Consider the following 54,694-nt stretch of genomic DNA (forward strand, 5'->3'; position numbering starts at 1 on the left):
TATAAGAGACAAGGGGGGGACATCGCTTGGAGGGTGGGACTCGCTTCCCGGTCCTGCCCCACCCCCAACCCCTCCCCTGAAGGGGAGGGGCTTAAGATGTTCGCTTGCCCGCCGAGCTCCTTGTCGGATCGCAGGCTAGCGTTCGACCGAATGGTAGCTGTCGCGAACTTTTGGGTTCTGGTCCAGAAGCTTGGCAAGCCGGACCCTTCGAAATTGATCGATCATTTTCCAGAGAAAGATGGTGGCAACAAGGACGGATCCCAGAAAATTACGGCCGCTACCATTCGAATACCCCACCCACGCAAAGAAAAGCGAGATCGGGATCACGAGAAAGCCGACCCAGAACTCGACGCCTAGCGAACGTGGCAAGGAAGACTTCATCCAATCGGTTTCTGACCTTATGTCCTACCCGCGATGATAGCCGTTTCGGCTCATTCGTAAATGTGAATGTCGCGACGATTTGGGTCGGACTCCCTCAAACACTCGTCCCCACAACCCGCCTGATCCCTGCCGTCAACGCCATCGCCAGCGCGCCCCAGAACACCACCCGTACCACCGGCTTGCGCGGCCTGGCCCCCCCGGTGATCGCGCCCAGCGCGCCGAGCAGGGCGAGGAACAGGATCGATGCCGCCGCTTCCCCCTCCGCCCCCCAGCGCGTCACCCCTTCAGCGTCAGGAACGCCGTCACCCCCGCAGCCACCGCCAACCCCGCGCATACCAAAGCCGCCACATGGAACCCGCCGACCAGCGCCGCGCCGGTCTGCGACAGCACCGCGCCGGCCAGCGCGGTCGCGACCAGCCCGCCGGTCCGCGCGATCGCGCTATTGAAGCCCGAGGCGGTGCCCGTGAAGCGATCGTCGACCGAGGCGAGCACCGCGGTGGTCAGCGGCGCCACCGCGCCCGCCATGCCCAGCGACAGCACCAGCATGCCCGGCAGGATGCTCGTCCAGTAGCTCGCCTGCGGGTCGGCGCCCGAGAGCAGCCAGAAGCCGAGACCGGTCACGATCGGTCCGATCGAGAGCGGCCAGCGTCCGCCGATCCGCGCCGCCAGCCGCCCGGCGAAGCGCGACGAGATGCCGATCACGATGGAGAAGGGGAGCAGCGCCAGCCCCGCCTGCGCGGGCGGATAGCCGCCGCCGACGATCAGCAGATAGGGCAGCAGCAGGATCAGCCCGCCCAGCGCGCCGTAGAGCAGCAGGGTCAGCACGGTCAGCCCGACGAACGGCACCGATCCGAACAGCGCCAGCGGCATCATCGCGCGCTCGCCCAAGCGGTGCTGGTGGCGCACGAAGCCGCCGAGCAGCAGGACGCCGCCGACCAGGCCGATCGCCGCCTCGCCCGAAACCGCATGGCTGCTCGACCAGAGGGTGAGCGCCCAGGTCAGGCTCCCCAGCCCGGCGGTGGCCAGCGCCGCGCCCAGCCAGTCGAGCCCGCCCTTGCCGCGCGGGCTCTCGGGCACGAAGCGCCAGGCGATGGCGATCGCAGCAGCGGCGACCGGCAGGTTCAGGTAGAAGATCGCGCGCCAGCCGACCGCGTCGACCAGCCAGCCGCCGAGCGGCGGCCCCACGGCGGAGGCGATCGCCCCGGCCGAGGCCCAGGTGCCGATTGCGCGTCCCCGCGCCTCGCCGTGGAAGCTGCTGCCGAGCAGGCCCAGGCTGTTGGGCATCAGGATCGCCGCGCCGATCCCCTGCAGCGCGCGCGAGGCGAGCAGCAGGTCGGTACCCCGCGACAGCGCGCAGCCGAGCGAGGCGATCGCGAAGATTGCGACGCCCAGGATCAGCATCCGGCGACGGCCGAAATAGTCGCCGGTCGCCCCGCCGAACAGGAGAAGCGCGGAGAGCGGCAGCAGATAGGCGTTGATGATCCAGGGCAGGGTCGCCGGATCGGCGGCGAGCGTCCTGCCGATCGTCGGCAAGGCGACGTTGGTCACCGATCCGTCGAGAAAGGCGAGGCTCGAGGCGCACATGCACGTGGCGATGATCCAGCCGCCATGGCGGGGGGCGGGCGGGGCGGTGTCGCTCATCGGCGGGGCTGGCGCTGCATGGTGCCGGCTGTAGCGGCGGCCGGGGGCGAGGGCCAGCCGGTCAAAGGGTTAGGGATCGGGCCTTTCCTCCCCTTGGCGGGGGAGGAAAGGCCCGCGCGCCCGCCGCCCTCCTCAGAAGCGCGTGCGCACCGTCAGGCCATAGGTGCGCGGCTCGGCGAGGAACGAGCCGAACATCGCATTGCCCGCCGCGAAGCTCGGCGCGCCGAACGCCTGGACCTGCGAGCGGCTTCCCGCGCCCTGGAAGGGCAGGTTGAATGCGACCTGCTGGTAGTCGGTATCGAGCAGGTTCTGCGCCCACAGCTCCACCGCCCATTTCTCGTCCGGCCCGCGCACGCCGATGCGGGCGTTCATCGTGACGAAGCCGTCCTGCAGCTTCTCCACGAACAGGTCCGATCCGGTGTTGTAGTCGCTGGTCATGCGGCCATCGACATAGAACAGGCCGGTCATGCCGTTGCTGCCGATCGGCGGGGTCCAGGTCACCGCGCTGGTGACGGTGTTGCGCGGTGCGTTGGACATCTGGCTGCCCGGCAGCAGGAACAGCGCCGCATTCAGCGGCTCGCCCGCCTTGGAGCCGACCAGGTCGTTCTGATATTTTGTATCGGCGAGCGTATAGCCGAGGTTCACCGTGACGTTGGAGGTGGGGTAGAAGCCCAGTTCGAGCTCGACACCCTGCGTCACCACGCCTTTGCCGACGCTGCCGGTGCAGGCGCCAGTTGCGGAGTTGTTGTCGCGGTCCGCGCCGTTCAGCGCGGTGCTGCACCCGCCGATATTCTGGACGATGAAGTTCGTGCCGTTGAAGGTGTTCAGCTGGAAGTTGGTGAACTCCGAGCGATACAGCGCCATGTTGGCGGTGACGTGGCGGGAGCTGTACTTGGCGCCGAACTCGAACGCATTCACCGTTTCCGGGTCGAAGCGCAGGTTGGTGACCGATGCGGGTCGCGGGGTCGCGAACACCGTGGCGGACAGGTCCGACCGATCGAGATTATAGCCGCCCGCCTTGTAGCCGCGCGCATAGGAGGCATAGAACAGCGTGCTCTCCGAAGGCTTCCACGAGAGTACCGCGGTGCCGGTGAGTTGCCCTTCCTTGAACTTGTCCGAAAAGGGCACGCCGGTCAGCGCCGATGTCGAATTGCCGGTACAGGTAAGCGTGACGATGCCGCCGGCCAGCGACTGCAGCGGATTGGGGCTGGCGAGCAGCGGCGCGAGTGCCGCCTGCTGTGCCGGGCAGACCGTATTGTTGTTGTTGAACGCGGCCTTCAGCGACTTGCTCTCGCGCGTGTAGCGTGCGCCGAGCGTGAAGCTGAGCGTCTTGGTCAGCTTGTAGATATTGTGGGTGAAGAGCGCCCAGTTGTTGCTGGTCTGGTCGTACAGGTCGAGCGTCGAGCCGAGATTGTTGAGCGTGCTGAGGCGATCGATGCCGCCGATGATCTGCGGGCCCACCGCAGGGGTTAGCACCGCGCGGCCGGCGGCGCTGAGGCAGCCGGGGCGGCTGGGGTCGCGCAGTGCCGCGGCCGGGTTGATCGTCGCCACCATGCGGCACGCCGCGAAGGCGCCATATTGAGTGCCGAAGCGCAGATTGTCGGCCACGCGCAGCGTCTCGCGCGCGTAATAGCCGCCGACAAGCCAGTCGAGCTTGTCACCGAGGATCGTGCCCGAGAAGCGGCTCTCGTGGCTGAAGGTGTGGAACTGGCGATAGGCGTTGCCGTCATCGGGACGGTAGGCGATGTCGATATTGCCGTAATCGATGTCGGCCGCGCCGCCCGACTTATATTCGCGATAGGCGGTGAGCGAGGTCAGCTGCGTCGCGCCGAGGTTCCAGCGAACGCGTGCCGAGACGCCGTAATCGGTGGTGAGATTGGCATATGCACGGCCGGGCGTGAGCGTGATCCGGCGATTATAGGGATCGTTCTCGCTGGGCAGCACGCCGCCCATGCTGCGCAGGATCGCGGTGATGCGGTTGCCCGCGGGGTTGATCGCGAAGTCGCCGGGGACGCCCGGCGTGGGATCCAGCGTCTCGCGCGTGCCCACATAGACGGCGCCGCAGCATTTCTCGTCGCGACGGGTGTAGTCGGCGATCAGGCGGATGCCGAGATCGGGGTTGACCGTGAACAGCAGCTGGCCGCGGACGAAATAGCGGTTGCGGTCGTTATAATCGGTGTTGTTGATGATGTCGTGGAGATAGCCGTCGCGCTTCGAATAGACGCCGTCGACGCGGAAGGCGACCAGATCCTTGACCACCGGGCCGGTCAGCGCGCCGGAGAGGCGGACGGCGTTGAAATTGCCGTAGGTCGCCTCGGCAAAGCCGCCGAAGCGGAATTCGGGGAGCTTGGTGTAGATGCTGATCGCGCCCGCCGAGGAGTTGCGGCCGGACAGCGTGCCCTGCGGCCCGCGCAGCACCTCGATCCGCTCGATCTCGCCCATGTCGTTGAGGCCCGAGCCGGTGCGGCTGCGGTAGATGCCGTCGATGAACACCGCGACCGAACTTTCGAGGCCGGGATTGTCGCCGACGGTGCCGATGCCGCGAACGCGGGCGGAGGCGTTCGCTTCGGAGCCGGTGGAAGAAACAAGCAGCGAAGGTGCGATTTGCGTCATCTGCCGGATGTCGTTCGCCCCCGAATTCTGCAGCGACGCCTGGCCGAAGGCGGAAACCGCAATCGGCACGTTCGACAGGCGCTCGGACCGGCGCGTGGCCGTCACGACGATGTCGGCGGTGTTGGGCGAATCGCCTTCCGTGGTGGCAGGGGTGTTGGCGGCCGACCCGCGCAGGTCCTGCGCCGCGGCCGGCGCCGCGATCGCGAGAACGCCGGTGGACAGCAAGAACGCACATTTCGACATATCGGCTCCTCTCTTTTCCAAGCTTTTGCTTTGGTTTGACTGCTTGATCTGCCGAAAGAGCCATAAATTTCGGTGAACGTCGCCTCGGGTTTTTGACGGGGGCGTATGGTGCTGGGGTGCGCAATGCTTGCCGGCGGGTGGAACGTCGGATCAGCGGCGCGGCGAATGCGGCGCCAGCGCCTCGCTGGCCTTCAGCGCAAACAGCGCCGTGACGACGGGGCTGCCTGGAGCGGCGCGCATGGCCGATGCGCTGTCGGCCGCTGGCCCATGCGGAAAGCGACTTGCCGGCCACCCGGATCGACCGGGGGCGAGGAGCGGCCGGACCTGTGCGGGAAAGGCCTCGGGAAGCGTTGTCCGGGTCGCCGCCAGGGCAAGTACCGCCAAAGCCGTGGGTAGCGGTGCGCAGCCGTCCGCGCCCCAGCCGCCGTCCCCGTTTCGGCTGGCGTGCAGAAAACGGGCGGCGCGGGCCACCGCCGGATGGTTGGGCATCACGGCGCCGAGCAGCCGCAGCGCCTGCCAGCAGCTGTGCAAGCGCTCGCCACCGGAAGGCGGGGACCAGCTTCCATCCGGCTGCTGGCGGTCCGCAACCCAGCGGGCACCCGCCACAATCATGCCGAGAAAGCGGCGCGCATCCCAGCGTGCAAGCGCATGGACGAGCCCGGCGATCGCCTCCACCTCGGCGGGCGAGGGGGTGTCTGGCAAGGCCCAGGTCGGGATCGCGCCGTCCGCTTCGGCATAGGTCAGCACGACCGCCAGCGGCGGCGCGCAATGGGCGGCGATGACGTCGCGCCTGCCGAGCCGGGCGAGCAGGAGCATGGCCTGCGCCAGGCCAGCTACGTCGCGTGACCGGTCGTGCAAGCCGCGCATCCGCTCGCCGGGATCGGCGGGGTACTGTTGCACGATGCGGCGAACCGTGCGCGCGATACGCGGGTGTCGCGGTGCGATGCCGGCGTCGAGCAGCGCATCAGCGATCAGCATGTCGACGCGCAGCTCCGCGGCCTCCGAGTCTATGCTTGCGACCTTGTGCGCCGGCAGATGCCGGCGCGGTATCGCCGCTGGGGGCGGGGGGGCGCCGTCCAGCAGATCGGCGACCGCCCGCCGCGCGATCGTTTCGCGCAGCGATGCGCCGCCCTGCGCCAACGACGGGAGGGGCGACGTCCCACCCGCATGCGTGCCCGCTTCGCCGGCGCCCGACCCTGGGTCCGGAACCGGGACAGATGCCTGGTCGACCTGCTCGATCGCCCTGGGTCCGCCGATCTGCATCGCACCTCCCCCGAGAGTTCGCGGGGACCTGCAAGCTGTTCCCGCAATGTTCGGCCTATTGATCGCGCAGCCGGACTCGCTTGAACATGGCAAGCTGATCCGGAACGGAGGCGTACCCTGTGTGCACCGGGCGACGAGGACGCTGCGGTGCTGCGAGGCGCCCGGAGTTGCACGGGCGAAACCAGGGTCCGGTTCGGGGCGCGGGTTTGTCCATTGCGGTGCATCTGACGCCGCGCCCGGCAGACGGGCTGCACGGCAATGCGCAAGGGGGGGGCGCTCCGGCGTCACAGGGCCACTTGCTCTCGTGCGGCGGCGCGGTATGCGGGGCATCGGGGACCTCTTTCGGGATCAAGTGGATGAAGCGTCGGAATTTGTTGCGAGAGTCCGGCGGCAGGTCTGTGTGGTTGACCATCGGGCTCGTCCTCGGGCTCGCCTTCTTCCTGGCTAGCGGCGGGCTGGCCTATCGCAACGTGGTGGCACTGCGCGAGAGCGATGCCGCCATTCGCCACAGCCATACGGTGCTGATCGCGCTCGACGAGCTGCTGTCGACGGTTCAGGACGCGGAGACCGGCCAGCGCGGCTATCTGCTGACCGGCGGCCCGAGCTATCTCGAGCCCTATACCAGGGCCACCGAGTCGCTGGACCTGCGACTGGCGCGCCTGCAGAAGCTGGTCAGCGACAACGACGTTCAGCAAAGCAATATCGTGCAGCTGCGCCGCCAGCTTGACGCCAAGCTCGGCGAACTGCGCGAGACCATCGAGGCACGGCGCAAGGGAGGCTTGGCCGATGCTCTGGCGATCGTGGAAACCGATCGCGGCAAGAACAGCATGGATGCCATCCGCGCCCAGCTGACGGTGATGGCGCAGGAAGAGGGTCGACTTCGCAAGGAACGGCTCGACGACATGGCCAGCGCTTCGCAGGCCGCCGTCGCGAGCGGCATCGCATCGAGCCTGATCGGGGCGGGGCTGACGCTGATCATCTTCGTGCTGCTGCGGCGCAATCTTCGCAGCAGGGCACGGGAGGAATGGCTGCAGAACGGACTGCTCGGCATCTCGGCGGCAGTGCGTGGCGATCGATCGGTGGAAGAGATCGCCGAGGCGGTGCTCGGCTATCTGGCCGACAAGCTCGGCTTCCAGGCGGGCGCCCTGTTCAAGGGCGAGGCGGGGCTTTTCCGCCGCGTTGCCACGCTTGGCGTGCCCGGCGACGCCGATCTGCCCGAGGCATTCGGCCTGCGCGAGGGCCTGCTCGGGCGGGTCGCGGCGGAAGGCGCGCCGATCCTGCTGGACGACGTGCCCGATCATTATCTCGAAATCGGTTCCGCCTTCGGCAGCGACAAGCCGCGGCATCTGCTGATTGCGCCGGCCAAGGCCGATGACAGCGTGAACGCGGTGCTGGAGATGGGCTTCTTCCACCCGACCGACCCGCTGATGCTGGAGCTGCTGGAGCGCGCTTCGCCGGTGATCGGCGTGGCGCTGCGCTCCGCCCGCTTCCGCGCGCGGCTGCAGGACGCGCTGGAGGAAACCCAGCGCCAGGCGGCCGAACTCCAGACCCAGAGCGAGGAGCTCCAGGTCAACAACGAGGAACTGGAGGAGCAGGGCCGGGCCTTGCGCGAATCGCAGGCGATGCTGGAGCAGCAGCAGGTCGAGCTCGAGCAGACCAACAGCCAGCTGGAGGAGCAGGCCCAGGCGCTGGAGAACCAGCGCGACGAACTGGAGCGCGGCAGCGCGGCACTGCTCGCCAAGACCCGCGAGCTGGAACAGGCGAGCCAGTACAAGAGCGACTTCCTCGCCAATATGAGCCACGAGCTGCGCACGCCGCTCAATTCGCTGCTGATCCTCGCCAAGCTGCTCGGCGACAACGCTCCCGCGACGCTGACTGCCGAACAGGTGAAGTTCGCCCGCACGATCGAATCGTCCGGCAACGACCTGCTGACGCTGATCAACGACATTCTGGATCTGTCGAAGATCGAGGCAGGGCATGTCGACATCCGGGCAGAACCGGTGAGCCTGGTGCGGCTCGGCACCGATCTGCGCCAGCTGTTCCAGCCGGTGGCGGCGCAGCGGGGGCTGGACCTCGAAATCGTGCTCGACGACGCGGCGCCCAAGGGCATCGAGACCGACCGGATGCGATTGGAGCAGATCCTCAAGAACCTGCTGTCGAACGCGCTCAAGTTCACCGAGCGGGGCTCGGTACGGCTCCAGGTGACGGCGACCGGCGACCGGGTCGCCTTCGCCGTCCGCGATACCGGCATCGGCATTTCGCCGGAGCAGCAGCGGATGATCTTCGAGGCGTTCCATCAGGCGGACGGCACGATCAACCGCCGCTATGGCGGCACCGGCCTCGGCCTGTCGATCTCGCGCGAGCTGGCGCGGCTGCTGGGCGGCGGCATCACGCTGGACAGCCGGCCCGGCGAGGGCAGCATCTTCACCCTGACGCTGCCGGTCCGCTATGATGCGGCGGCGGTCGCGCCGCGTGCGCTTCCCGCAGTACCCGCCGCCCCGGCCACCCCGATCGCGGCGCCCGCGCCGGTGGCGGCGCCCGCGCAGCCACGCCGCGCCCCCGCCGCCGCGGATTGGGTGCTGGACGATGACCGGGACGCGCTGGTGCCGGGTGGTCGTCACCTGCTGGTGATCGAAGACGATCCGGTGTTCGCCTCGATCGTCTGCGACCTGTCGCGCGAACTCGGCTTCCAGTGTCTGGTCGCCAGCACCGCCGACGAGGCACTGCACCTCGCGCGCACCTATCGCCCCAGCGCGGTGGTGCTCGATCTCGGTCTGCCTGACCAGTCCGGGCTGATCGTGCTCGACCGGCTCAAGCAGGAAGACGCGACCCGGCACATCCCGATCCATGTGATCTCGGCGGCCGACCAGAGCCAGACCGCGCTGTCGCTCGGTGCCGTTGGCTATCACATCAAGCCGATCAAGCGCGAGCTGCTGGCCGAAGTGCTGCAGAACCTGCAGCAACGCACCGCCAGCCGCATGCGGCGGGTTCTGATCGTCGAGGACGATCCCGTTCAGCGCGACGCGGTCGCCCGGCTGCTCCAGACCGACGATGTCGAGACGGTGGGGGTCAGCACCGCCGCCGAATGCCTGGAGATGCTGCGCAGCCAGACTTTCGACTGCATGGTGCTCGATCTCTCGCTGCCGGACGCCTCGGGCTATTCGCTGCTCGAGACGCTGAGCGAGGAGGACAGCGCCCACAGCTTCCCGCCGGTCATCGTCTATACCGGTCACGATCTCAGCGCCGATGACGAGCAGCAGCTGCGGCGCTATTCCAGCTCGATCATCATCAAGGGGGCGAAATCGCCCGAGCGGCTGCTCGACGAGGTCTCCCTGTTCCTCCACCAGGTCGTGTCGGAGCTGCCCAGCGCGCAGCAGGAGATGATCCAGGCCGCGCGCCGCCGCGATGCGGTGCTGGAGGGCCGGCGCGTGCTCATCGTCGAGGACGATGTCCGCAATGTCTATTCGCTGACCAGCGTGCTGGAGCCGCGCGGCGTCGTGGTGCGCATCGCCCGCAACGGACAGGAAGCGCTCAACGCGCTTGCCGAGGCCGCAGCGGATCCCGCGCAGGGCATCGATCTGGCGTTGATGGACGTGATGATGCCGGTGATGGACGGCCTCACCGCCACCCGCGAGATCCGCAAGGATCCCCACTGGGCCAGGCTGCCGATCATCATGCTCACGGCCAAGGCGATGCCGGATGACCAGGAACGCTGCATCGAGGCGGGCGCCAGCGATTACATGGCCAAGCCGATCGATGTGGACAAGCTGCTGTCGCTCGTTCGGGTGTGGATGCCGCGATGACCGAGGACGCTGCCGAGCCCGACATCGATGATATCGAGATCGAGCTGCTGCTCGAGGCGCTGTTCCGGCGCTATCACTATGATTTCCGGCACTATGCCCGCGCGTCGATCAAGCGACGGCTGATTCAGGCGCGCGGGCGGCTGGGCATGAGCAGCTTCTCCGCCTTGCAGGAGCGGCTGCTGCGCGATCCCGACATGCTGGCCAGGCTGCTCAACTATCTCACCGTCCAGGTGAGCGAGATGTTCCGCGACCCCAGCTATTTCCGGGCGTTGCGCGAGAAGGTCATTCCGCACCTGCGCACCTACCCCTCGCTGAAGGTGTGGATCGCGGGCTGCAGCAACGGCGAGGAGGTCTATTCGCTCGCCATGCTGTTCCGCGAGGAAGGGCTGGAGCAGCGCACGCTGTTCTACGCGACTGACATCAATCCCAAGGCGCTCAAGGCGGCGGAGGCAGGGGTCTATCCACTCGACCAGATCCGCAAGTTCACCGAGAATCATCAGAAATCGGGCGCGCGCACCTCGCTGTCCGACTATTATGTCGCGGATTATGATCGCGCGATCTTCGACAGCAGCCTGCGCGCCAATGTCGTCTTCTCCGATCACAGCCTCGCGATCGATTCGGTGTTCGCGGAGATGCACCTTATCTCCTGTCGCAACGTGCTGATCTACTTCGATCGAGGGTTGCAGGAGCGCGCAGTGGGGCTGTTCGAAGAGTCGCTGGTGCGTCGCGGCTTTCTCGGCCTCGGCCGCAAGGAGAGTCTGCGCTTTTCAGACCATGCCGCCGGCTTCAGCGACTTCGTCCGCGAGGAGAAGATCTACCAGCGGCGCGATCGATGACGGGGATGGTTGTCATCGGCGGCTCGGCGGGCGCGGTGCAGGCGCTGCTGACCTTGCTGCCTGCGCTCCCGACCGATTTTCCCCGGCCGGTGCTGATCGTGGTCCATGTCCCGCCCGATCATGATCACGGGCTGGCGGCGCTGTTCGAAGCGCGATGCGCGATGCAGGTGTGTGAGGCGGAGGACAAGATGGTGCCCGTGCCCGGCACCATCTATTTCGCGCCGGCCAACTACCACCTGCTCGTCGAGCCCGACGGCAGCATGGCGTTATCGGCCGACGATCCGGTCAATCACAGCCGCCCCGCGATCGACCCGCTGTTCGACACCGCCGCCGATGCGCTGCGCAGCGGCCTGATCGCGATACTGCTCACCGGTGCGAACCACGACGGCGCCGAGGGCCTCCGCGCCGTCGCCCGCGCCGGTGGCACCACGATCGTCGAGGATCCCGCGACGGCGCGGGTGCCGACCATGCCGGCCGCCGGCCTGGCGCGGTGCCCCGACGCAACTCGCCTGGCGATCGACGCCATTGCCCCAAGCCTGATTCGATTGGCCTGAGACCCTATGTCCGCCCCCGATTCCGTGAAGTTCCTGCTCGTCGACGATCTTGACGAGAACCTGCTGGCGCTGGAGGCGCTGCTGCGGCGCGACGGCCTGCAATGCCTGAAGGCGCGCTCCGGCGAGGACGCGCTGGAGCTGTTGCTGGTTCACGACGTCGCGCTGGCGCTGCTCGACGTGCAGATGCCCGGCATGGACGGGTTCGAGCTCGCCGAGTTTCTGCGGGCGAACGAGCGGACCCGACACATCCCCATCATCTTCCTCACCGCCGGCAGCGCCGACGCCCGGCGCCGCTTCCGCGGCTATGAGACCGGCGCGGTGGATTTCCTGCAAAAGCCGCTGGACGCGGGTATTCTCCGCTCGAAGAGCAACGTCTTCTTCGATCTCTACGAGCAGCGCCGCCAGATCATGGCGCAACGTGACGCGCTGGAGCGGATGACGCAAAGCCTGCAGCTCGCCGATCGACGCAAGAACGCCTTTCTCGGGATGGTGGGCCACGAACTGCGCAACCCGATCATGGCGCTGGGCGCCGGGCTGCACCTGCTTTCGCGCAGCCGCTCGGCGGAAGCGGCGGAGCAGGTCCGCGGCCAGATGGTGCGCCAGGTCGATCACATGACCCGATTGATCGAGGATCTGCTGGACGTCGCGCGGATCGATCAGGGCAAGATCGTGCTGCGCGCAGCGCGGATCGATCTTGCCGATGCGGTGGCGCTGGCGGTGGAGATCAGCCGTCCCCAGATCGAGGCGCGGGAGCATCGCTTGGCGATTGCACTGCCCGACATGCCGGTGTGGCTGCATGCAGATTCGGCCCGGATCACCCAGGTGGTCAGCAATCTGCTGGCCAATGCGGCCAAGTACACGCTGCCCGGCGGCGACATCGGGCTGGATATACGGCGCGAGGCCAGCCAGGTCGTGATCGAGGTGCGGGACACCGGGATCGGCATCCCCCCGGAAAAACAGGCGCAGGTATTCGATCTTTTCGCGCAGGTCGCCCCCGGCGACGCGCAGGCCGACGGGCTCGGCATCGGGCTCGCCCTGGTGCGCCAGCTGGTAACGCTGCACGGCGGTACGATCGCGCTGACGGAGAGCGTAGTGGGGCAGGGTTCGACCTTTCAGGTGTTGTTGCCCTTTGATGACGCTGGCATCCCTCCTGCTGACGAAAACGCTATTGCGCATACTTAGCCCTGTGCGGCGATTGGGTGCGACCGGTCGTCGCTGCTATCGAGTCGCATCAAGGAGCATCTGACCGCCGATCGGGATGCTGGGACACGCCGCGCGAGCAACGGCGCGGAGGCGCATTTCTCGGCGCGTTAGACGGATGTGCTGACGCGAATGCTGGGCGCCGCGCGCGACAGAAATTGACAATTTCAATATTGTGCGATGCACAAGCAGAGTCATCGACCGGGAAAGCTATTTAAAAACCGCTAGCGAAAATGACGTCGTGATTTCGTGATGCAGATTTGATGAAATAAAGTGCGGCGGTGGTGACCGGACTAGGCTGGCGTGATAATAAACGCGAGTCGAAATGTCCGATGGAGTGCGCCATGAGCAGTAAGCCGAACGGATTTCCCAAAAACATTCCGCTTCACGCACGTACCTATCGGAATTGGTCCCAGACGATTGTAGTGGATCCGCTTTGGACATGTGAGCCGAAAACGGCCGACGAGGTCGTCGAGGTGTGCAATTGGGCAGCGGCGCAGTCGCCGGCTTGGAAGATCAGGGCGAAGGGTATCCGCCATGGCTGGTCGCCGCTCACGGTCACGGCGGATACGAAGCCCGAGTCAAACGTCATCATCGTCGACACGACGAAATATCTGACCGCATTGCGTTTCGTGCCTGCGGCCGGCGATGCGCCGCCGATGGTGGTGGCGGACGCCGGCGCGACGATGCTGGATCTGCTGACCTTCCTGCAAAATCAGGCAGGCGGCAACGGGTCGGCGCCCGGCTTTGCCTTTCCGCACGTGCCGGCACCCGGGAACCTCACTGTCGGCGGCGTGCTCGCGATCAACGCGCACGGCACCGCCGTGCCTACCGCCAACGAACATTTCGCATCGTCCTACGGCTCGATGAGCAACCACATCATGGCGTTCACCGCCGTCGTGTCGAGCGACGAAGCGCCCAACGCCTATGTCCTCAAGACCTTCCAGCGCGAGGATCCCGACGCCGCCGCCTTGCTGACGCATGCGGGCCGTGCGTTCATCGTCAGCGCGACCCTGCAGGTGATCGACAATTACAACCTGCGCTGTCAGAGCACGATGGACATTCTGTCCGACACCCTGTTCGCGGCTCCGGTGAACGGGACGCCACCAGCGCAGAGCCTGGCCAGTTTCCTCGAGGAGGCGGGCAGGGTCGAGGCGATCTGGTACCCCTTCACCGACGATCCGTGGCTCAAGGTCTGGACCGTCACCCCGACCCAGCCGAGCGGATCGGTGCTGGTAACGGCGCCGTACAATTATGCCTTTTCGGACAATCTGCCCACCTGGGTCACCAGCATGCTGAGCTGGATCACAACCGTGGCGCCGGCATCCACGCCGACGTTTCAGAAGCTGTTCTCGGACTTTACCAAGGCCTCTCTGGAAGACGGGCTGACGGATTTGTGGGGGGCGTCGATGAACACGCTGCTCTACATCAAGGATACCACGCTGCGGGTCACCGCCAATGGCTATGCCATCCAGATGAAGCGCGCCGATGTACAGCAGGCGGTGCATGATTTCGCACAACAGTTCGAGAAGATGCTGGCAAGCTATGCCGCGAAGGACCAGTATCCGGTCAATTCCCCGCTCGAGATACGCGTGACCGGGTTGGACGATACCGCGCAGGTCTTTGCGCCGGCTGGGACGACCCTGTCGACGCCGTTGATCTCGTCGCTGACCTATGACGATGTCGCCAAAGCGAACGGTTATGACTGCGCGGTGTGGTTCGACGTGTTGACCCTCCCCGGCACGCACTATTCGAACCAGTTCTACACCGAGCTCGAGGCCTGGTTCTGCCAGCGCTTCGTCGCACCAGCCGCGCGCCTGTTTCCCGAATGGTCGAAGGGCTGGGCGTACACCGATGCGGGCGGCTGGACCGATGCCGATTTCTTGGCGCACGTCCGTACCCAGTTTACGACGGGCCGGACATCGACGACCAACTGGAATGCGGTCGTGGCGACGTTGCAGCACTATGATCAGGCGGATCTGTTCTCCAACGCCTTTCTAGACAAGCTGTTCGTACCGAATTGAGGGCCGTTCGATGTCGAGGCAAGCCTCGTCTGGGTGGTGCAGGAGCACGCGTTCTGTCCGCGTCTCAGCGACATATTGTCAAATATCACGCAAGCCGACTGCGTGATATCGCACATGACATGCTGTTGACGCATGCCACTGATCAACTCGGCGCCGTATCTCTGGTCCGAAAACTGCCAATCCCGATGTTGGTTTATGATCTAAGCCAATATGGATATTGATGGCGATGTGGTTCTGCTGCCACAACAATGTTGATTGGATTCCATGTGAAAGACAATTGACTCGCAAAGGGGGCGGCCGCATAATCACCGATACTGGCTTTCACGCTGGTCAATGGTACGATCCCTAGATCGTGCTGATCATGGTCATCACCCCGTTTGCATCCGACGTTCAACATTGGAGGAGTGAATCATGGCCGACTTCAATCAGCAAGAATCCGCGAAGCTCGTCGAAGAAGAGCGCATCACGAGCGCGATCGAGCAGGAACTGACCGACGACCAGCTCGTCCAGCTTGCCGAGGGCGCGAGCTCCTGGGGCGCCAACTGCAACAAGTCCTGCTGAACCGGCGGGCAGCGTACCGCTCGCACCAGGTGAGCGGCGCTGCCCAATGGGCCCAGCAACATCGCATTCCGGGGGGGCACAGCGGAGCCGCCAATCCTGGCCTTCCCGCCGGAGTCCTCCGCGCAAGATGGGAGAACATCCATGGCCGACGTGAATCCGCAGGACATCGCGAAACTTGCCGAAGAAGAGCGCATCACCAGCGCGATCGAGCAGGAACTCACCGATGACCAGCTCGTCCAGCTCGCCGAAGGCGCGAGCTCGTGGGGCGCGAACTGCAACCAGAATTGCTGAGCCTGCGGGCGGCGGCGCCTCGCGATCCCAATGCGGGGCGCCAACCGTCCCCCTGTCGGTGGGAGCCATCGACCTATGTGATCATGCGCGAAGACCGTGCCGCCGCGCGAATGCGATCGGGCGGGTGACAAGGGGGCGATGGATGTTGGCCGTAGACGGGGCCGGTGGCCAAGGTGAGAGGCCAGGCAGACGGGCGTGGGCAGCGCGTCAGCGTCAGGGGTTTGGCGCAATCGCGATCGCACAGGCGGACCGTTGCCCTGGATTGGCGATCCAGGCCGAGCGCGTCGAGCATCCAGACGCGGGTGGAACTGCAGCCGCCGCTGCGCGGCTCGGGAATGCTCGCAAGATCCCGACTGCCCGTGCGACGGCCCATTCTCCGTCCGGAACGCTGCTCTTCGCGACCGAGCGCGCGTGCCGGTCTGCCCCCGTCGGTGCTCTGCGAGGGGTGGCGCTTCTTCCTTTCGGAAGGGGGCTGTCCGTGCGGTGGCGGTCGCAATCGGCGCGCTTGCGGGGCGGTCGATCGGCGGCGCTGCGCGCGATCTGCGCCGATCGGCGCTGAGGGGGCGTCGATATGGCCACCGCCCATACCATGCGCGATGCGCACACGTCGCGCTTCGGCGAACTATGGCCGCTGCTGGCCCCGTATCTCGACTCCGCTCTGGCACCGCTCGCCAACCGTCCCTGGATGCACGAGTTTCTGAGCTTCGTGCCGCGGAGCGCGACCGATTATCTTGGCTTCGAGGCGCGCCTGGGAGCGGAGGACGGCGCGACCGACTGCGCGCTCAATCTCAGTGCGGCAGCGCCGGAATGGCTGCGCAGCGGGCTGCCGGAGGCATCCGCGCCCGATGGTGCGGAATGGGACCGCATCCGCGCCTTTCTGGCGCTCTGGGTCGAGAGCGGCATGCCGCCGCTTGGCGACATGACGCGCGTCTGGCTGGAATTCGACATGGCGGCGGCGCCCGCGCTGCTGCCCAATCTGATGTTCGGCTATTGGCCGCGCGGGCATGAGCCGATGCGAACGCGCGCATGGCTGCTCGACCGGGCGATTCCCGCAGCGCTCGGCGCTCCGCTGCCGCCGGTCACGCGCGGCTTGCTCGAGGGCGGGCTCGATGCGTGCGTCGGCGCCAATGACTTCCAGATTGGGCTGATGAGCGCGCGCGCGTTGCCTGCGGTTCGCCTGTGCGTGTTCGACCTGCCCGATGCTGCGCTGGCCGATCTCGTCGCGGCGATCGGCTGGCGCGGCGATGTCGGTCAGGTCGCCGCGCTGGTCGCGGCATTGCGGCCGCACGCTGATTTCGTGGGACTGCATTTCGATCTGGCAGGAATGGCGCTGCCCCGCATCGGCATCGAGCCGGGCTTCGTGGCTTCGAGCTGGCGGCGGCAGCCGCATCTCGAATCGCGGTGGGCCGGGCAACTTGATGTGTTCGCGGGGCTGGGCGCGCTCACGCCCGCCAAGCGCGCCGCGCTGCTGGCCTGGCCGGGCCATGCCCAGGTGATGCTGGACGGGCGCCCCATGGTCTTGCTGCGCGGGCTCAGCCATCTCAAGCTGGTGCTGCCGGGCGACGGCCGCGTCGAAGGCAAGGCCTATTTCGGACTCGCCGTGCGCGAACTGGCGCAGGCGGGCGCAGGTGAATCCGATGCTCTCGGCTGAGGCGGCCACCCGGATCGACATCGAACCCGTTGCCGCACGAGCGCGCGATTTCCTGCTCGCCGGCCAGGACGCGCGCGGCGCGTGGCGTGATTTTTTCCTGCCTGCGGGCGAGAGCGACGGCTGGGTAACCGCCTATGTCGCGCTCGCGCTCGCCAAGGCGGGCGATCCCGAGGGGTGGGCGGCGGCGCTTCGCGGCTGGTCGCATCTCGAGGCTGCCGTGAAGCCCGAGGGGGGGTGGGGATATAACGCCGCGACGCCCGTCGATGCCGACAGCACGCTCTGGGCGCTACGGCTGGCCGAGGCGCTGGGCGTTACGGCGAGCGACGCGGCGCGGCGGGGCCTCGCCGTCCTCGAAACGCATCGCCGGCGCGACGGCGGCTTGGCCACCTATGCCAGCCCGGCGGGCCCGCGCGGCTATGTCGGGCTGCCGGCGAGCGTCGATTTCAGCGCCTGGGCGCTTCCCCATGCATGTGTGAGCGCGGCGGCGGCAGCGCTGTCGGGCATGCGCGACGATCCGCTCGCGACCTGGCTGGGTGCGATGCAGGCCGAGGACGGGCATTGGCCGAGCTATTGGTGGTTCGATCCCGGCTATGCCACCGCGGAGGCGGTCGAGGCGCTCCCTCCCGGCGCCGCGCGCGATCGGGCGGCGCGCTTTGCCGAGGCGCGTCTGCAGGTGCTGGCGATGATGGCGCCGCCGCCGGCCTTCGCGCTTTCGCATGTCGTGCGCGTGCTGGCAGTGGCGCGATCGTCGATGCTCGAAACGGCGGTGGCGCTGCTCGCGGCGACGCAGGCGGAGAATGGCAGCTGGCCCGCCTCGGCGCGGCTGCGCGTCCCCGCGCCCGATTGCGTGACGCCGAGCGACGCAGCTGCATGGACGCCCTGGCATGGGCTTCGCGCGCTTCCGATGACGCTGGAGGCAGTGCTGGCAGCGACCTTCCAGATCACCAGTCTCGACCATCGCCGCGCCTTTACCACGGCAACGGCATTGCGGGCGTTGACTGCGGCGTCGGCGGCGTCGCGGCCGTGACCGGCGGCGTCGCTATCGATGCCGCGCGGGCGGCGCTGGACCGGGACGGGTTCGTCATCCTGCGCGGCGCGGTCGAGCGCGGCTGGATCGACGCGCACCGCGACGGGTTGTGCAGCTATGTCGCCCGCCACCGGGCGGGGATGGACGAGGCCGGCCGGGCCGTGGGCACCAGCGCCGTCGCGCCGACCTTCACGCTCGGCGATGCGCCGCCCGACGTCGCCGCCTTCGTCACCGATGCCCGGCTCGGCGCGCTCGCCGCCGCCCTGCTGGCGGTGCGCTCGGTGCGGCTTCTGCACTATTGCGGCTTCTTCAAGCCCCCCGCCGGCCGGCCGACGCCGTGGCACCGCGATCAGGATTTCCTTCCGCTGGATACCGACCGGCTGATCACCGCCTGGCTGCCGCTGGTGGAGATCGACGCGACGATGGGCATGCTGGCATTCGCGCACGGCTCCCACCGCGATCCGCGTTCGGCCGAGGCCTTTGCCCGCAGCGACAGCGGGCCGCTGTCGCCGGGCGACGTCTCGTTCCACCTCGGCGGCACGCTGCATGCCGCGGGCGGCAACCGCAGCGACCGGATGCGCGCGGTAATGGCGATGACCTTCTATCCGGACGGCGTACGGATCCGCGACGATGAAGGCGTGCCGTTCCGCGCCGCGCTGCGCGCCCATTATTTCGCCGATCTTGCCCCGGGTGAACTCGCCGCCGGGCCCGCCAATCCGCTGGTGCATGCCGGCGACCCGCCCGAGGGGAGATGAGGGGATGACGACCGCGACGCTCGAAGCCGGCCTGCCGCCGCTCGATTCGCCCTATGCGGTGCCCGAGGCGGCACGCGCGGCGTTCGATCGCGATGGTCATGTCGCCTTGCCGGGGGTGCTGGCACCGGCCGAGCTCGACGCGTGTCGCACCGCGGTGCGGCACGCGGTGGCGGCCCATCTCGGTACGCACCACGCGCTGGAGGACGATGTCGCCGCGGCGGCGAACCGGTGGCAGTTCGTCAACAATCTGTGGACGCTGGATCGCCGGGTACGCGCACTGATCCATTCCCCCCGTCTTGCCCGGATCGCATCCCGGCTGCTCGATGCGCCGCGCATCCGACTGTTTCGCGATCAGAGCTATTTCAAGGGCGTGGGCGGGGCAGGGACGCCCTGGCATCAGGACGGCTATTTCATCCCGCTCGATACGCCCGCGATTCTGACGGCGTGGATCGCGCTCAGCGACATGAGTCCCGAAAGCTCGCCGATGACCTATGCGACCGGCTCGCACCGAAACGGCTTCCAGGGGCTTTCGCCCGGCGGGGAGCCGGCGATGCGCGCGTTCGAGCGCATGCTGGGCGGCAAGGGCTATCCGTTCACGACCTATGACGGGCTGAAGGCGGGCGACGTCGCCTTTCATGCCGCCTGGACGATGCACGCGACCTTTGCGCACAGCGCGCCGGTGCCGCGCGAGGCGGTCGTGATCGTCTATTTCGCGGACGGCGCGCGCGTCGTCGTCGATCCGCCGCCGGGAACACCTGGAGCTCCCTATCCGCAGGTGGCGCAGGTGCGGGCGAACAGCCGGGCAATTTCGCTGCCGGGGCTTGGCCATGGCGACCTGGCAAATTCGCCGATGACCCCGATCCTCTACGATAGCGTGACGGATCCGGACGCGTGACCGGGCCTGCGACCGGGCTTGCGGCGCTGCTCGGCACGCTTTCCGCCGAGGCCTTCGCGCAAGAGATTTGGGGCATACGGTGCCAAGTGATCGACGGCGCCGCCGATCGCTTCGCCGGGCTGATCGCGAGCACCGACATCGATCGGATCCTGCGCTTCGTGCGGCCCCGTCCGCCGCAGGAGATGATGCTCGTCAAGGCGAGCCGTCACTACGACGTGAACTGGATCGATCCCGATGGCGCGCCGCGCAGCGACCAGGTGCGCGCCGCATGGGACCAGGGCTATTCGATCGTGCTCAACGATGTCGCCCGCTTCTGGGAGCCGGTGACGCGCTACTGCGCCGCGCTGTGCGCCGATCTTCACCACCCGGTCGACGCCAATCTCTATCTGACACCGCCCGATACTCAAGGGTTCGATCCGCATTATGACATCATGGACGTGTTCGTCCTCCAGCTCGAAGGGGCGAAGGAGTGGCGGCTCTGGGGGGCGGGCGCCGATCTCCCGCTCGCCGACGAGCATCGCGCCATCGATCCCGCCGCGCTGGCGCCGCCGCTATGGACGGGGATGCTGACGCCGGGCCAGGCGCTGTACATCCCGCGCGGTCATGTCCATGCCGCGCGCGCGACCGACGCGGCATCGCTCCATCTGACGATCGGCGTGAAGATCGTGACCTGGCTGGACCTGATCACGGCGGCGGCGACGCGCGCGCGGGGCGACCGGCGCTTCCGCGAGGCCTTGCCGCCCGGCTTTCTGGGTGCCGAGCCGGCGCTGGCGGCAGGCATGGCCGAACGCGCCGATGCGCTCGCCCCGTGGCTGACGGCCGGCGCGGGCCTGGCGGGGCTGGCGGGATCGCTGCTCGAGAAATCGCCCCTGCCCCGCGAGGATCTGCTCGCCCCGACCGCACCGGTGGCGCTCGAGACGGATCTGGCCTGGCGCGCGGGGGTCGTATCGACCGTCGCGGGCGATGCCGGGCATGTCGTGCTGCGCTACAATGGCGGCGCGCTTGCCGGCCCCGCCAAGATCGCTCCGGCGGTCGCCTGGATCGCCGCGCGGCCGCATTGGCGCGCTGCCGATCTGCCGGGGCTCGCCGATGGCGAGAAACTCGTCCTTGCCAATCGGCTGCTGCGCGAAGGCGTGGTCGAGCGTGTCGATCGCAGCTGACGGGATGGATGCGCGGCTTGCCCGGATCGCGGCCGATGCCGCGACACTCGCCGACCGGCTGGGCCCCGACTGGCGTCCCGACGACGGCGCCGACTCGCTGGCGCTCGCGAGCACGCGGCACGCGCGCTGGCTGGACCGGGCAGCCTCGGGCGATGCCGCGGCCTTTGCCGATCGGCTCGGCTGGATGGGCATTTCATCGGACGCGGTGCTGCCGCGGCTGGGTACCGGTCGCCTTGCCCGTCTGCCGGCATGGACCACCTTGTTCGCCGAGGCGATGGCGCAGGGCAGCGCCAACCTCGTCGAGGCCGCGCGGCATCCGTTCGGGCCGTTGCTGACGGGCTTCGTGACCGCCGCCGCCGCACATCTGCCCGCAGCCTGGCACGAGACGTTCGGCGCCGAGGCGCGATCGACGCTGATGGACGATTTGGTGACCAAGCTCAGCCATCTGGCCGCACCGGCGCTGCAGATCGAGTTCGCCGCGTTTCGGGGCGCAACCGGCGAGGGCGATGCGCGGTTCCAGGCGTTTGCCCGGCACATGGCGGAGGGCGGGCTGTGGGCATTCTTCGCCGAATATGCGGCCCTGGCCCGGCTGCTGGCAATCACCGCGCTGCAATGGTGCGCGCACGTCTCCGCAATCGCCGAAGACTTTCTCGCCGACCGCGCGGCGATCGCCGACGTCTTTGGCGGCGACCTTCCCGATCGCATCGTGGCGGTCTCGCCATCGCTGTCGGATGCCCATAATCACGGGCGATCGGTGGCGATCGTCACGCTGTCTACCGGACGGGGTCTCGCCTACAAGCCGCGCTCGGTGGGGATCGAGGCGCGCTGGTTCGCGCTCCTTGCCGCGCTGGATGGCAGTGCCGGTGCGTTCCGGTCGCTGCGCGTGCTTGATCGCGGATCGCGCGGATGGGTGGAGCTCGCCGTGCATCGGGCCTGCGCCGACGCGGAGGAAGCGGCCGCCTATTATCGCCGCGCCGGCAATCTCCTTGCCTTGCTCTACGCGCTCGAAGCCTCGGATTGCTTTCACGAGAATATCGTCGCCGAAAGCGGCTATCCGGTGCTGATCGACATGGAAACGCTGATGCATCCGGTGATCCGCCCGGCGACCGATGGCGTTGAGGCGGCGGCACGGGCCGACGACCTGCTGTTCGACAGCGTGCTGCGGGCGGGGCTGCTGCCGACCTGGGAGGCGGGGCGCGACGGCGTCGTCGTCGACATCAGCGGGCTGGGCGCGGCGGCGCGGCAGACCACGCCCTATCTGCGCCGCCGCTGGTCGGCGATCAATCAGGACGGGATGCAGCTCGAGCATGAAGCCATTATGGTCGACAGTCTGCACCATCTGCCGATGCTCGATGGCCGGGCGCTGCGTGTCGCCGATCATGCGGACGGACTTATCGCAGGGTTTCGCGAGACCTATATGGCACTGGTCGCCCGCCGCGATGCCCTGCTCGCGCCGGGGGGCGGCATTGCGATCATGGCGGGCGAGTCGCTTCGCCTCGTATTCCACCCGACGCGGTTGTACGGGCTGATGCTGAAGCGCCTGTCGACGCCCAAGGCGATGCGTGGCGGGCTGGATCGCAGCATCGAGTTCGACGTGCTCGCGCGCTTCTATCTCCAGTCGCCGGTCAAGGCGCCCTATCGCGCGCTGCTCGGTGCGGAACTGGCGGCGCTGGAGCGCGGCGACATTCCCTATTTCGCGATGCCCGCCGACGGGACGGATCTGCCGGTGCCGGACGCCGCACCGATCCCAGATGCCTTCGCCCAGAGCGCGATGGCCCGGGTCGCGGCGCGGCTCGCGCGCTTTGACGAGGCGGATCTGGCGCGGCAGACCGAGTTTATCCGGGCGTCGCTGGTGATGTCCGCCGTGCAGGCACACGCGGCGCCCGCCGCAACCCCCGGTGCCGGCCCGGAAGCGCCGCCCGCCACTCCCGATGCGGCGCTTTCGGCGGCGCGGGCGATCGGCGAGACATTGCGCGCGCGTGCGATCGTCGCGGGCGATGGCAGCGCGACATGGATCGCGCCGCAGCTGATGCCGCAGGGTGGCCGCTATGAATTGCGTCCGTTGCGGCTCGATCTCTATGGCGGGCAGGCCGGCGTCGCCTTGTTTGTCGCCGCGCTCGCCCGGGTGACCGGGGAGGGGCAGGGGATCGCTCGCGCGGCGCTCGCGCCGCTGCGGCGGGGTGCGTTGCCGGGCGCGCTGGCGGCGTTGCTCGCGACGGGGCACACGATCGGCGGCGCGACCGGCGTCGGGTCGATCATCTTTGTGCTGACCCGGTGCGCCGCGCTGCTCGACGATGCAGCCCTGCTGGACGATGCGGCGGCGGCGGCGGCGCTGCTCGATGCCGAGGCGATCGCCGCCGACATCGAGCATGACGTGATGGCCGGTGCCGCCGGTGCGGCGCTGGGATTGCTCGCCCTGCACCGCGCGACCGGCGATCCCGCGATCCTGCAGCGCGCGCGGTGGTGCGGCGAGCATCTGCTCGTGCGCGCCCAGCCGATGCCGGCGGGTATCGGCTGGTCGAGCGGCCGTCATCCGCCCACCACCGGGCTGTCGCACGGTGCGGCGGGGATCGCGCTCGCGCTGGCGCGGCTTGCCGCGGCCACCGGCGATGCACGCTATGCGGCGGCGTCCGCCGCTGCGCGTGCCTTCGAGGATTGGGCGTTCGATATGGCGCAGGGCAATTGGCGCGATCTGCGCGAGGGCGCGGCGGCGGAGCCGCGCTTCATGAACGCGTGGTGCCACGGCGCGCTGGGCATCGGCCTCGCCCGCGCCGCGCTGCCGGGCCCGCGCGATGCTGGCGGCGTGCGCGACATCGCCGCCGCCGTCGCGCGGAACACCGGCCCCTGGCTCGCGGCGAAGGACGGGCTGTGCTGCGGCAACATGAGCCGCATCGAGTTGATGTGCAGCACCGGTGCGGACGACGAGGCTGCGGCGATCACGGGCCAAGTGCTCGCCCGCGCCGAACAGCGCGGCTATTTTTCCCTGTCGGGAACAACGGGTGCCGATTTCTTCGATCCGTCCTTCTTCCAGGGATTGTCGGGTATCGGATACCAATTGTTACGTTTGCATTCCGCGGTGATCGTTCCTGCGGCGCTTATCTGGGGTTGATCGGTCCTGCAAAGTCACGACCCGGTAATTTCACGTGCAGGCGCAAGCGAAGAACATGGACGAGATCACGCAGGGCTGGTAAATATTGTAGGAATAGTTCCGCGACTCGCCGAGGCAATTGACTTGAGGAGATGGGTATGCCGACCGATTCGAACGAAGCCGTAAAGCTCGCGACATCCTTTGGTGTCGAAACGTTTATTCCTGGCGGCGCCAATCTTGTCGGCGGCGAATTCGGGCAGGCTGGTCTGCATTTCGTTGCGGGAATCCTCGCGCGTGCCGCGTTCGGGGTGCCCGGCGTGCTGCTGGTATCCGCCAATTCGATCGTGAAGGCGCGGACCGGGCGTCACCTGGTCGAACATCTCGGGCTGGTCACGCCGCGCGTCGAGGCGGCCGAACCCGAGGCCGTTCCCGCTGCTGCGGCGTGATCGCGTGCATCGAGACGGCGGCAGCCGGTACTCCGGCATTCTGTCGGCCCGATCTTCCGTAATCGGATGACCGATCGTCCTCCGCCGGGGAAGCGATCCCCGGCCACATCGCCCGGCTCCACGGCTGGCCTCCGGCCCGCGGCCGCCCGTTCCGTGTCGCCGCGGTCGGTTGCCGCGACGCTGGGATCGCTTCTGCCGGGCCCGTCGGGAGCGCCGCTGCCGCACGTCGCGCTGCGGCAGATGTTCGCGGCCGGCCGACTCACCGCGCGCAGCCTCGTCAAGCCCGCCGCGCTCACCGTGGTCGCGCACGCGCTGCAATTGGCGCAGGGCAACCTGTTCGTCCGTTCGGTCAACGATTCGCGCACCGGCGGGCCGAAAGGGGGGAAGGCGGCCCCGCTGGTCGGCGCGCTTGGCGTGACGGGGATCGCCTTGGGCGCGCAATATCCCAGGCGCCAGGCGTGGCGCGCTGCCGCGCTCGACTTTCGCGAGAACCTGCGCGGCGCGTTGATCGACGCGGTCGCTGCGCAGGACCTGGCCTTTTTCGACGATCACGGCACCGGCAAGCTGCAGAGCCTGATCACCGAGGATACCCAGCGGATCAGCGATCTGGTCGAGCAAATGCCGGATCAACTGATCGAGAAGGCGATGACGGCGCTGTATGCGGGTGTCACGCTGGTCCGGCTGTCGCCGAAATTCGGGGCAACGGCGTTGATGCCGCTGCCGCTGCTGATGGTGCCGTCGCTGCTGCTGGGGCCGATGATGGCGCGACGCTTCGCCAGGTCGGGGGAGATGCGTGGCGACTATGGCCAGGCGATCGATTCGGTGATCGCCGGCATCACCGATGTGAAGCTGCTGCAGGCCGAGGGCTCGGTCGCTGCGCGGCTGCGTGCCGCAGGTGCGGGGATGCGTGTGGCGGCGCGGGACAGCTTCGCCTCGGCCACGGCGGTCGGCCTGCTCACCCAGGCGATCGGAGCGGGCAACATGGCGCTGGTCGCGGCGCATGGCGGCGGGCTGGTGCGCGCGGGGCGGATCGGCAGCGAGGATTTCGCGCGCATCCTCTATCTCTATCCGATGTTGCTGGGGGCGGTGGGCGACGTGCAGCAGCTGATCGGCACCTATCAGGAAGCCGCCGAGGCCGCGCACCGCATCAACGCGGTGCTGGAGCAGCGTCCGGCGATCACCAGCGGGCCCGAGCGGCTGTCGAACGGCGCGGTCGGCGGGCGTCTGGCGATCGAGAACGTCTCGTTCGGCTATGCCGACGAGCGGACGGTGTTGCGCGACGTCTCCTTCGAGGTCGGGCGCGGCGAGATGGTCGCGATCGTCGGGCGTACGGGATCGGGAAAGAGCACCCTGCTGCGGCTGATCGCACGGCTGTATGAAGTGGGCGGCGGCCGCATCACGCTCGACGGGCACGACCTTCGCGATCTCGACCTTGCCGATCTGCGCGCGGCGATCGCGCTGGTCAGCCAGGAAACCTATCTGTTCGAAGGGACGATCCGCGACAATCTGCGCTACGGCGATCCGGAAGCGCGCGACGAGGCGCTGCGCGATGCGCTCGCCCAGGTCGACGCCGCCGATCTGCTGGACCGGCTTCCCGGCGGGCTGGACGCGCCGGTAGGCGAGCGCGGTGGGCGCCTGTCGGGCGGGGAGCGCCAGCGCGTGGCGATCGCGCGGACCCTGCTGCGCAAGGCGCCGATCCTGCTGCTCGACGAAATCACCTCCCATCTCGATTACGAGACCGAGGAGTCGATCCGCACGGCGGTGGGCAAGATCGCCCGCGATCGGACGCTCGTCGTCGTCACCCACCGGCTGGCGACGATCTGCGACGCGACGCGGATCGTCGTGCTCGACGCGGGCGCGGTGGCGGAGACCGGCACGCACCGCGAATTGCTCGCGCGCGACGGGATCTACGCCAAGCTCTGGCGCCTGCAGACCGGCGCCGCCTCTCCGGCCGACCCTGTGCCGTCGCCCTCCGCTTCCGCAGCGGCACCGGGGCAGTCGTCGCACGGCGATGCGAAACCGCGGGGCAGGGCGCCGGTCCGCCCGCGGTCGCCGCGCAAGCCTAAATCCGGATAAAGGCAATATTCCAAGCGCGTTCGCTGCTGAGCAGGAAACCGGTCACGGTGCCGTCCTCGCCGCGTTGGAACTGCACGTCGATCGTGGTGTCCATCGCGGCGAAACCGTCCTCATGGACGCGCCGCAACCGGATGGCGAGGCCACGCGGCCCGCGCGCCACCAGCATGTCGCCGCGTCGGGTGAGGCTGTAGGTCGCGTCGAGCTCGTCGCTGCGAAACCGGCCTTCATAAGCGTCGAGCGGGGGCGCATCGGTCGCGGCGTCCGCCTCCAGGCGGGTGCAGATGTTGATCGTGTTGCCGGCCAGATGGACGCGAACGGCCGTCGCCGGGCCGGTTTCCGGCAGCGTGAAGGTGACGTCGATGTCCATGTCGCGGAACTTGAAATTGCCGTCGGGCTGGCTGACCAGTTCATAGTCCGCGCCGCTCGACGCGAGATGCAGCCGCCCGCCGCGCGGCTCGACGCGACAGGTCACACCGCTGGCATCATGCCGATACAGGCCGCTCAGCCGATCGACATGGTGGAGCTTCAGATCGAGGGGGGCGGTGCTCGATCGGGCCGCTTCGCCGCTGGGCTGCGGCAGGCATCGGTCCACGATCGCGCGTACCAGATGGCTCGGGCTCACCTCCAGGAAGTTGGCGAGGACGATCACCGCGAAGCGCTCGGCCGGCACGCGCAGATAATAGGCGCGGAACGCCGCGTCGCCGCCCGCATGCTCCACCGTGCGATGCACCCCGTGATGGCCGAGGATCAGCCCATAGCCATATTCGGTGGCGGCGCCTTCGGCGAAGCGCGCGGGTTCGGTCAAGCTGGCGATCAGGGCCGCATCGCCCACTAGGGGCCTGACCAGATTGGCCTCCCATTTGGCGAGGTCGCGCAGGCTGCTTTGCAGGTTCGACGGGCCCATGGTTTCGAACCGCGGCACGCAGACACGCGGGGCGCCGTCCTCCCGCAGGGCATAGGCCTGGGCGCGGCGGGGGATCACTTCGGTCTGGTCATCGAGGAAGAAGGTGTCACGCATGCCCAGCGGTGCGAAGATCAGCCGCTCCGCCAGCGCGCGGAAACGCTCGCCGGTGATCCGCTCGAGCGCCACCGCGACCAGCGTATAGGCGGTGTTGATATATTGAAATCGCGTGCCGGGCGCGAAGTTGCTCGCCCGCTGGCGGGTGACGACGCTCAGCACGTCGTCCGTCGTCTTGAGATCGGCGTCGCGCCAGCCCGCGAGCCGAAGCAGATCCCATTGCTCGCGCAGTCCGCTGGTGTGATGGATCGCATGGCGGAAGCTGATCGGCGGCCCGGGTGGAAGCTCCGGCAGGAAGCGCCGCAGGTCGCTGTCGAGCGAGATGCCCTGGTCGGCCGTGACCATCGCCGCAATCACCGCAGTGAACTGTTTGGACAAGGACGCGATGTGGAACACCGTGTCGGGCCCCATCGGAATGCCATGTTCGAGATTGGCGGCACCGAAGCTGCCCGAATGGACGAGCGCGCCCTCGGCGAAGACGCCGAAGACGACGCCGGGGGCGCCGGGGCGATCCCACGGCGCGAACAGGGCATCAATGGCAAGGCATTGGTCGCGGTCGATCAAAACAGCTCGCTCATGAACAGTCGCCGGGATCGGCAGGATCAAAGAAAAATAGCAACGGCACGTCTGAACGTAAACAATCGTCGTGCATCTTGTGCAGTAAATGCTAAATTGTCGATGCATCTTCTTCTGACGAGGGCAGCATGGCGGTAACAAGTCGCACGTCGATCGATATCGCGCTGGTTTCAATGCCGTATCCGCCGCTCAATCAGCCGTCGATGGCGCTGGGGTTGCTCGTCGCGGCGCTGCGCAAGGAGGGGATGGCAGCGTCAGCGCTCTACCCCTGTTTCGAGTTCGCCGAGGAGATCGGGCTGGATGCCTATGGCTTCGTGTCGGACAGCAAGCAGGAATATCTGGTCGGCGAATGGACCTTTGCGCCGGCTGCGTTCGGCGATGCCGCGCCCGAGGATCCCGACTATCTCGATCGACTGCTCGCCCAGCCGGTGACGCGCGCGGTGCTGTCCCGCAATCCCGCGCTCGGCGATCCGCGACGGTTCCTCGCGCGGATCCGCATGGCGGCCGATCCCTTCGTCGCGAGGATCGCGCGCCAGATCGTCGCAACGGGGGTGCGTATCGTCGGCTGCACCTCCACCTTCACCCAGCACGTGCCGTCGCTGGCGCTGCTCCGTCACGTCAAGGCGCTGGATCCGAGCATCACGACGATGATCGGCGGCGCCAATTGCGAAGGGGTGATGGGGGTCGCCACCAAGCGGGCGTTTCCCTGGGTGGATTATGTCGTCTCGGGCGAAGCGGACCTGTTGTTGCCGCTGCTGTGCCGGCGCGTGCTCGAGGGGACGGCGGGGCAGGGCGATCTGCCCTATGGCGTGATCGGCGCCGATCATCCCGCGCTGACCGGCGCCGCCCCCGCGCCGCGCGCCGCGATCGAGGACATGGACCTGACGCCGGCGCCCGATTTCGACGATTATTTCGCGGCGCTCTCGGCATCGCCGCTGACGAACTGCATCATGCCGGGACTGGCGATGGAGACGTCACGCGGATGCTGGTGGGGCGCCAAGCACCATTGCACCTTTTGCGGGCTCAACGGCGGCACCATGGCGTTCCGTTCGAAGCCCGCCGACCGCGTGCTCGCCGAACTGGACGCGCTGGCCGAGCGCCACGGCATCACCAAGTTCAACATTGTCGATAACATCCTTGATCTCGGCTATATCAACTCGCTCCTGCCCAGGCTCGCCCGGCCGCAACCCTATACCTTGTTCTACGAGACCAAGGCCAATCTGCGCCGCGAACAGCTGGAGACGATTGCAGCGGCAGGCATCCGGCGGCTCCAGCCGGGGATCGAGAACATGCACGACGCGATCCTGAAGCTGATCGACAAGGGGACGACCGGGCTGCTCAACCTGCGCCTGTTGAAATGGGCCCGCGAGATCGGCATTTTCATCACCTGGAACTATCTGTGGGACGTGCCGGGCGAGCAGGACGCCTGGTATGCGGAAATGGCGGCATGGCTGCCGCGCGTGTCGCACCTCCAGCCGCCGGGGATCGATCGTATCCAGTTCCATCGCTTCAGCCCCTACCACACCCGCTCCGCGCAGTTCGGGCTGAAGCTGGAGCCGTTCCACAGCTATGCCGCGGTCTACCCGGTGGGCGAGGATGATCTGCGGGACCTGGCCTATTATCACCAGGACCGCGCGCGGCGCCCCGCGGTCGACGTCATGGCCGTGCGACCGGGGCTCAAGGCAACGGTGCGCACCGTCGCGCTGTGGAACCGCGCCTGGCTGGCGCCGGAGGCGGAGCGTCCGGTGCTGCTGCTGGACCGCGCGACCGACGGTACCGCGAGGGTGATCGACACCCGCCCGGGCTTCGGCGCGCCGGCGATGCTCGACACGCTTGCCGTTCGTCTGCTCGATGCCTGTAGCGAGATCCGTGCCGAAGCGACGCTGGATGCCCTGGTCGAAGCCGACGCCGCGGCGGTCGCGTCCGCACTTGCCCGCCTCGATGCGCTGGGGCTGGTGCTTCGGCAAAGCGGCAATGTGATGAGCCTGATATTGCGTGAGGTGACACCCATCCCGGACGGGCAGGAGGATTTTCCCGGCGGCTATGTCGATCTGGATCGCTGGCATGCACAGCAATCGCAGGCGGAGGTTGCCTCCACGGCGCAGCACGATGCGGAACCCGTCGTCGCCGCCGACTGCGCGCTTGGTGCCGAGGTGAAGCCAGCCTAACCGCATCGACGATCCGAATGCGATCGGCGGGTTGCCGTCCAGCCGCGCCCGCGCGGCGCACCGCCGCACCGCGTTGCGCGCGCCGGCCGCGGACTAGCGTGCGGCCCAGCGAATGGCGTTGGTTAGGATGCGACGATAATGGGGATCGTCATAGGCTTCCGGTGAATGTCCGAGCGCCGAATAGAAGACCCGCCCCTTGGTGGAAGGATTGACCCAGATCACGGGATGCGCGCCCATGGAAAGCTTGGCGCCCGGCCGGTAGCTCCCCTCGTCGATCCGCGCCAGCACGGTCATGCCCTGCTCCGCAGGGTTGGCATCGAAGGCATACCATTCGTCCATCGGCGACCAGGGCAGCGTCACGCCCGCCATGGCGGGATGGTCCGGCTGGTCGATCAACAGCTTTGCGGACTGGATATGATCGTCGCCGCCGGGATGGCCGATGAACCTGGTGCCGATGACGGTACGGACATACCATGGGTCGGTATGGCTGTTGTCGCCCGCCGCGTGCAGCGCCACGACGCCGCCGCCGCGCGCTACGAAACGCGCAAAGGCGGCACGCTGCTCCGGCGTGAGGAAGTCGCCGCTCGCGCTGTTGAGCACGATGACGGAGAAGTGGCGCAGCTGGTCGTCGTTGAAGATCGCCGCATTCTCCGTGACGAAGCTTGCACGGCCCAATTGCTTCGCAATCTGCGCAAGCACGACGTTCGAGTGCGGGATATGCTCGATGTGCCGCCAGCCATTGGTCTTGGATACGATCAGAACCGCGTGCTGCAATCCGCTGGGCAAGGCGGGCGCGGCGGTATCGAGGGTCGGCTTGGGCAGATGCGGGTCTGGCACGGCTTGCGCCATGGTGAGCAGCGCCAATACCGCCATTAGCCTACGCATGTCGTTCTCTCCCAGCTCGGCCCTCGCCCGGGGCGACAGCCCGCTGAATAGCAACGGTTTCGTTCAAGCCACAATGGCTGATCATGGGGTCTCGGCGAAACGGTCAGGGCCGGGTGCTGCGCCTCAGCGCGGCGGCGAGCGCGATGCCGGCGGAAATCTGCAGCACGCCATAGGCCCGTCGCCGTCCCGGCTGCCCCGCGAAGGGCCGAACGAGCATGTCTACCGCGGGAACGTTCGATCGCCAAAGCGCGACATGGCGCCTGGGTTGCAACAGCCCGAGCATGCCGTCGCCGATCATGAACACCGCCGCCATCTCTGCCGATCGACGAAGGCGGAGATCAACGCTGTCCGATCCGCCCATGCATTCTCTTCCGAAGCGTGTGTCTACCGTTTGCAGACGGACAACGCGTTGATGATCGTCCGGGTTCAGCCTGCCTCGACGGTGACGCAGGGCCACAGCGCCCCGACGATGAATCCGGTCGCGGATCGCGCAGGCGCCAGCGGCAAGGCCCACTGCGCCGGCCGCCGATTGTTTGACGTGCCTGCGCTTTGCTGCCACTTCCTTCCGCAACTGCGAAAGGCGCTGGGGTGCGGATCGTCATTGTCGATGACAGCGGAGCGCGCGCATCGGTCCTCGAGGAGGGGCTGCGCGAGGCGGGCTATGACGATATTCATTTCGTGCCGCCGCGCGGCGCCTTCGTCGCGCGCATCGAGCGCATGGCCCCCGATGTCGTGCTGATGGACCTCGGCAGCCCCAGCCGCGATACGCTGGAGGAAATGCTGCTCGTCAGCCGCGCGCTGGCCAAGCCGATCGCGATGTTCGTCGACCAGTCCGACGACACGATGATCGGGGCGGCGATCGACGCGGGGGTATCCGCCTATGTCGTGGACGGGCTGCGCAAGGATCGGGTCAAGCCGATCCTCGAACTGGCGGTGCGGCGATTCACTGCCTTTTCGCGGATGCAGAGCGAGCTGGACGAGGCGCGCACTGCGCTTGCGAACCGCAAGACGATCGACAAGGCCAAGGCGATCCTGATGCAACAGCGCGGACTGAACGAAGCCGATGCCTATGCGCTGCTGCGCTCGACGGCGATGAACCAGGGGCGGCGCATGGTCGACGTGGCAGAGGCGCTGATCACCGCCAGCAGCCTGCTGGGCGGGGGTGCGGCATGACGTTGGTCCGCGCGGCCTTCCTGCCGCTCACCGACAGCGCCGTGCTGGTCGCCGCGCGCGAAAAGGCGTTTGCCGCGGCGCAGGGGATCGATCTGGAGCTGGTGCGCACCACCAGCTGGGCGACGCTGCGCGACCGGCTGGTCTATGGCCAGGTGCAGGCGGCGCAGATGCTGGCCCCGCTGGCGGTGGCGGTAACGCTGGGGCTGAGCCAGCAGCCGGCGGCACTCTCGGCGCCGTTCAAGCTCAACAGCAACGGCAACATGCTGGTGATGTCGGGCGCATTCGCTGCGGCGCTGGAGCAGAATCTGCCCGCACGATTGGCCGATCCGCTGGGCACCGGGCATGATTTTGCCACTGCGATCGGCCTGTTCCGGCGCAAGCCGATCATCGGCATCGTCCATCGCTTCTCCGGCCATGCGCTGATGCTGCGCTACTGGCTGGGCAGCGTCGGCGTCGATCCCGATCGCGACGTGGTGCTGCGCGTGCTGCCGCCCTCGCTGACCGTGGAAGCGATGCGGCTGGGCGAGATCGACGGTTTCATCGCCGGCGATCCCTGGCCGGCAGCGGCAATCGCGCAGGGGCTGGCAGAGGCGGTCGCGATCGGCGCGCGAATCTGGCAGCGCGGGGTCGAGAAGGTACTGGCGCTGCGCACCGACTGGATGGAGGCCAATGCCGAGACGGTAGACCGGCTGCTGGTGGCGCTGGCGGGGGCGGCGCGCTGGTGCGATGATCCGGCCAATCGCGGCGAACTGGCGGCCTTGCTGGCGCGCGAGGCTTATGTGGGCGAACCGGCCGAGCTGATCGAAGCGGGGCTGGCGGGGCAGGTGATCCCGCGAGCCGACGCGCCATCGGTCCCGCAGCCGGATTTCCTGCTGTTCCACCGCGAGGCTACGGCCTTTCCCTGGCGCAGCCAGGCGCTCTGGATATACTCGCAGCTCGTCCGCTGGCACCAGGCCGAGCCCAGCGCGGAGGCCGAGGCGGCCGCCGGCGCGGTGTTCCGGCCCGACGTGTACCGCCGCGCGCTCGGCGCCAGCGGCGAAGCGATGCCGGGGGCGAGCATGAAGCTGGAGGGCGCGGTGACCGCGCCGACCGGCGTAGGCGCACATCGTGGCGCGCTCACGCTGGGGCCGGATCGGTTCTTCGATGGACGGGTGTTCGATCCCGAGCGGCTGGACGCGTATCTGGCGGGATTCTCCGGAACACGCTGAAACACCCCAACCCCTCTCCTGAGAGGGCGACTTCAAGTCGCGCAACTTCGCGCTTGCAGCAAAAGCCGTTCCGCGCGATGATCCCCGAGTCGCGCAAGGATGCGCGCCCATCGGGAGGGCACCCCAGCGCCGGGGCCTGCCTCCCCCTCTGAACGCAGCAAAGCCGCTGACCGGATTTCGCACCGCGCGAACATCCGGCGAGCGGCTTTTTTCTTGTTCTTTTCAGATCGGCATTGGGGAAATCAGCATGGCAACGGCAATTCTGGATCGAAGCATGGACGCAAGGGCCGGCAAGGCGAGCGACGGCAGCTTCTGGCGCAGCGGGCATTGGCCGACGCTGGTCGCCGCGTTTCTCTATTTCGACCTGGCCTTCATGGTGTGGGTGCTGCTCGGCCCCCTCGCGCCGGATATCGCGAAGACGCTGCACCTCAGCGCCGCGGAGAAAGGCCTGATGGTCGCCACGCCGACGCTGGCGGGCGCCTTTCTCCGCGTCGTCAACGGGCTGCTGGTCGATCGCATCGGGCCCAAGCGTGCGGGTGCGATCAGCCAGATCATCGTGATCGCGGGCCTGCTCTGCGCGTATCTACTGGGCGTGAACAGCTTCGGCGGCACGCTGGCGCTGGGCGTGATCCTGGGCTTCGCGGGCGCAAGCTTCGCCATCGCGCTGCCGCTCGCCAGCCGCTGGTATCCGGCGGAGCACCAGGGCAAGGCGATGGGGCTGGCCGGCATGGGCAATTCGGGCACCGTGCTCGCCGCCTTGTTCGCGCCCGCGCTCGCCAGGCTGTTCGGCTGGAACGCGGTGCTGGGGCTGGCGTGCCTGCCGCTCGGCATCGTGTTCCTACTCTACATGGCGATGGCCAAGGATGCGCCGAACGCGCCGGCGCCGAAGACGCTGGTGGCATATCTTCACCCGCTCAAGTCCGCGGACGCCTGGTGGCTGATGGGCTTCTATGCCGTCACCTTCGGCGGCTTCGTCGGGTTGGCGGCGTCGCTTCCGATCTATTTCACCGACCAGTTCGAGCTGACCACGATCGCCGCGGGCTATTGCACGGCCGCCTGTGTGTTCGCCGGGTCGCTGGTGCGGCCGCTGGGCGGTGCGCTGGCGGACAGGATCGGCGGCGTGAAGGCGCTGACCGGCGTGTTCCTCGTCGCGGCGGCCGCGCTGGCCGGGGTGAGCGCGGCTGCCACCCTTCCGGTGGCGCTCGGCTGCTTTGTCGTTGCGATGCTCGCGCTGGGCACCGGCAACGGGTCGGTGTTCCAGCTGGTGCCGCAGCGCTTCCAGGCGGAGATCGGCGTGATGACCGGGCTGGTCGGCATGGCCGGCGGGGTCGGGGGCTTCTACCTCGCCTCCTCGCTGGGCCTCGCCAAGCAGCTGGCGGGCAGCTTCGCGCCGGGCTTTCTGGTGTTCGCCGGGCTGGCGCTGATCGCGCTGCTGGGCCTGATGCTGGTCAAGGCCTCATGGCGTGCCCGCTGGACGAGCGGCGCGCGCATCTGATCGGAGAGGAGGGCGGCGCGGCACGAACCGCGCCGCCCCGGTTCGGGGGGAGTTTCATGCGAACGATCATCTGCACGGCGGCCGCGCTGGCCGTCGCCGGCCCGGCTTGTGCCCAGGATATCGTCGTAACGCCGCTGATCGAGACGCGCACGCGCTACGAGCATGTCGAGCAGGACGGGCTGGACGCGGCAGCCGATGCGTGGACGGTGCGGGTGCGCGCGGGTGCCGAACTCGGTCACGGCAACTGGGCGGCGCTGGGGGAGGCGCAGGGCAATCTCGCGCTGGTCGGCACGTACGATGACGGGCTGCACGGCGCCGCGACCCGCCCGCTGGTCGCCGATCCGCAGGACGTCGCGATCTACCGCGCGCAGCTGCAATACCGGTCCACGCCGCTCACCGTGACCGCGGGGCGCCAGCGGATCGCGCTCGATGACGAGCGTTTCGTCGGCAATGTCGGGTTCCGCAACAATGCCCAGACCTTCGATGCGGTGCGCGCGGTGCTGGCGCCGCTGAAGGGCGTGAAGCTCGACCTCAGCTATGCCTGGGACGTGCGGACCATCTGGGGCACCGATGGGCGCGGTGCACGCCAGCGCGGCGTGGGCGGCGACAATCTGTTCGCCAATCTCTCGGCAGCCACGCCGGTCGGCACGCTGACCGGCTTCGCGTATCTGGTCGACCAGGACGAGCAGGAAGTGCAGGGCTTTCGCCTTGCCAGCCAGACCTATGGCGCCCGGCTGGCGGGCAGCCGCGCCTTGGGTCCGCTGGCGAAGCTGCGCTACCAGCTCAGCTGGGCGACGCAATCGGAGCATCATCGCAACCCCAATCGCTACACCGCCGGGTACTGGCTGGCGGATGCGACCTTGGACATGCGCGGCTGGAAGCTGAACGGCGGCTATGAAGTGCTGGGCGCGGACCGCGGCGCGGCGCTCACCAGCTTCCAGACGCCGCTCGGCACCAATTTCAAGTTCCAGGGCTGGGCCGACAAGTTTCTCACTACGCCGGCCAACGGCGTCCGCGACTTCTATGCCGGCGGCGGCTATGGCTGGAAGAAGCTTGGCAGGGTGGACGCGCTGACGCTGCAGGCGACCTGGCACCGCTTCGAGAGCGACCGGCTGGGCCAGCATTATGGCGATGAATGGAATCTGCTGGCGACGGTGCAGGTAAAGAAGACGCTGCTCTCGGCCCGCTACGCACGGTACATGGCCGATCGGCTGGCCACCGACACCAGCAAGTTCTGGCTGCAGCTGGATTGGAGCTATTGAGCGGAATCGCTTGAGCGGTTCCGCGAATCGGGCTATGTTGCAATGCGAAGGACAAGGCTGTCCTTCCCACATAGCCGCGCCAGCCCGAAGATGGGCAAACGTGGTCCTGTTGATGGCAAAGCCGCCATCCAGCGCTCGGTTCGCAAGACCGGGCGCCGGATGGCGGCTTTTTTCGTTTTGGAGCGAAGCGGATGGAGTTTCTCGAAGCCACGGTGACCCTCGCCGATGCAGGCCCCACCGACGCGGCCTCCGCGGCCGAGACGCGCCAGCACCTGGTGGTGATCGGCAACGGCATGGCCGGGTGCCGCGCGGTGGAGGAGCTGCTGGCGCGCGACGGCACGCGCTTCCGCGTCACCATCTTCGGTGCCGAGCCGCATGTGAACTACAACCGGATCATGCTCTCGCCGGTGCTGGCGGGCGAGAAGACGTTCCAGGACATCGTGATCAACGATCACGACTGGTATGCCCGGCACGGCATCGCGCTGGTCGCCGGCGATCCGGTCGTGGCGATCGACCGCGCCGCGCGCACCGTTACCACGAAGTCGGGTCGCGTCACCGGCTATGACAGGCTGCTGATCGCCACCGGTTCCGATCCGTTCATCATCCCGGTGCCGGGGCACGACCTGCCCGGCGTGATCAGCTTCCGCGACATGGCCGATGTCGATGCGATGCTGGCGGCGGCGGGCGAGGGCGGCGACGCGGTGGTGATCGGCGGCGGGCTGCTCGGGCTGGAGGCCGCACACGGTCTAAGCTTGCGCGGCATGAAGGTCACGGTGCTCCATTTGATGCCGACGCTGATGGAGCGCCAGCTCGACGAGGCGGCGGGCTGGCTGCTCAAGTCGGCGCTCGAGGCACGCGGGCAGACCATCCTCACCGGCGCCGATACCGCCGCGATCCTCGGCGACGGCAAGGTCGAAGGCGTGCAGCTAAAGGACGGCCGCGTGATCCCGGCCAAGCTGGTGGTGATGGCGGTGGGCATCCGCCCCTCGGTGACGCTGGCACGCGAGGCCGGGCTGGCGGTCGGGCGCGGCATCCAGGTCGACGATCATATGGTGACCAGCGACGCCAGTGTGCTCGCGGTGGGCGAGTGCGTCGAGCATGACGGGCAGTGCTACGGCCTGGTCGCGCCGCTCTGGGACATGTGCCGCAGCCTCGCGGACGGGCTGGTGGCGCGCGACAATCCCTATCGCGGCTCGGTCACCTCGACCAAGCTCAAGGTCGCCGGGCTCGACGTGTTCTCGGCCGGCGACTTTTCGGGCGGCGAGGGCTGCGAGGATATCGTGCTGCGCGATGCGGCGCGCGGCATCTACAAGCGGGTGGTGCTGCAGGACGATCGCGTGATCGGCGCGGTGCTGTTCGGCGATACGAGCGACGGCGGCTGGTATTTCGACCTGCTCAAGAAGGGCGAGGACGTCGCCCCCATTCGCGACGTGCTGATCTATGGCCAGGCCTTCGCCTCAGGAGGGGGGCTGGCGGACCCTAAGGCGGCCGTTGCGGCGCTCTCGGACGGAGCCGAGATCTGCGGCTGCAACGGCGTTTCCAAGGGCCAGGTGGTCGCGACGATCAACGACGGCGCGCGCAGCCTCGATGCCGTCCGCTCCACCTGCAAGGCTTCGGCCAGCTGCGGATCGTGCACCGGCATCGTCGAGCAGCTGCTCGCGCTGACGCTGGGAGAGGACGGCGTACAGGCCGCGCCGAAGACGATGTGCAAATGCACCAGCTACGGCCATGACGAAGTGCGCCGCGCGATCGTCGAACAGCGCATGAAAGCCATCCCCGAGGTGATGCAGACGCTGCACTGGTCCACGCCCGATGGCTGTTCCTCGTGCCGGCCGGCGCTCAACTATTATCTGCTCTGCGCGCTTCCGGGCGACTATGTCGACGACCAGCAGAGCCGTTTCGTCAACGAGCGGCTCCACGCCAACATCCAGAAGGACGGCACCTATTCGGTGGTGCCGCGCATGTGGGGCGGGGTGACCACGCCCACCGAGCTGCGCGCGATCGCCGATGTCGTGGAGAAGTACAACGCGCCGATGGTGAAGGTCACCGGCGGCCAGCGGCTCGACATCTTTGGCATCCGCAAGGAGGATCTGCCCGCCGTCTGGGCCGATCTGAACGCGGCAGGGATGGTCTCCGGCCATGCCTATGCCAAGGCGCTGCGCACGGTGAAGACCTGTGTCGGTTCCGAATGGTGCCGCTTCGGCACACAGGATTCGACCGGGCTCGGCATCAGGCTGGAGCGCGGCTTCTGGGGCAGCTGGATGCCGCACAAGTTCAAGATGGCGGTCTCCGGCTGTCCGCGCAACTGCGCCGAGGCGACGATCAAGGATTTCGGCGTGGTGTGCGTGGACTCCGGCTATGAGCTGCATGTCGGCGGCAATGGCGGCATCCATGTCCGCGCCACCGATCTCTTGGTGAAGGTGGCGACCGAGGAAGAGGCGATGCACGTCGCCGCCGCCTTCGTGCAGCTCTACCGCGAGGAAGCGCGCTATCTGGAGCGCACCGCGCCGTGGATCGAGCGGGTCGGGCTCGCCTATGTCAAAGCGCGAGTGGTGGAGGACGAAGCGGGCCGCGACGCGCTCGCCGCGCGCTTCTGGCATTCGCAGTCCTTCAGCCAGGACGATCCCTGGGCCGAGCGTGTGGCGGGCGCCGATGCCGGTCTGCACCAGCCCCTCCTCACCGCAGCGGAGTGACGCCATGACCGACTGGATCGATATCGGCACGCTCGCCGACCTGCCGCTGCGGGGCAGCCGCACGCTGACCCTGGGCGGCGAGCCGGTGGCGGTGTTCCGCACCCATGACGACCAGGTCTTCGCGCTGATCGACCGCTGCCCGCACAAGGGCGGGCCGCTCAGCGCGGGGATCGTCCACGGCCATGCGGTGGCGTGTCCGCTCCACAATCTGCGGATCGCGCTCGCGACGGGCGCGGCGATGGGCGAGGACACGGGTTGTACGCCGGTGGTGCCGGTGCGGATGGAGGGCGAGCGCATCCTGCTCGCCATGCCGGTGCGGGCGGCGGCGTGAGGGGAGCACTTCAGATCCTCCCCGGCACGGGGAGGGGGACCGCCCGCGAAGCGGGTGGTGGAGGGGGCTCTCCACCAGCACTGTCCCGTGTGGAGGGCCCCCTCAATCAGCCTTCGGCTGGTCCCCCTCCCCGTGCCGGGGAGGATCGATGAGCACTTCCACCACCTGCGCCTATTGCGGGGTCGGCTGCGGCATCCGCGCGACCGTCATCGGCGAGCGCGCCGTCCGCATCGAGGGCGATCCCGAGCATCCCGCCAATCGCGGGCGGCTCTGCTCCAAGGGCACGCATCTCGGCGAAACGGTGGGGCTGGAGGGCCGCCTGCTCCACCCGATGATCGGCGATCGGCGCACGAGCTGGGACAAGGCGCTCGACCTCGTCGCCCGCCGCTTTCGCCAGGCGATCGCCGAACACGGGCCGGACAGCGTCGCCTTCTACGTCTCGGGCCAGTTGCTGACCGAGGATTATTACGTCGCCAACAAGCTGATGAAGGGCTTTATCGGCTCGGCCAATATCGACACCAATTCGCGGCTGTGCATGTCGAGTGCGGTCGCCGGCCATATGCGCGCGTTCGGCGAGGATGTGGTGTCGGGCAGCTATGCCGATCTCGATGCCGCCGATCTCATCGTGCTGGTCGGCTCCAACACCGCCTGGTGCCATCCGGTGGTCTATCAGCGGATCATGGCGGCTAGGGCGGAGCGCGGCACCAGGCTCGTCGTGATCGACCCGCGCCGCACCGAAACCGCCGAGGAAGCGGATCTGCACCTGGCCGTCCGGCCCGGCAGCGACGTCGCGCTGTTCAACGGCCTGCTGGCGCATTGTCGCGCCGAAGGGCTCGCGAACGCCGCCGATCTCGACGTACCGGAGGGCTTCTGGGAAGCGTTGGGCGAGGGGCACGATCTCTGGACCACCGCCCAGACCTGCGACCTGCCGCCCGCCGATCTCCAGCGCTTCTACCAGCTGTTCGCCGCGCATCCGCGCACCGTCACGCTGTTCAGCCAGGGCATCAACCAGTCGATCCGCGGCACCGATCAGGTGAACGCCATCCTCAACCTGCACCTTGCCACCGGCCGGATCGGCACGCCGGGGGCCGCGCCCTTCTCGATCACCGGCCAGCCCAATGCGATGGGCGGGCGCGAGGTGGGCGGGCTGGCCTCGACGCTGGCGGCGCACCGCGGCTTCGGGGCGGCCGACATTGCCGATGTCGGCCGCTTCTGGGCCGCCGAGCGCATCGCGACCAAGCCGGGGCTCAAGGCGGTCGACCTGTTCCGCGCGGTGGGGGAGGGGCGGATCAAGGCCTTGTGGATCATGGCGACCAATCCCGCCGTCTCGATGCCCGATGCCGGACGCGTGCGGGAAGCCTTGGCCGCATGTCCGTTCGTCGTGGTGTCGGACGTGATCGCCGAGACCGACACCAGCATGCACGCCCATGTTCGCCTGCCCGCCGCCGCCTGGGGCGAGAAGGACGGCACCGTCACCAACTCCGAACGGACGGTCAGCCGCCAGCGCGGCTTCCTGCCGCTGCCGGGCGAGGCAAGACCCGATTGGTGGATCGTCACCCAGGTCGCACGGCGCATGGGGTTTCGCACCGCCTTCGCCTATGATCGCCCGGCCGAGATCTGGCGCGAACATGCCCGCCTGACTGCCTATCGCAATCATGGCACACGCATGCTCGATCTTACGGCCAAGGCGGCGATCGGCAACCAAGCCTATGACGCGATGGCACCGTTCCAATGGTCCGCGGCACCCTTCGCCGATGGCCGATTTCCGACAATGAGCGGTCGCGCCCGGCTGGTCGCGGTGGCGCAGCGCCCGCTCGAGGCGCCGCTGCGCGACTGGCCGATGACGCTCAATACCGGCCGCTACCGCGACCAGTGGCACACGATGACGCGCACCGGCCTGTCGCCCAGGCTCGCCCGGCACCGCGAGGAACCGCTGGTCGAGATCCACCCGGACGACGCCGCGGCCCTCGGCATCGCCGATGGGGCGCTCGCGCGCGTGACGACCCCGCAGGGCGAGAGCCTGTTCCGGGCGGCCCATCATCCCGGCCAGCGCCGGGGCGAGCTGTTCACGCCGATCCACTGGACGGACCGGCAGTCGCGCGGCGGGCGCACGGGGTTGCTCGCCCGCGACCTCGCCGATCCGCATTCGGGGCAGCCGGGCTTCAAGCTCTCGCCCGCGCGGGCCGCACCGGTGGCGGTCGACTGGCGCGGCTTCCTGATCGTGCACGGCGATGCGCCGGCGCCGGACTGCCTTTGGGCGACGCGCGTGACGGTGCCCGGCGGCCTGCTCTACGAACTGGCCGGGATCGGGGAGGCCGCGACCCTCGCACGGGGGCTGCCGACGGGAGAGCGGATCGAGGCGAGCGATCCCGCGCGCGGTACCCTGCGCGTAGGCGTCCTGCGCGACGGCCGCCTTGTCGCGGTGCTGTTCGTCACCCGGAGCGGCGAACTGCCGAGCCGGGACTGGCTGATCGGCCAGCTTCAGCAGCCCCAGGGCCCGCAGGTGCTCGCCGGACGCGCCCCGGGCCGAAGGCGCGATCGCGGGCCGGTGGTCTGCGCCTGTTTCGACATCGGCCTGCACAGCATCACCGCGGCGGTCCGCGACCAGCAGTTGCAGGACGTCGCCGCGATCGGGGCGGCATTGGGGGCGGGGACCAATTGCGGATCATGCCGCCCGGCGCTCGCCCGCATTCTCAACGATCTGTCGAAGGAGGCCGCGCATGGCTGACGAATTTCCCACGGGCAGCGTCTGGCTGGTCGGCGCCGGTCCCGGCGATCCCGATCTGCTGACCCGCAAGGCCGAACGGCTGCTGCGAACCGCGACGATCGTCTTCTACGATGCGCTGGTGGGTGCGGGCGTTCTGGCGCTGATTCCCGCATCGGTGCGGCAGGTGCCGGTGGGCAAGCGCGCGGGACGCCATTCGAAGGAGCAGGGGACGATCAACGACCTGCTCGTCGCCGCGGCGCTGGCCGGCGAGCGCGTGGTGCGGCTGAAGGGCGGCGATCCCTCGATCTTCGGCCGATCGATGGAGGAATGTTCGGCGCTGGTCCAGGCGGGGGTGCAGGTTCGGATTTGTCCAGGCGTCACCGCGGCCAGCGCCGCCGCCGCTGCCGCCAGCGTCTCGCTCTCGCTGCGCGGGCTGGCACGGCGGGTACAATTCGCGACCGCACACAAGCGCGGCGCTGCGCCCCTCGACTTGGACTGGGCCGCGCTGGCGGATCCGCATTGCACCACCGTCTTCTACATGGGGCGCAGCGCGGCGGCGGAAATCAGCCGCAACCTGCAGGCCGCCGGCCTTCCGGGCGCCACGCCGGTGCTGCTGGCGTGCGATGTCAGCCTGGAGAGCGAGCGGCTGTTGCATACCCGTCTGGATCTTCTGCACATCGCGGTAGCGGGCTTCTCCGCCGATCAACCGACCCTCATCCTTGTGGGCGAGGCGCTGGCGCTGAAGAACGGCCCGGCAATGCCCGCATTCGATGCCGGCGTGCTTGATGGCTCGATATGCGGCGTTCCGTCTCGCACAGCCTGACGGATGCCGGGTGCAGGGGAGATCGACCTTGGACCCGTCGGATCCTGTCCTATCGGGTGCGACATCATCCGCAGGAACTCGAGCCGTTCTGAACTGCCTTTCTGTGCAAGCTGACCGGCCCTGGTCTGCGCGGCATGACGCTTGGGGGTACGTCCGGTGGCGGAGGTTGGCCTAATACCTTCGTCAGCTTGCCGGCGCGCTGGCAGCGGCGCCTTCCGTTCGCCTTGAATTTCAAGACCTAACGGTTCGCCCCAAACGCCCGTCACCTCCCGTCGGCACCAAGCCGCTGGCTGGACATATCGCTCCAGCTCCAATAAATATCGGTGATATAAAAGGGGGGCTTATGCGGAGGAACTTGGCGTTCGACGCCACGCGGGGATTTGCGGCGTTCGCTGTTCTCGCCTACCATATCGGTCACGCCGTAGGGCTTCCGTTGTTTGCCTCGGGATATCTCGCGGTCGACTTCTTCTTCATACTCAGCGGATATGTGCTGCAAAAGGCATATGCGCAGCGTCTTGAGAGCGATCTTAGCTTTGTTGCCTTTGTGCGGCTTCGCCTCGTCCGGCTGTATCCGCTATTTGCAATGGGCGTTGCGTTGGGCATCGCTCGTGCCCTTGGTGCAATTGCGATCGGGGATCCTCGTGCGCCGAGCGTGCCGGAGCTTGCCCAGCAGACTGTGCTGAACGCGTTGATGCTGCCGGCGCAAATCGGCTCGGATGGTATCTTCCCCCTGAATACGCCGGCATGGTCGCTGTCGCTGGAGATGGCGATCAACCTTGTCTTTGCTGCGGTCCTGTTCCGCGCGTCGCGTCGATGGCTGGTGGCGATTTGTGTTGCTGGGGCGGTCGGTATCGGCTTCGCGGCGACACAGTTCGACTCGCTCGATCAGGGGTGGAACCTGTCGAGCTATTGGGTGGGGGTCTGCCGCGTCGCTTTCGGCTTCACCATGGGGCTGTGGCTGGCTCGCCTGAACATGGTCCACAGCGCGCGATTTGCGCTGTTGGTGCCCGTGATCCTGCTTTTCGTGCTTGCGATGCCGAGGGGCAACATCCCGGCTGCCTATGATGTCCTGATCGTGCTGGTCATTTTTCCGGTCATGATCGTCGCCATGGAGGGGGCCGTGATCACTGGGCCGCTGCGAACGCTGTTCACTTGGCTCGGGGACATTTCCTATCCGCTATATGCAGTCCACTACCCGCTGCTGATCCCGATTGGGTTGGTGGTGAAGCGATTGCACTTCGGCCCGTGGATTGCCGCGGCCGTCATGTTCCTCGGCGCCATCGTCGCTGCTATGATAGCCGCCCATCTGGACCGCCTTATCCGAAAGCGCCTCCAGAGCCCGCCCGACCAAGGGATGAAGCGTCGGGCAGTTGCGTAAAAACGGCCGTCAAGGGGGGGCTTGGCTGACCGGCCCTTCGAACGAGAGGGCGCATCGTTCTCGACTTCTGCGGGCCTTCTTGCCGTGTTCCGCGCAAGCGCCCGATCTGCCGGGCTCTGGCTGAACCGCGTCCCAGCGGCTTCGTGTACAGCATCATCCCCCGCAAGGACCATGGCGCCGGTTTGCCTCGTCCACGTCGACCTGCAGGCCGGCGTTGAGAGCCATGGGGGGCGGGCAGCCTGCGGCCGGTGCTGCGCGCCGAGGGCCTCCTTGTTCAGGGCCTTGCCGCTCATTTTCCGGACGCAGGCACGCGAGAGTCTGGCGTCTGAGGTAGCATTTGGCGCCTGAAGGCTTCCAGGCATGGGCAGCTGCGCCAGTTGCGTCTCGGCACACGCCTTCGCTGTACCAGCGGACGGTGAAGACGCCGTAGATCCTGGATTTCTGCCGTTACCATCGAAGATGGTGACCCCTACGGGACTCGAACCCGTGTTTTCGCCGTGAGAGGGCGACGTCCTAGACCGCTAGACGAAGGGGCCATTGCTTGGCGGAGGCGGCCAATTACGTTCCGGGGCCGGCGCCGTCAAGCGATGTTTTCAGACTTTTTTCAACCCGCCACCGGCAACCGCAGGCTGCCGTCCGGCTCATACGCGACTTCGCTGTACGCCGTCACCGCGTCGAGCGGCAGCGGGCCGTAGAGGTGCGGAAAAAGCTGGCCGCCGCGCGACGGTTCCCAGCGCACCGCCTCGTCCAGCGCGGCGAGATCCACTGCGGCGAGCCACAGGCCGGTCTGGCCGGCGAAATGCTTCTCCAGCGTCTCCTGCGCCTGCGCGGCGGTGGAGAGGTGGATATAGCCGTCCTGCACATCGATCGGCGCGCCCAGAAAGACACGCTCCTGTTCGAGCGTATCCATCTGCGCCTGGGTCAGGATCTTGTAGGCAGTGAGGGGCATGTCGGCCATGGCTCAGGCCTCGCCGCCATCGGCCAGGTCTTCGCCCGGCACGGCGTCCGCGGTCGCTTCGCCCGCCACTGCGCCATCGCCCAGGTTCATCTCGGCCTCGTCCTCGCTCTCTTCGATGCGCGCCGCCGAGACGACATGCTCGTTCTGCGCGACATTGAACAGCCGCACGCCCGCCGAGTTCCGGCCGATCACGCGCAGGTCGCCCAGCGACATGCGGATCATCTTGGCCTGATCGGTCACCAGCATCAGCTGATGCCCCTTGGTCGCCGGGAAGCTCGCCACCACCGGCCCGTTGCGGGCGATGTTGTCGATATTGGTGATGCCCTGGCCACCGCGCCCCGTGCGGCGATATTCATAGGCCGAGCTGAGCTTGCCATAGCCGTTGGCGCAGACGGTGAGAATGAACTGCTCGCGGTCCTTCATCTCCTCGTAGCGCGCCTCTTCCAGACCGTGCTCGCCCTCGCGCTCGGCCTTCCAGGGGGCGAAGCGGAGATAGGTGTCACGCTCTTCCTGGCTGGCGCCCGAGCGGTGGAGTATCGACAGCGACATCACCTGGTCGCCATCGGCGAGGCGCATGCCGCGGACGCCGGTGGAGGCGCGGCTCTGGAAGGCGCGGACGTCCTCGCCCGGGAAGCGGATCGCCTTGCCCGCACGCGTCGCCAGCAGCACGTCGTCGCCTTCGTTCAGCAGGGCGACGCCGATCAGGCGATCGTCCTCGTCCTCGCCTTCGAACTTCATCGCGATCTTGCCGTTCGAGGGCACGTTGGTGAACAGGTCCATGCTGTTCCGCCGGACATTGCCCTTGGCGGTGGCGAACATCACGTGGAGGTTCGCCCATTCGTCCTCGTCCTCCGGCAGCGGGAGCACGGTCGAGATGGTCTCGCCACCCGCGAGCGGCAGCAGGTTGATCATCGGCCGGCCGCGCGTGGCGGGGCCGCCCTCGGGCAGGCGCCACACCTTCATGCGATAGACGCGGCCGAGCGTGGAGAAGAACAGCACCGGGGTGTGCGTCGAGGTGACGAACAGCTCCGTGATCGCGTCCTCGTCCTTGGTCGCCATGCCGGCGCGGCCCTTGCCGCCGCGCGCCTGGGCGCGGAAGGCATCGAGCGGGGTGCGCTTGATATAGCCCTGAACCGTGACGGTGACGACCATGTCCTCGCGCTCGATCAGATCCTCGTCGTCGATGCCGTCGGCGGCAGCGGCGATCTCGGTCTTGCGCGTGGTGGCATAGGTGTCGCGGATCAGCACCAGCTCGCCGCGCAGCACTTCATAGAGCTTGGCGCGGTTGCCGAGGATCTCGAGCAGCTCGGCGATCGAATCGGCGAGTTCCTTGAGCTCGTCGCCGATCTCGTCGCGGCCGAGCGCGGTGAGGCGGTGCAGGCGCAGGTCGAGGATCGCGCGGACCTGGGTGTCGGACAGACGATAGCTGTCGCCGGTCACCTCGGTGTCCACCGCCTCGACCAGGCGGATGTATGGCGCGATCTCGGCGATCGGCCAGTCACGGGCGAGCAGGGCTTCGCGCGCGGCGGCCGGGCTCGACGAGCCGCGGATGATCTTCACCATCTCGTCGAGATTGGTGACCGCGATCACCAGGCCGAGCAAGATGTGCGCACGGTCGCGCGCCTTGGCCAGCTCGAACTTCGAGCGGCGGGTGATGACCTCCTCGCGGAACTTGACGAAGGCCTCGATGATGTCGCGCAGGTTGAGCAGTTCCGGGCGGCCGCCGCGGATCGCGAGCATGTTGGCCGGGAAGCTCGATTGCGCCGGCGTGTTCCGCCAGATCTGGTTGAGCACCACCTCGGGCGTCGCATCGCGGCGCAGGTCGATGACGATGCGGACGCCCTCGCGCGAGCTTTCGTCGCGGATGTCCGAGACGCCTTCGATCCGCTTTTCCTTGGCGGCCTCGGCGATCTTCTCGACCAGCGCGTTCTTGCCCTGCTGGTACGGGATCTCGGTGAGCACGATCGAGCGGCGCTCGCCGCGCTGCTCGAACTCGTGGCGCGAGCGGACCAGGATCGAGCCGCGGCCGGTCTGATAGGCCGAGCGGCAGCCCGAGCGGCCGAGGATCACGGCGCCGGTCGGAAAGTCCGGCCCGGGGACGATCTCCATCAGCTCTTCGGCGGTGACCGCGCCGTTGTCGATATAGGCGAGGCAGGCGTTGATCACTTCGCCGAGATTGTGCGGAGGGATGTTGGTCGCCATGCCCACCGCGATGCCGCCCGCGCCGTTGACCAGCAGGTTGGGGAAACGGGCAGGGAGGACCGAAGGCTCGCTTTCCGAACCGTCATAGTTCGGCACGAAGTCGACCGTGTCCTTCTCGATGTCGTCGAGCAGCGCCGTCGCCACCCGGGCGAGGCGCGCTTCGGTGTAGCGCATCGCGGCGGGCGGATCGGGGTCCATCGAGCCGAAATTGCCCTGGCCGTCGATCAAGGGCACGCGCATTGCCCAGTCCTGCGCCATGCGGGCCATCGCGTCGTAGATCGAGCTGTCGCCGTGCGGGTGGTATTTACCCATCACGTCACCGACCAGGCGGGCGGATTTGCGATAAGGCCGGCCCGCGACATAGCCGCCTTCCTGGGCGGCATAGAGGATGCGGCGGTGGACGGGCTTCAGGCCGTCGCGAACGTCGGGCAGGGCGCGCGCCACGATCACGCTCATCGCGTAATCGAGGTACGAGGTCTTCATCTCGTCGACGATCGAGATCGGGGTAATGTCAGAAGGGTCGGCGAGCAGGGTCTCGTCGGTCAAAGCGGCATACTTTCGGGTTTTTGTTACGCTGATATGGCTCTAGCGGCGTGCATGCCTCCTGCCAACCCCGCGCCCGCGCGTACGCACGCGCGTGGGGAGCATTGGGAGCCAAGTGCGGACCCAAACGTTTCCGCTCCGCAATGGCGCTTGTTCAAAGGGGGTTCAGCGTGCTTCGCGCACGGCAACCGCGCTTGAATGGTGTACAGGGCGCCTTTAGAGGAACGTGCGACGCCGCCTGGCCGACGAGGAGAGTTTCACATGACGTTTGTTTCGAAGCTTGCGCTGACTGCAATGCTTGCGCTGGGTTCCACCGCGCTGGTGTCGACGCCGGCGCTGGCCCAGAAGGACAAGAAGGATGCCTCGAAGGAGGATCCGAACGCGCTCAAGGTGGGCGATGCCTTCCGCAAGGCCGCCGCACCGGCGGTGGAGGCCGTGCAGGCGAAGAACTGGGCGGCGGCGACCCCGGCGCTCGACGCGCTTGATCAGGTCGCGCAGAACGACGACGAGAAATATTATGCGGCCTATCTGCGCACGCGCGTTCAGATCGGCCAGAACGACATGGCGGGCCTCACCAAGACGCTGCCGGTGCTGATCGCCAGCCCGCGCACCCCGGCGAATGAACTGCCGATCTACAAGCGCCAATATTACACGATCGTCGGCAACCAGGCGCTCGCCGACAAGAAATATGCCGAGGCGATCGACGGCCTGACCAAGGCGCGCGAGGCCGGCAACAATGATTTCGACATCTCGATCGGGCTCGCCAACGCCTATGCGCAGACCGGCAAGCCGAACGAGTCCGTCGCCGAGGTCGATCGCGCGATCCAGACGGTGAAGGCGACGGGCCAGAAGCCGCCGGTCGCCTGGTATCAGTTCGCCATCCCGCGCGTCTATGCCACCGGCAACCGCGCCGCGACGGCGGAGTGGATGAAGAAGATGATCGCCGACTATCCGACCAAGCAGAACTGGCGCTGGGGCGTGCTGGTGATGCGCGGCAGCGCGGACCAGTCGGGCGGCCGTCTCACCTCGGCGCAGCGGATCGACCTGTATCGCCTGCTGCGCACCACCAAGGTGCTGGCGGACCAGAACGACTATCTCGACTATGCCGAATCGGTGAACGCGGCCGGCCTTCCCTGGGAAGCGGTGGCCGTGATCGAAGAGGGGCGCGCCGCAGGCAAGCTGCCCGCCGGCAATGCGGACATCGCCCGCGTCTATACCTCGGCGCAGACCAAGTCGAAGGCAGAAGGTTCGCTGACTCCGCTGGTCAAGCAGTCGCAGGCGGCGGCCAACGGCAAGATGGCCGCGCAGACCGGCGACGCATTCCTGGCCTCGGGCGACTATACCAAGGCCGTGGAAATGTACGACGTCGCGCTGCAGAAGGGCGGCGTCGCCACCGACGAGGTCAATCTGCACCGCAGCATCGCGCTCTACAATCTCGGCCGCAAGGACGAGGCGCGCACCGGCTTCGGCCAGGTCAAGGCGGCCCCGGCGGTTGACCTCGCGGCGCTGTGGACCGTCGCGCTGGATCTGCCGACGCTTTCCTGATCCCCTCGGCGAAGGCCAAAAGGAAAGGGGCGGTCCTGCGGGACCGCCCCTTTTTGTTGCCGTCGCCACCGATTGCGGGAGGATCAGCCCTTGAATTCGGGCACCGGCACGCCGGGCAGTGCCTTGGCGGTGCGGATGGTGAGCGACGTCTTGACGTGCTCGACATTGGGGGCGGTGGTCAGCCGCGTGGTAAGAATGGTCTGGAAGCTCTGCAGGTCCGGCGCGACGATCTTCAGGATGAAGTCGATCTCGCCGTTCAGCATGTGGCACTCCCGCACCTCGGGAATTTCCGCGACCAGCTGCTCGAAGGCGCGCAGATCGCTTTCGGCTTGACTTTTGAGGCTCACCATCGCGAAGACGGTAAGGTTATAGCCGAGCGCGCTGGGATCCAGCGCGGCGTGATATCCCTTGATCGCCCCTTCCTGCTCCAGCGCGCGGACGCGGCGGAGGCAGGGCGGGGCCGTCAGCCCGACCCTCTCGGCAAGCTCGACATTGGTCATGCGGCCATTTTCCTGGAGTAATCCAAGGATCCGGACGTCGATCTCGTCGAATCGCATTTCTTTCTGGGGCTCCTGCGTGGGTTCGTTTCTTCTGGCTGCTTGTTAGCATAATAAAATTACGCTTCAACGCAATTGTCCCACATTGCGACGTACCGAAATGGACTGTTTCCTCCATGTGTTGCAGCGCGCTATGCGGTACGCGTACGAATAATCTAAAGCATTGCGGGGGAAGACGGCTTTGCCGCTGCGTTTTGACGATACGCTGGAAACGGTGCTGGCGGGCGACCTGCGCTCGCCCACGGGGGCGCCCCTCGTCTGGCGGCAACTGGTGGACCTGCTCGGTCGGCAGCGTGTTCCCGCCGAGCCGCGCGCGCTGGACCTGCTGGAATCGCTCCGGCCGGTCGTGGCGCTGGATGTTCGCGCCGCCAGCGCACGCGCGCTCGACGGCGCCTGCCCGCCCGCCGCGCTGGTACGGCTGCTGGCAACCGACGATCTGATGGTGGCCTTGCCGGTGCTGCGCAGCGCCCAGCTCTCCGAACAGGCGTGGACCGAGCTGCTGCCGGTGCTCTCTCCGGCCGGGCGCCATGTGCTGCGCAACCGGCGTGACCTGCCGCCGGCGGTCCTTCGGGCGCTCGAGAGTTTCGGATCGGTGGACTTCGTGCTGGCCGACCAGCGTTCGCCCGACACGATCGCCGCCGAGATCGGCAGCCAGCCCATCGCCGCGCCGCCCGCCGCGGTCGAAAAGGGCGACGGGCTGTTTGCGGTGGCCGATCTGGTGGCGCGGATCGAGGCCTATCGCCGCGACCGCGACGCCGCCGACGCAACCGGGCGATCCGGCGATCGAGCGCGTAGCTTCCGCTTCGAGACCGACGCGGCCGGGATCGTCCGTTGGGTCGATGGCGTGAGCAGGGCGCCCGTCATCGGCCTCTCGCTGGATCTGCAGGGGCTCGCGGGCGCAAGCCGGCTGGACGGGGTCGCCGCGGGCGCGTTCCGCCGGCGTGCCGGATTCACCAATGCCCGCCTGACCATCGAGGGCGAATCGGATGCGGCGGGGGATTGGCTGGTTTCCGGGCTGCCGGCGTTCGAACCGGTAACCGGACGGTTCACGGGCTATCGTGGCAGCGCCCGGCGCCCCCGCGCGGACGAACGTGCGGAGCCCGCGCGGGCCCCGATCGAAGCGGACGCGCTGCGCCAGATCGTCCACGAGCTGCGCACGCCCACCAATGCGATCGCCGGCTTTGCGGAGATGATCGAGACCCAGATGCTGGGGCCGGTTCCCGAGGCCTATCGCGATCGCGCAGGGGCGATCCGCGCCCAGGCGCGCGATCTGCTGGGCGCGATCGACGATCTCGACCTCGCCGCGCGGATCGAGAGCGCGGCGCTGTCGCTGGGGGAAGGGCGGGTGGCGCTGCGGCCGCTGCTTGCCGGCATCGTCGCGGATCTGGGCGAATTGCTGACGCTGCGCGGCTCGGCGATCCTGCTGCCGAGTGAAGACATGGCCATCTCGGGTGACCGGCGCGCGGTGGAGCGCTTGCTCGCCCGCCTGCTCGCGACTCTGGTGTCCGCCACGGCGCGCGAGGAACGACTGCAGGTGCGCTTCGCACAGGACGATGACGAGCGGGTAGCCATCGCGATCGATCGGCCGCGGGCGCTGGGGCATTACCCGGGCGAAGCGGTGCTCGGCATCGACGACGAGCAGGATGAGGACGGCACGCTGCTCGGCACCGGTTTTGCGCTGCGGCTGGCGCGCAACCTGGCGCGGGAACTCGGCGGCAGCCTGATCATCGCGCCGGATATGCTCACCCTTCGCCTGCCGGCCGCCACGCCGGTCGCGCGCGAGCAGCTACACCGGAACTGAATTTCGATGGATCAGCTTGGGCTTGCGGCGAGGGCGGCGGCTCCGCTAGGGCGTGTTTGCGCTGGGGGCCTGTAGCTCAACGGTTAGAGCTGGCCGCTCATAACGGCTAGGTTGCGGGTTCGAGTCCTGCCGGGCCCACCAGTGTGCATGTCGCTTTGCCTTGTGTCCGCCGCGTGGACGCTCTAAGCGCGGCGGCTCGTCGGGGAGTAGCGCAGTCTGGTAGCGCATCTGGTTTGGGACCAGAGGGTCGCAGGTTCGAATCCTGTCTCCCCGACCACTTTCCCAGCGGGTGAAATCCTATAGGTGTCGGTCGCTCGATCGGCACCCGGCGCGGTCGCTCGGCTGGGCAGGCCTCGCGGCCAGCGGCGGCCTTGCGCCGCATCTTCTGCGGGGCGTACCGTTCCGCACATGCTCCCCGCCAGCAGCATTGGGCGCACCCTTGTGGCGCGCCCCGGCCGGCCCGTCACTTTGTGACGTCGTCCTTCGCTTGGGTGTTCGAATTGCTGGCCGGCGCCGGCGAGCCGGACCGGCCCCGCAACCTGTTCATGGGCGCCGATGTCGATCGTCCCCGAGATATTGGCGCCATGGGTACCATCCGGACATGGAAGGACGGCCCGATCTTGGGGTGACTCGAGCGTAGATCACCCATGCACCGGGAAAGCGACCACCTCGCCCCTGCGCACCGGGGCGTCAGCCGAGGATCATCTGGCCGATCAGAACGCCGTTCAACACGATCACGACGGTTGTGATCAGAAGCGCGGCGAGTCCCATCAAGCGGCCATTGGCGAAGCGGCCCATCAGCGCTGCATTGCCCGTGAAGCGCACCAGCGGAACGACCGCGAACGGAAGTTGCAGGCTCAGCACCACCTGGCTCAGCACCAGCAATCTGGCCACGCCTTCGTCGCCGTACAGGATGGCGACCGCCGCTGCAGGAATGATCGCAAGGCCGCGCGTGATCATCCGGCGCAGCCAGGGCGGCAGTCGCAGATCCAGAAAGCCCTCCATCACGATCTGTCCGGCAAGGGTGCCGGTGATGGTCGAGTTCTGGCCGGACGCGAGCAGCGCCACCGCGAAAACCGTGCTCGCGATGCCCACGCCAAGCGCAGGTGCCAGCAGGGCATAGGCGTCGCCTATCTCGGCGACCCCGGCACGGCCAGGCCCGTGAAACGCCGCTGCGGCAAGGATCAGGATCGCCGCGTTGACAAACAACGCAAGGCCCAGCGCCACGCTGCTGTCGATCGTCGCAAGCCGGATCGCTTCGCCCTTGCCGCGGTCGCTGCGATCGAACGCCCGCGTCTGGACGATCGAGGAATGCAGGTAGAGATTGTGCGGCATCACCGTGGCGCCAAGGATGCCGATGGCCACATACAGCATCGTCGGATTGGTCACGATTTCCGTAGAGGGCACAAGCCCGGCACCGATCGCCGCGAGGCTTGGCTGCGCCCAGGCAAGCTCCACCGCGAAGCACAATGCGATCACCAGCAACAGCGCGACGATGAACGCCTCCAGCTGCCGGAAGCCGTGCCGAAGCAGGATGAGGATCAGCAGCACGTCCAGCGCCGTCACGACGATGCCCGCGACGAGCGGCAGCCCGAACAACAGCTGCAGCGCGACTGCGGTGCCGATCACCTCCGCCAGATCGCAGGCGATGATCGCCAGCTCGCACAAGAGCCATAGTCCAAGCCGCGGGACCAGCGGGTAACGGGCGCGGCACGCCTGGGCTAGGTCCATCCCGGTCACGATGCCCAGCTTCGCCGAGAGGCTTTGGAGCACCATCGCCATGAGATTGGAGAGCAGGATGACCGAGAGCAGCGAATAGCCGAACGCCGAACCGCCGGCCAGGCCGGTGGCCCAGTTGCCGGGGTCCATATAGCCGACCGCGACGAGATAGCCGGGACCCGCAAAGGCGCCGAGCTTGCGCCAGAAACCGGCCGCCGCGGCGGGTACGGCGACGCTCCGGAACGCGCCGGGAAGGCTCGCCGCGTGTATCGCGGTCGAGCCCCCGGTCGCAGCCATGTCCCCCTCGAACGGTGACATTAGTTGGCGGCGCTGAGCTTGATCGTTCCGTTGACGCCGGTCGGGAAGAAACCTCCTCGATCCACCGACGCCTTGTTGAGATAGGCGATGTTGAGGACCTGGCCCGTCGTCCTGCTGAACGCCACGCCGTTGGAATCGACGGGTACGATGTTGGACGCATTGCCGATGGCGCGTACGCCCTGGTCCAGATCGCTGGACCCGTCGAGACTGTCGCGCGCGTTGGAGATCGCCTCGGTCGCGTCGATCAGCGAGGGCGTGGACAGGCCCTTCCGGTACAAGGTCGTGCGGATCAGGCCGGCATGATAGGCTTCCGCGGCGAGGATGCCGGCGGCAGCCTCCAGATAGGTCTTGTTGGTGATCAGCGGCGAGGCGCCCTTATAGGCGCTGACGCCGACGTCCTCGAAGATGAACGCGGCGAGCAGGAAATTCTCGTCGCTGGCATAGGGATCGAACGCCTGATTGGCGCCCACCAGTCCGGCCGCGCGGGCTGCGGCCGAGAAGGCGCCATTGGCGTCCGCGGACAGATCCAGCGCCGGCTGCGCGACCGCAGCGCTGCCAAGCGCGCTTCGCAGAAACGCGACGTGCGCCTGCTCATCCCCCGCGATCTCCCGGGCATAGCGCGCTACCGCATCGTCCTTGAACGCGACCTGGCGCGCGCCGTTGGCTGTCCCCTGCTGGCCGGTTCCCGACAGCAGGCTGGCAGGCAACGAGACGCCGTTGGCCGCGAACGAGTAGAACTGCGCCTCGAGATATTCGAGGTTCAGCGCGAAATTCAGCACGTCCGCGTCGGACAGGGACGCGCCCGGGGTAGGGGTGGGCGTCGGTG

General features: G+C 67.8%; 39 protein-coding genes, 3 tRNA genes and 1 pseudogene. 29 read left to right on the top strand and 14 right to left on the bottom strand.

What is annotated here, in order from left to right:
- Positions 1-135 precede the first annotated feature (135 nt).
- The 5 genes and pseudogenes from S2M10_RS15160 to S2M10_RS15180 form a co-directional block, all read right to left on the bottom strand.
- Complete coding sequence (locus tag S2M10_RS15160; protein WP_168846841.1) at positions 136-381, bottom strand: hypothetical protein; 246 nt, start codon at positions 379-381, stop codon at positions 136-138.
- A gap of 94 nt (positions 382-475) precedes the next feature.
- Positions 476-640, bottom strand: a pseudogene (locus tag S2M10_RS15165) (VIT1/CCC1 transporter family protein); the annotation flags it as partial.
- A gap of 17 nt (positions 641-657) precedes the next feature.
- On the bottom strand, positions 658-2,022 hold the full coding sequence (locus S2M10_RS15170; protein WP_247650839.1) for an MFS transporter: 1,365 nt from the start codon (positions 2,020-2,022) through the stop codon (positions 658-660).
- Between the two features lie 132 nt (positions 2,023-2,154).
- Positions 2,155-4,878 carry a TonB-dependent receptor gene (locus S2M10_RS15175; RefSeq protein WP_168846842.1) on the bottom strand — a complete coding sequence of 908 codons (2,724 nt, stop codon included), beginning with the start codon at positions 4,876-4,878 and terminating at the stop codon, positions 2,155-2,157.
- 150 nt (positions 4,879-5,028) lie between these two features.
- Positions 5,029-6,141 (bottom strand): hypothetical protein, encoded by a 1,113-nt coding sequence (locus S2M10_RS15180; protein ID WP_168846843.1) that lies wholly within the window; start codon positions 6,139-6,141, stop codon positions 5,029-5,031.
- Positions 6,142-6,497: 356 nt separating this feature from the next.
- On the opposite strand from S2M10_RS15180, the gene S2M10_RS15185 reads away from it, so the two are divergent.
- From S2M10_RS15185 to S2M10_RS15255, 15 genes are all read left to right on the top strand, one after another.
- Complete coding sequence (locus S2M10_RS15185; protein ID WP_168846844.1) at positions 6,498-9,944, top strand: response regulator; 3,447 nt, start codon at positions 6,498-6,500, stop codon at positions 9,942-9,944.
- Positions 9,941-10,780 (top strand): CheR family methyltransferase, encoded by an 840-nt coding sequence (locus S2M10_RS15190; RefSeq protein WP_168846845.1) that lies wholly within the window; start codon positions 9,941-9,943, stop codon positions 10,778-10,780. Before S2M10_RS15185 ends, S2M10_RS15190 begins: the two co-directional genes overlap by 4 nt.
- Positions 10,777-11,334 (top strand): chemotaxis protein CheB, encoded by a 558-nt coding sequence (locus tag S2M10_RS15195; RefSeq protein WP_168846846.1) that lies wholly within the window; start codon positions 10,777-10,779, stop codon positions 11,332-11,334. Before S2M10_RS15190 ends, S2M10_RS15195 begins: the two co-directional genes overlap by 4 nt.
- Positions 11,335-11,340: 6 nt before the next feature.
- Positions 11,341-12,516 (top strand): hybrid sensor histidine kinase/response regulator, encoded by a 1,176-nt coding sequence (locus S2M10_RS15200; RefSeq protein ID WP_168846847.1) that lies wholly within the window; start codon positions 11,341-11,343, stop codon positions 12,514-12,516.
- 443 nt (positions 12,517-12,959) lie between these two features.
- Positions 12,960-14,558, top strand: coding sequence for a cholesterol oxidase substrate-binding domain-containing protein (locus tag S2M10_RS15205; protein ID WP_168846848.1), 1,599 nt, complete (start codon positions 12,960-12,962; stop codon positions 14,556-14,558).
- Between the two features lie 411 nt (positions 14,559-14,969).
- Positions 14,970-15,119 carry a hypothetical protein gene (locus tag S2M10_RS15210; protein ID WP_168846849.1) on the top strand — a complete coding sequence of 50 codons (150 nt, stop codon included), beginning with the start codon at positions 14,970-14,972 and terminating at the stop codon, positions 15,117-15,119.
- Positions 15,120-15,260: 141 nt separating this feature from the next.
- Positions 15,261-15,410, top strand: a complete 150-nt coding sequence (locus S2M10_RS15215; RefSeq protein WP_168846850.1) for a hypothetical protein — start codon at positions 15,261-15,263, stop codon at positions 15,408-15,410.
- Positions 15,411-15,981: 571 nt separating this feature from the next.
- Positions 15,982-17,061, top strand: a complete 1,080-nt coding sequence (locus S2M10_RS15220; RefSeq protein ID WP_168846851.1) for a hypothetical protein — start codon at positions 15,982-15,984, stop codon at positions 17,059-17,061.
- Positions 17,039-18,088: a prenyltransferase/squalene oxidase repeat-containing protein gene (locus tag S2M10_RS15225; RefSeq protein ID WP_211091071.1), complete on the top strand. Its 1,050-nt coding sequence runs from the start codon at positions 17,039-17,041 to the stop codon at positions 18,086-18,088. The genes S2M10_RS15220 and S2M10_RS15225 overlap by 23 nt, the downstream gene beginning before the upstream one ends.
- On the top strand, positions 18,085-18,843 hold the full coding sequence (locus tag S2M10_RS15230; protein WP_168846852.1) for a phytanoyl-CoA dioxygenase family protein: 759 nt from the start codon (positions 18,085-18,087) through the stop codon (positions 18,841-18,843). The genes S2M10_RS15225 and S2M10_RS15230 overlap by 4 nt, the downstream gene beginning before the upstream one ends.
- Before the next feature lie 4 nt (positions 18,844-18,847).
- Positions 18,848-19,738, top strand: a complete 891-nt coding sequence (locus tag S2M10_RS15235) for a phytanoyl-CoA dioxygenase family protein (protein ID WP_168846853.1) — start codon at positions 18,848-18,850, stop codon at positions 19,736-19,738.
- Positions 19,735-20,898 (top strand): cupin domain-containing protein, encoded by a 1,164-nt coding sequence (locus S2M10_RS15240; RefSeq protein WP_168846854.1) that lies wholly within the window; start codon positions 19,735-19,737, stop codon positions 20,896-20,898. Before S2M10_RS15235 ends, S2M10_RS15240 begins: the two co-directional genes overlap by 4 nt.
- A complete protein-coding gene (gene lanM / locus S2M10_RS15245; protein WP_168846855.1) occupies positions 20,882-24,007 on the top strand; it encodes a type 2 lanthipeptide synthetase LanM in 3,126 nt (1,041 codons plus the stop codon). Before S2M10_RS15240 ends, lanM begins: the two co-directional genes overlap by 17 nt.
- Positions 24,008-24,144: 137 nt before the next feature.
- The gene (locus tag S2M10_RS15250; protein WP_168846856.1) at positions 24,145-24,432 is read left to right on the top strand and encodes a DUF6072 family protein; all 288 of its coding nucleotides are present in this window, start codon (positions 24,145-24,147) and stop codon (positions 24,430-24,432) included.
- Between the two features lie 153 nt (positions 24,433-24,585).
- Entirely contained in the window at positions 24,586-26,508 is a 1,923-nt protein-coding gene (locus S2M10_RS15255; protein ID WP_168846857.1) for an ABC transporter ATP-binding protein, read from the top strand.
- Here S2M10_RS15255 and S2M10_RS15260 read toward each other — a convergent pair.
- A complete protein-coding gene (locus S2M10_RS15260) occupies positions 26,495-28,090 on the bottom strand; it encodes a serine hydrolase domain-containing protein (protein WP_168846858.1) in 1,596 nt (531 codons plus the stop codon). The genes S2M10_RS15255 and S2M10_RS15260 overlap by 14 nt on opposite strands.
- A 140-nt stretch (positions 28,091-28,230) precedes the next feature.
- Between S2M10_RS15260 and S2M10_RS15265 the strand changes: the two genes are divergently transcribed.
- Positions 28,231-30,270, top strand: a complete 2,040-nt coding sequence (locus S2M10_RS15265; protein WP_168846859.1) for a RiPP maturation radical SAM C-methyltransferase — start codon at positions 28,231-28,233, stop codon at positions 30,268-30,270.
- Between the two features lie 93 nt (positions 30,271-30,363).
- Here S2M10_RS15265 and S2M10_RS15270 read toward each other — a convergent pair whose 3' ends face one another.
- Positions 30,364-31,155, bottom strand: coding sequence for a ThuA domain-containing protein (locus S2M10_RS15270; RefSeq protein WP_168846860.1), 792 nt, complete (start codon positions 31,153-31,155; stop codon positions 30,364-30,366).
- A 103-nt stretch (positions 31,156-31,258) separates the two neighbouring features.
- A complete protein-coding gene (locus S2M10_RS15275; RefSeq protein WP_168846861.1) occupies positions 31,259-31,516 on the bottom strand; it encodes a hypothetical protein in 258 nt (85 codons plus the stop codon).
- Positions 31,517-31,743: 227 nt separating this feature from the next.
- On the opposite strand from S2M10_RS15275, the gene S2M10_RS15280 reads away from it, so the two are divergent.
- The 9 genes from S2M10_RS15280 (at position 31,744) to S2M10_RS15320 (ending at position 44,225) form a co-directional block, all read left to right on the top strand.
- A complete protein-coding gene (locus S2M10_RS15280; protein ID WP_168846862.1) occupies positions 31,744-32,328 on the top strand; it encodes an ANTAR domain-containing protein in 585 nt (194 codons plus the stop codon).
- Positions 32,325-33,536, top strand: a complete 1,212-nt coding sequence (locus S2M10_RS15285) for a CmpA/NrtA family ABC transporter substrate-binding protein (RefSeq protein ID WP_168846863.1) — start codon at positions 32,325-32,327, stop codon at positions 33,534-33,536. Before S2M10_RS15280 ends, S2M10_RS15285 begins: the two co-directional genes overlap by 4 nt.
- Positions 33,537-33,783: 247 nt before the next feature.
- The gene (locus tag S2M10_RS15290) at positions 33,784-35,031 is read left to right on the top strand and encodes a nitrate/nitrite transporter (protein ID WP_168846864.1); all 1,248 of its coding nucleotides are present in this window, start codon (positions 33,784-33,786) and stop codon (positions 35,029-35,031) included.
- Between the two features lie 56 nt (positions 35,032-35,087).
- The gene (locus S2M10_RS15295; RefSeq protein WP_168846865.1) at positions 35,088-36,293 is read left to right on the top strand and encodes an alginate export family protein; all 1,206 of its coding nucleotides are present in this window, start codon (positions 35,088-35,090) and stop codon (positions 36,291-36,293) included.
- A gap of 191 nt (positions 36,294-36,484) precedes the next feature.
- Entirely contained in the window at positions 36,485-38,986 is a 2,502-nt protein-coding gene (gene nirB, locus S2M10_RS15300; RefSeq protein ID WP_168846866.1) for a nitrite reductase large subunit NirB, read from the top strand.
- A 4-nt stretch (positions 38,987-38,990) separates the two neighbouring features.
- Positions 38,991-39,317 (top strand): nitrite reductase small subunit NirD, encoded by a 327-nt coding sequence (gene nirD, locus S2M10_RS15305; protein ID WP_168846867.1) that lies wholly within the window; start codon positions 38,991-38,993, stop codon positions 39,315-39,317.
- A gap of 148 nt (positions 39,318-39,465) precedes the next feature.
- Positions 39,466-42,045: a nitrate reductase gene (locus S2M10_RS15310; RefSeq protein WP_168846868.1), complete on the top strand. Its 2,580-nt coding sequence runs from the start codon at positions 39,466-39,468 to the stop codon at positions 42,043-42,045.
- On the top strand, positions 42,038-42,847 hold the full coding sequence (gene cobA, locus S2M10_RS15315; protein ID WP_168846869.1) for a uroporphyrinogen-III C-methyltransferase: 810 nt from the start codon (positions 42,038-42,040) through the stop codon (positions 42,845-42,847). The genes S2M10_RS15310 and cobA overlap by 8 nt, the downstream gene beginning before the upstream one ends.
- A gap of 355 nt (positions 42,848-43,202) precedes the next feature.
- Positions 43,203-44,225: an acyltransferase gene (locus S2M10_RS15320; RefSeq protein WP_168846870.1), complete on the top strand. Its 1,023-nt coding sequence runs from the start codon at positions 43,203-43,205 to the stop codon at positions 44,223-44,225.
- 460 nt (positions 44,226-44,685) lie between these two features.
- Here S2M10_RS15320 and S2M10_RS15325 read toward each other — a convergent pair.
- The 3 genes from S2M10_RS15325 to gyrA form a co-directional block, all read right to left on the bottom strand.
- Positions 44,686-44,761 (bottom strand) — tRNA-Glu (locus S2M10_RS15325).
- A 68-nt stretch (positions 44,762-44,829) separates the two neighbouring features.
- Positions 44,830-45,183 carry a DUF952 domain-containing protein gene (locus S2M10_RS15330; RefSeq protein WP_168846871.1) on the bottom strand — a complete coding sequence of 118 codons (354 nt, stop codon included), beginning with the start codon at positions 45,181-45,183 and terminating at the stop codon, positions 44,830-44,832.
- A 3-nt stretch (positions 45,184-45,186) separates the two neighbouring features.
- Positions 45,187-47,931, bottom strand: a complete 2,745-nt coding sequence (gyrA, locus tag S2M10_RS15335; protein WP_168846872.1) for a DNA gyrase subunit A — start codon at positions 47,929-47,931, stop codon at positions 45,187-45,189.
- 258 nt (positions 47,932-48,189) lie between these two features.
- Here gyrA and S2M10_RS15340 point away from each other — a divergent pair, with 258 nt between their 5' ends.
- Complete coding sequence (locus S2M10_RS15340) at positions 48,190-49,473, top strand: tetratricopeptide repeat protein (protein WP_168846873.1); 1,284 nt, start codon at positions 48,190-48,192, stop codon at positions 49,471-49,473.
- Between the two features lie 83 nt (positions 49,474-49,556).
- Here the strand turns inward: S2M10_RS15340 and S2M10_RS15345 are convergent, their stop codons facing one another.
- Positions 49,557-50,030, bottom strand: a complete 474-nt coding sequence (locus S2M10_RS15345; RefSeq protein WP_093295502.1) for an Lrp/AsnC family transcriptional regulator — start codon at positions 50,028-50,030, stop codon at positions 49,557-49,559.
- Positions 50,031-50,211: 181 nt separating this feature from the next.
- Here S2M10_RS15345 and S2M10_RS15350 point away from each other — a divergent pair, with 181 nt between their 5' ends.
- The 3 genes from S2M10_RS15350 to S2M10_RS15360 all read left to right on the top strand — a co-directional run bounded on the left by S2M10_RS15350 (position 50,212) and on the right by S2M10_RS15360 (position 52,108).
- Positions 50,212-51,831, top strand: a complete 1,620-nt coding sequence (locus S2M10_RS15350; protein WP_168846874.1) for a HAMP domain-containing histidine kinase — start codon at positions 50,212-50,214, stop codon at positions 51,829-51,831.
- A gap of 65 nt (positions 51,832-51,896) precedes the next feature.
- Positions 51,897-51,972: transfer RNA gene (locus S2M10_RS15355), tRNA-Ile, on the top strand.
- Between the two features lie 59 nt (positions 51,973-52,031).
- Positions 52,032-52,108, top strand: a tRNA-Pro gene (locus tag S2M10_RS15360).
- A gap of 413 nt (positions 52,109-52,521) precedes the next feature.
- On the opposite strand, the gene S2M10_RS15365 is transcribed toward S2M10_RS15360, so the two are convergent.
- Together S2M10_RS15365 and S2M10_RS15370 are read right to left on the bottom strand one after the other, a co-directional pair.
- A complete protein-coding gene (locus tag S2M10_RS15365; RefSeq protein ID WP_168846875.1) occupies positions 52,522-53,847 on the bottom strand; it encodes an Nramp family divalent metal transporter in 1,326 nt (441 codons plus the stop codon).
- A gap of 20 nt (positions 53,848-53,867) precedes the next feature.
- On the bottom strand, positions 53,868-54,694 hold an 827-nt coding region (locus S2M10_RS15370), incomplete at its 5' end, for a ferritin-like domain-containing protein (RefSeq protein ID WP_168846876.1).

Origin of the sequence: Sphingomonas sp. S2M10 (genome assembly GCF_012650175.1) — a bacterium.
Lineage (GTDB): Bacteria > Pseudomonadota > Alphaproteobacteria > Sphingomonadales > Sphingomonadaceae > Sphingomonas.

What these genes read in the sequence shown, in the direction of transcription:
- S2M10_RS15265 (WP_168846859.1), top strand. Translation starts at nt 28,231, where the DNA reads ATGGCGGTAACAAGTCGCACGTCGATCGATATCGCGCTGGTTTCAATG.
- S2M10_RS15185 (WP_168846844.1), top strand. Translation starts at nt 6,498, where the DNA reads ATGAAGCGTCGGAATTTGTTGCGAGAGTCCGGCGGCAGGTCTGTGTGG.
- S2M10_RS15285 (WP_168846863.1), top strand. Translation starts at nt 32,325, where the DNA reads ATGACGTTGGTCCGCGCGGCCTTCCTGCCGCTCACCGACAGCGCCGTG.
- S2M10_RS15190 (WP_168846845.1), top strand. Translation starts at nt 9,941, where the DNA reads ATGACCGAGGACGCTGCCGAGCCCGACATCGATGATATCGAGATCGAG.
- S2M10_RS15330 (WP_168846871.1), bottom strand. Translation starts at nt 45,183, where the DNA reads ATGGCCGACATGCCCCTCACTGCCTACAAGATCCTGACCCAGGCGCAG.
- S2M10_RS15290 (WP_168846864.1), top strand. Translation starts at nt 33,784, where the DNA reads ATGGCAACGGCAATTCTGGATCGAAGCATGGACGCAAGGGCCGGCAAG.
- S2M10_RS15270 (WP_168846860.1), bottom strand. Translation starts at nt 31,155, where the DNA reads ATGCGTAGGCTAATGGCGGTATTGGCGCTGCTCACCATGGCGCAAGCC.
- S2M10_RS15340 (WP_168846873.1), top strand. Translation starts at nt 48,190, where the DNA reads ATGACGTTTGTTTCGAAGCTTGCGCTGACTGCAATGCTTGCGCTGGGT.
- S2M10_RS15160 (WP_168846841.1), bottom strand. Translation starts at nt 381, where the DNA reads ATGAAGTCTTCCTTGCCACGTTCGCTAGGCGTCGAGTTCTGGGTCGGC.
- S2M10_RS15210 (WP_168846849.1), top strand. Translation starts at nt 14,970, where the DNA reads ATGGCCGACTTCAATCAGCAAGAATCCGCGAAGCTCGTCGAAGAAGAG.
- S2M10_RS15195 (WP_168846846.1), top strand. Translation starts at nt 10,777, where the DNA reads ATGACGGGGATGGTTGTCATCGGCGGCTCGGCGGGCGCGGTGCAGGCG.
- nirB (WP_168846866.1), top strand. Translation starts at nt 36,485, where the DNA reads ATGGAGTTTCTCGAAGCCACGGTGACCCTCGCCGATGCAGGCCCCACC.
- S2M10_RS15345 (WP_093295502.1), bottom strand. Translation starts at nt 50,030, where the DNA reads ATGCGATTCGACGAGATCGACGTCCGGATCCTTGGATTACTCCAGGAA.
- S2M10_RS15170 (WP_247650839.1), bottom strand. Translation starts at nt 2,022, where the DNA reads ATGAGCGACACCGCCCCGCCCGCCCCCCGCCATGGCGGCTGGATCATC.
- nirD (WP_168846867.1), top strand. Translation starts at nt 38,991, where the DNA reads ATGACCGACTGGATCGATATCGGCACGCTCGCCGACCTGCCGCTGCGG.
- cobA (WP_168846869.1), top strand. Translation starts at nt 42,038, where the DNA reads ATGGCTGACGAATTTCCCACGGGCAGCGTCTGGCTGGTCGGCGCCGGT.
- S2M10_RS15220 (WP_168846851.1), top strand. Translation starts at nt 15,982, where the DNA reads ATGGCCACCGCCCATACCATGCGCGATGCGCACACGTCGCGCTTCGGC.
- S2M10_RS15365 (WP_168846875.1), bottom strand. Translation starts at nt 53,847, where the DNA reads ATGGCTGCGACCGGGGGCTCGACCGCGATACACGCGGCGAGCCTTCCC.
- S2M10_RS15215 (WP_168846850.1), top strand. Translation starts at nt 15,261, where the DNA reads ATGGCCGACGTGAATCCGCAGGACATCGCGAAACTTGCCGAAGAAGAG.
- S2M10_RS15175 (WP_168846842.1), bottom strand. Translation starts at nt 4,878, where the DNA reads ATGTCGAAATGTGCGTTCTTGCTGTCCACCGGCGTTCTCGCGATCGCG.
- S2M10_RS15235 (WP_168846853.1), top strand. Translation starts at nt 18,848, where the DNA reads ATGACGACCGCGACGCTCGAAGCCGGCCTGCCGCCGCTCGATTCGCCC.
- S2M10_RS15295 (WP_168846865.1), top strand. Translation starts at nt 35,088, where the DNA reads ATGCGAACGATCATCTGCACGGCGGCCGCGCTGGCCGTCGCCGGCCCG.
- S2M10_RS15250 (WP_168846856.1), top strand. Translation starts at nt 24,145, where the DNA reads ATGCCGACCGATTCGAACGAAGCCGTAAAGCTCGCGACATCCTTTGGT.
- S2M10_RS15180 (WP_168846843.1), bottom strand. Translation starts at nt 6,141, where the DNA reads ATGCAGATCGGCGGACCCAGGGCGATCGAGCAGGTCGACCAGGCATCT.
- S2M10_RS15275 (WP_168846861.1), bottom strand. Translation starts at nt 31,516, where the DNA reads ATGGGCGGATCGGACAGCGTTGATCTCCGCCTTCGTCGATCGGCAGAG.
- S2M10_RS15200 (WP_168846847.1), top strand. Translation starts at nt 11,341, where the DNA reads ATGTCCGCCCCCGATTCCGTGAAGTTCCTGCTCGTCGACGATCTTGAC.
- S2M10_RS15310 (WP_168846868.1), top strand. Translation starts at nt 39,466, where the DNA reads ATGAGCACTTCCACCACCTGCGCCTATTGCGGGGTCGGCTGCGGCATC.